The organism is Amycolatopsis sp. NPDC104819 (assembly GCF_055583145.1).
In genome coordinates this window covers 330764-385214 of the sequence record NZ_JBVJON010000004.1, presented here as the reverse complement: position 1 = coordinate 385214, position 54451 = coordinate 330764, and the positions used below count along the sequence as shown (strand labels likewise).

The window sequence follows — 54451 nt, the reverse complement described above, 5'->3', positions numbered from 1 at the left end:
TCAGCGGTGACGGCGACGCGGAACTTCGCGTCTTCGCCGACCCGCCGGGTGATCAGCTCTTCGGCCGTCACCGCGCTGCAGCCCGCGGCCGCGATCTGCAGCAGCTCCGCGGGTGAGAACGCCCCTTCGGCGCCCGTGCGGCCCAAGCGGACCTCGGCGCCCCGCTCGTTGCGGCCGACGAAGGAGTGCTGCCCGTCGCGCTGTACTTCGAGTCCCATGCCCGCTCCAACCGGCTCAGGAAGCTGCTTGTTCCGGCTCCCACTGGGCAAGAATCGTGAGGGTGCCGGGGTCGACCTCGGTGAACCCCGCGTCCCGCACGGCGACCACGCGGTCGCGCCGCCACGCGCCTTCGGGATCGTCGCCGGGGTGCAGCTCCTTCCACCGCGCCTCGCTCGCCGTGCGCACCGCCGTCCGGTAACCCCGCTCGGCCCAGGCGGCCCGCTCGGCGTCGCCCAGCAGCGCGGCGAGGATCATCGTGGCGTGCCCGACCTGGGCGGCGGCCTTGCCGACGGTCATCGGCGTGTGCGGGTTGAGCAGGAGCAGCGGCACGCCGGCCGGGACCGGGCCCGGCTCGTCCGGCGGCAGCTCGCTGCCCGAGATCTGCAGCCGCGCGATCTCCTTGGGCGTCTCGGTGACCAGGCCGGGCACCAGGGCCCGCGCCTCGGCGCCGTCGACCTCGACGGTGATGCCGGGGAAGTCCTGGGCCGCAGCCCAGTGCGCGCCCCGCGCGCGGCGGGCGACCTTCCGGATCCGGTTGTCGAGCCACGCGTGCATCGGCTCGGCCCACTCCCCGCCGGGCTCGGCGCGCTCGTCGAGGCAGACGGCGAGCGCGGCCGCCGCCGCGGCCTCCAGCAGGGCGGTGCGGGCCGGCGGCTCGGCGCGTTCGATGCGCAGGATCACCGGCATCGCCCGGACTTCCTCCGGGAGCTCGTCGGAGGTGTCCGACGTGTCTTCGGCCGGAAGCCCCAGCCAGTAGGCGTACCGGGCGCCCAGCGGGTCGAGAACGCTGCTCATGGACGCAGCAGCTCGAGGCCGTCGGCGGCGTCGGCCGCTTCGACCTCGCCCCGGGTCAAGCCGAGCACGAACAGCACGGCGTCGAGGTACGGGTGCGACAACGCGGTGTCGGCCACCTCGCGCAGCGCGGGCTTGGCGTTGAACGCGACGCCCATGCCGGCCGCCGAAAGCATGTCGATGTCGTTGGCGCCGTCCCCGACCGCGACGCACTGCTCGAGCGGGATGTCGTACTCGCCGGCGAAGCGGCGAAGCACCTTCGCCTTGCCTGCGCGGTCGACGATCTCACCGACCACCTTGCCGGTCAGCTTGCCGTCGACGATCTCGAGCTCGTTCGCCGCCGCGAAGTCCAGGCCGAGGTCCTCGACCAGGCTGCCGATGACCTGCGTGAACCCGCCGGACACCACCCCGGTCTTGAAACCCATCCGCTTGAGCGTGCGGATGGTCGTGCGCGCTCCCGGCGTCAGCTCGATCGACGCGGCGACCTCGTCGATCGCCGTCGCGGGCAGGCCCTCCAGCAGCGCGACCCGCTGCTCCAGCGACTCGGTGAAGTTCAGCTCGCCACGCATGGCCGCCTCGGTGATCTCGCGGATCTCCGGCTCGACCCCGGCGTGCGCGCCCAGCATCTCGATGACCTCACCCTGGATCAGGGTCGAGTCGACGTCGAAGACGACCATCCGCTTCGCGCGCCGGGTGATCCCGGCCCGCTCGACGGCGATGTCGATCCCGGCCTCGACGGCGGCGTCGGCGAGCTCCGAGCGCAGGGCGGCGTCCGCTTCCGGCGTGTCCTGCTCGACCGAGACGTACAGCTCCAGGCCGGTCACCGGGTAGTCGGCGACACTGCGGATCGCGTCGATGTTGGCGCCGAGCGACGCCAGCCGGCGCGCGACCTCGGAAAAACCCCGCGCGGTGACCGGGCGGCCCAGCACGACCAGCACGTGGGTGGAGTCGCGGCGGCCGAGCGCGAACGGGTCGTCCCCGATGGCCGCCCCGATGGTGACGTCGACCTGCATGCCGACCGACGCCATCGCCTGCTCGACCGACTCCTGCAGGCCCTCCGGGTCGCGGTAGACCCCGGCGAGCACCCCGAGCACGAGCCGCCCGCGGATGACGACCTGCTCGACGTCGAGCACGTCGACGTCGTGCCGGGTCAGCACGGCGAACAGCACGGACGAGACACCGGGCTTGTCGGGGCCGGTCGTCGTGATCAGGACGGGCGTCTGGCTCACTGGTCATCCCTCGTTCGGCAACGCTGCACGGTCAGTCTGCCGGTCCGGACCCGGACACAAGTAGAGCGCGTGCCCGGCTTCACAAAAGCCGGGCACGCGCTCACTCGATCAGGGGTCCTACTTGTCGCCTTGCTCGCTCGCGTTGTCGTTCGAGTGGTCTCCCGGGATCAACGCCTCGGTGAGCACCTGCGACGGCGCCCCGTGGCTGTTGCCCTTCTGCTTCCCGAAGAAGCCGATCTCACCCTCGCTGTGGATGCGCTCGATCATGTGCGGGTAGTGCAGCTCGAAGGCCGGCCGCTCGGAGCGGATCCGGGGCAGCTCGGTGAAGTTGTGCCGCGGCGGCGGGCAGGACGTCGCCCACTCGAGCGAGTTGCCGTAACCCCACGGGTCGTCCACCGTGACGATCTCGCCGTACCGGTAGCTCTTGAAGACATTCCAGATGAACGGCAGCGTCGAGGCGCCGAGGATGTACGCGCCGATCGTGGAGATCGTGTTCAGCGTCGTGAAGCCGTCACTGGTCAGGTAGTCCGCGTACCGCCGCGGCATGCCCTCCGCGCCCAGCCAGTGCTGGACGAGGAACGTGCCGTGGAAGCCGATGAACGTGGTCCAGAAGTGCCACTTGCCGAGCTTCTCGTCCATCATCCGGCCGGTGATCTTCGGGAACCAGAAGTAGATGCCGGCGAAGGTGGCGAACACGATCGTGCCGTAGAGCACGTAGTGGAAGTGCGCGACGACGAAGTAGCTGTCCGACACGTGGAAGTCGATCGCCGGCGCGGCCAGCAGGATGCCGGTCAGGCCGCCGAAGAGGAACGTGACGATGAAGCCCATCGAGAAGATCATCGGCGTCTCGAAGGACAGCTGGCCCTTCCACATCGTGCCGATCCAGTTGAAGAACTTCACGCCGGTCGGGACCGCGATCAGGAACGTCATGAAGGAGAAGAACGGCAGCAGCACGGCGCCGGTGGCGTACATGTGGTGCGCCCACACCGCGACCGACAGCGCCGCGATCGCCAGCGTCGCCCAGACCAGGCTCTTGTAGCCGAACATGGGCTTGCGGCTGAAGACCGGGAAGATCTCCGACACGATCCCGAAGAACGGTAGGGCGACGATGTAGACCTCTGGATGGCCGAAGAACCAGAAGAGGTGCTGCCAGAGGATCACGCCGCCGTTTTCGGGGTCGAACACGTGCGCGCCCAGATGCCGGTCCGCCAGCAGGCCCATCAGGGCCGCGGTCAGGATCGGGAAGGCGAGCAGGATCAGGATCGACGTCACCAGGATGTTCCAGGTGAAGATCGGCATCCGGTACATCGTCATGCCCGGCGCGCGCAGGCAGACCACGGTGGTGACCATGTTGACCGCGCCGAGGATGGTGCCGAGACCGGAGACCACTAGGCCGGAGATCCACAGGTCCGCGCCGACGCCCGGCGAGTGGATCGCGTCCGACAGCGGGGTGTAGGCGAACCAGCCGAAGTCGGCGGCGCCACCCGGCGTCAGGAAGCCCGACAGCACGATCAGGCCGCCGAAGAGGTACAGCCAGTACGAGAACGCGTTCAGCCGCGGGAACGCGACGTCCGGCGAGCCGATCTGCAGCGGGAGCACGAAGTTCGCGAAGCCGAAGAGGATCGGAGTCGCGTACAGCAGCAGCATCACCGTGCCGTGCATGGTGAACAGCTGGTTGTACTGCTCCTGCGAGAGGAACTGCTGTCCCGGGCGCGCCAGCTCGGTGCGGATGAGCATGGCCATCGCGCCGCCCGCCATGAAGAAGGCGAACGACGTGACCAGGTACATGATCCCGATCTGCTTGTGGTCCGTCGTGCGGAACAACCGCAGCAGGTACGAACCCTTGACCGACTCGTGCGCGGGGTACGGGCGCGTCGCGATCGGCTTGGGGGCTACGGCCGTCACTCCTGCCTCCAACACTTGAAACCTTGTGGTGGTCATCGTCGCGCCACCGGCCCGGGAACACCCGGTCCGACGGCTTAGGGGGATCGTAGCCCTCGCTACCGACAGTCGCGCGCACCGGCTGGCAAGATCGGTCCGTGGCCGACGAACACACGCGCGCCGCGGTTCGCGCGGCACTGACCGTGACCTCGCGGCTGGGCCTGCGCGAGCACGAGCCGGAGGTGCTCCACGAGCGCTCGAACGTGCTGGTGAAGCTGGGTCCGCTGGTCGCGCGGGTGCCGGGGACCACCCGCCTGGCGCGGCCCGGTCCGGCGTGGCAGGAGCGGGACGTGGCGCTGTCCCGGTTCCTCACCGAACGTGGTGTGCTCGTCGTCTCACCGGCCACGGATCCCCCGGCCGGACCGCATTTCGCCGAGGGCCTGCCGGTCACGCTCTGGCACCACACCCCGCACGATCCGGACCACCGGTACGCACCGGACGTCGTCGCGCGTTCGCTCGCCGAAGTGCATGCCGCGTTGCGGGAGTATCCCGGCGAACTGTCCCGGCGCGGCCCGCTCGACGACCTCGAGCGCATCTTCGAGCGGCAGGACCTCGACGGCGAAACACCCCGGTTGCGCGCGGAGGCGGCCCGCCTCGCCACGACGCTCCCGGACGTCGCCGTGCAGCCGCTGCACGGCGACGCGCACCCCGGGAACCTGATCGCGACGCCGGCGGGCCCGTGCTGGCTGGACTTCGAGGACACCTGGCTCGGCCCGCTGGCCTGGGACCTGGGGATCCTCGGCCGGCAGGGCGGCCCGGAGCTCCTCGCCGCCTACCCCGATTCGTTCGACGAGACCGCCCTCGAGCCGTGGGTCCGCGTGCGGGAGCTGTACTCGGTCGTGTGGCAGCACGTCATCGCGATCCGGTTCCCGCACCGGCTCCCCGGCGCCCGGTCGGCGCTCGCCGCCTACTTCTCCTGAGTCGCCGGGTACCAGGACAGGATCGCCTCGACCACGCCCGCCGGGTCCTCCAGCGGGGTCAGGTGCCCGGCGTCCGGCAGCACCACGAGCGTCGAGCCGGGCATGGCCTCGCTCATCGCGCTCGCTGCCTCGACCGGCGTGATCGGGTCCTGCTCGCCGACGACGACCAGCGCGGGCACCTTCGCTTCCCGGAGCAGGTCGAGCGAATCCGGCCGGGTCCGCAGCGCCAGCGCCGTCCACGAGATCCCCGCGGGCGGCTGCGACTCGATGATCTCCCGGACCGTTTCGACGATCTCGGGACGTTCCTCGCGCGTCGACTCGGCCAGCAGGTTCGGCAGGTTGGCCTCGGCGAGCCAGCCCTTGATGCCTTCTTCTTCGACGCGCCTGGCGACGTCCAGCCGGCTCTGCGCGGCCTCCGGCGTGTCCGGCGCGGCCTTGGTGTCGATGAGGACGAGCCCGCCGACCCGCTCCGGCGCCAGCCGCAGCACGGCCATCGCGAGGTAACCGCCCATCGAGCAGCCGCCGAGCACGACGCGGTCCAGCTCCAGGCGGCCGAGCAGGGCGACGACGTCGCGCGCGGCGTCCTCGAGACCCGGTTCGCGGTCCGAGTCCGGCAGCGGCGAGCGGCCCAGCCCGCGCTGGTCCGGAGTGATCACCCGAAGGTGTGAAGCGAGGGGCTCGCGCACCGCGTTCCACATGCGGGCGTCCAGGGGAAAGGCGTGGAGGAGGACCAGCGGCAGTTCGGTCATGCGCGCCATTTTGTCGGATGTTTTTGTCGGACCCCCGCGCTAGCTTCGCCGATGTGTTCACCGACATCGAAACCGACCGGCTGCTGCTGCGTCCGCTCCACGAGGCGGACCGGCGGGCGATGGTCGACATCCACACCGATCCGCGCACCAACCGGTTCCACCCCGACCCGCCCGACGTGCCGGCCGCGTCGGCGATGTTCTCGGACTGGCTGGCGCACTGGGCCGAGCACGGCTTCGGCTACCCCGCGGTGACCGAACGCGGGGGCGCCGAGGTGCTCGGCATGTGCGGCGTGCGGCTGCGGGAGTTCCACGGCGAGAAGGTGCTGAACCTCGGCTACCGGTTCCGGCCCTCGGCGTGGGGCAAGGGTTACGCGGTGGAGGCCGGGCTGGCGGTGCTCGAGTGGTGCGCCCGCGACCTGCCGTCGGTGCCGGTGCTGGCGAGCGTGAGCATCGCGAACAAGCCGTCGCTGCGGGTGGCGGAGCGGCTCGGCTTCACCGAGTACACGGAGGAGATGTACGACGGCGCGATGTCGCGCCACTACCGGCGCTGAGCCGGGCGGTGTTTGACAACTCCAGAGCGAATCAGCGGCGGCGTTGCGGCCGCCGCCGGGCGCGGGCTTCCCAGCAGGGCCGGTGCCAGTGCCGGCGGTCGGCGACCGAGCCGGTCTCGTCGGCGGGCCAGACGACGAGGTGCGGGGTGCCGGGCCGGATCTCGTGGTCGCAGCCGGGGCAGCGGTAGAACTTGGTGGCCTGCGAGCCGGGCACGGTCCGCACGAGCCAGTCCCCGTCGGCCCCGGCTTCCGCGCGGGCCCAGCCGGTCGCGGCGCCGAGCTCGCGTTCGGGCGGCCCGCCGTCCGCCCGGCGGCCGGGACGATTCCGTCGAGGCACCCCCGAACGGTATCTCCCGCCCGCCCACCCCGACGCGACCTCCACCCCACACGTGTCGTCCACCCAGGTACGCGAGTCGTCCACCTGAGTACGCGTGTCGACCCTCCAATCACGAGTGTCGACCTTCCAATCACATGTGATGCCCCCTCAATCACGCGTAATGCCCCTCCAATCACGCGAGATGCCCGGCCAGTCACGCGTGATGCCCGTCGGCGCTCAGGCCGCGCGCTCCGCGACCCGGTCACCGGCCCGCAACCGGCGCAGGATGCCGTCGTGGCCGAGTCCTTCCCAGCCGAGCCGGTCCAGCGTCCGGCCCGTCCGGCGGAAGTCCTCACCGCCGAGCACGGACATGATCGTGATCGCGGCGTCGACCATCGGCGTGGCGACGCCGGCGCACCGCGCGAGCGCCTGCAGCGGCACGAGGGTCGAGCGGATGTCCTCGCTGAGGAACCGGTGGTCGAGGCTGGTCGGCGCGGCGATCGTCCGGTACGGCTCCACGGTCCGCAACGCGTCGAGCAGCGTCGTGGCCGGGCAGCCGTAGTAGCGGTCGAGGACCTCGGTCATCGGCAGCAGCCGCGCGCCGTACGCCCGGGCGACGGCGGCGAACTCGGCCTCGGTGCGCTCCAGCAGGGCGATCGTCCGCGGCGAGACGCCTTCGACGTAGAAGAGCAGTTCCTCGGCGCGGTCGATGGTGCCGAGGTTGGCCAGCGCGATCGGCACGTGCGCGACCGCGCCGAAGTCGTGCAGACCGCGTTCGACGGGGTTGCGCGCGACCTCCAGCATCGGGAACCACTCGCGCAGCAGCCCGGCGTGCCGTCCGACGGCGGCCGCGGTGCACCCGGAGAGCAGGTTCCAGCCCTTGACGCCGAGCACGCTCACCCCGTCGGTCCCGGCCGGCCGAGCGGCGAACAGCGCGTCCGTCTCGACGACGTCGACCGCGGGCGCCCCGGCGGCGGCGAGCGCGTGGGCGAACTCGACGCTCCCGCAGAGCTTGCTGGAGAACAGCACCACGACCTGCCCGGCGCCGAGGTGCGGCGCGAGCCGGGCGGCGACCTCCGGGTAGGCGGTGGTCACGGTGGCGACCAGCACGACGGCGCGGCCGCCCAGCCCGGCCGGGTCCGCGGTCACCTCACGGAGCGGGAACCGCCCGGCGAGCACCCCACGCGCGACGATCTCCCGGCGACGCGCGATCTCCGCCACGGCCCGGAGATCCCGGGTGTACAGGTGCACCGGCAACCCCCGCGAAGCGAGGTACGCCGCCACGGCCCGTCCCTCGCCGCCCGCCCCGACCACACCGATGCCGTCCAGCACGCTCATCCCGCCCACTCCCCGTCGATCCGGTACGCAGTGGACAGGTCGGCACACCGGCGGGGAAAGTTCCCGCCGGCGCACATTCCCGGAAAACGGGACGTCAGCCCTGCGCGAGCGCCAGCGGGACCAGCTGCTCGGCGGTGGTCAGCGAACCGTGCTGCCCCACCAGCGACGTCTCGACGGCCTCGGCGAGCCCCCGCACCATCCCGAACCGCCCGCGCGCGGCCGCGACGACGTCGCCGATCCGCGGCAGCACCCGGTCGCTGACCGTGTGCCCGAACCACCCCTCGGCGACGGCTTCCTCCCGCGACCGCACCCACGCCCGCTCGCCCAGCACCGCCTGCCAGGCCGCGAGGACGTCCGCGGCCGCGCCCGGCTCGGTGTAGACGTGCCGGGCCCGCACCTCGCCCCCGAAGGTCCGGACGCCGGACAGCAGCTCCGGCACGTCCTCGAGGTCGAGCTTGTCCTCGACGGTCACCATCCCGTGGTCGGCGACCACCGCGAGCAGGGCGCCGGCCGGCAGACCGTCCACAAGGGACTCGACGAGCCGGTCGATCTGCCGCAGCTGCATCCGCCACGCGGTCGAACCCGGGCCGTAGACGTGCCCGAGCAGGTCGAGCTCGCTGTGGTAGGCGTAGCAGAACGCCCGCCCGTCGAGCACCGACAACGTCCGCGCGGCGAGGTCGCCCAGCGCGTGCACCCCGGCGTAGCGCGCGCCGCCCTGGGTGGCCATCGTCAGTGCGGTGTCGCGGAACTTCGCGGACGACACCACCGCCGCGTCGATGCCCGCCGCGGCCGCCCGTTCGAACGTCGTCGCCAGCGGCTGCACCTCACGCGGCGGGAGCGCGCCCCGCAGGTCGCTGCCGTCGTCGTGGCTGCACCAGCGCAACGCGTTGAGCACGCCCGTGCCCGGCATTTCGAAGGTGTAGCCGACCATCCCGTGCTCACCCGACGCCAGCCCGGTCCCGATGGCGGCCAGCCCGGCCGCCGTCGTCGACGGGAAGCCGACGCGCAGCGACTCCCGGGCGAGCTCGGTCAGCACCGGGGCGTCCGCGGCGTGCTCGGCGAGCAGCTCCCAGCCGAGCCCGTCGACGAGCAGCACCCCGGCACTGCGCGCCTCCGGCAGCGTCAGCGTGTTGGCGCAGCCGGGCACCCCCAGCGCGGCGAGCAGGGACGGGACGACCTGGCCGAGGTGCGGGACGCCGGCGAGTGAAGGGGGCTGCACGCGCCCAGCTTCCCATCCGCGGGCCCCTCCGGCGATAATCGCGGCATGCCGACCTACGCCTACCGCTGCCGCGAGTGCACCGAGACCTTCGAGCTCCTGCGCCCGATGAGCGAATCGAGCGCGCCGGCGGCCTGTCCGGAGGGCCACGACGACACCGTCAAGCTGCTCACCACCGTCGCCCTGACCGGCGCCGCGAGTGGTCCCGCGGCCCCGGCCGGCGGTGGCGGTGGCTGCTGTGGCGGCGGCTGCTGCGGCTAAACCGCCTTCAGCGCCTGCTCGAGGTCGTGCCAGAGGTCCTCGACGTCCTCGAGCCCGGCCGACAACCTGATCAGCTGGTCGGACACCCCGGCGTCGTGCCGGTCGCCGGCGTCGACGATGCGGTGGCTGATCGAGCCCGGGTGCTGGATCAGCGTGTCGACGCTGCCGAGGCTGACGGCCGGCGTGATCAGCCGGACCGCGCCGATCAGGGCGTGCGGGTCGCCGTCGACCTCGAACGCCACCAGCGGCCCGCCCAGCCGCGGGTAGTGGACGGCCGTCACCGCCGGGTGGTCGCCGAGCCGCGCGGCCAAGGTCGCCGCGGTGGCGGACGCCGCGTTCACACGCAGCGGCAGCGTGGAAAGCCCGCGCAGCAACAGGTATCCGGCCAGCGGGTGCAGCACACCGCCGGTGGCGAAGCGGATCTGCCGCAGCCGCGCGGCCTCCGAGGCGTCACACGCGACGATCCCGCCCATCACGTCGCCGTGGCCGCCGAGGAACTTCGTCGCGCTGTGCAGCACGATCCGCGCGCCGTGCCGGCCGGGGCGCTGGAGCACCGGCGTCGCGAAGGTGTTGTCCACCACCAAAGGCACGTCACCACAGGCCGCGGCCAGGGCGGCGATGTCGACCTCGGCGAGCGTCGGGTTGGCCGGGGTTTCGACGAACACCAGGCCCGTGTCGGGCCGGAGCGCGGCGGCGACGGCGTCCGGCGCGGCCCAAGTGACCTCGGTGCCGAGCAGCCCGGACTCGAGCAGGTGGTCACTGCAGCCGTAGAGCGGGCGGACCGCGACGACGTGCCGTTTCCCTTGCGCCACGGCGGAAAGCAGGCAGGCCGAGACGGCGGCCATGCCACTGGCGAACGCGACGCCGTGCTCGAAGCCTTCGAGCTCGGCCAGCGCCCGCTCGAACCGTTCGACGGTCGGGTTGCCGACGCGACCGTAGATCGGCGGGCCGTCGACCGCGCCCCCGGCGGCGAACTCGTCGATCCGGGCGGCCTCGGCGGCGCTGTCGCGGGACGGGTAGGTCGTGGACAGGTCGAGCGGAGCGGCGTGCACGCCGAGGTCCGTGAGGTCGTCACGGCCGGCGTGGACGGCTCGGGTGCGCAGGGCGGAAGTCATACGAGCATGCTCGATCTTTCCCCGGACCGAAGGCAACAGTCTCGGATATCATTCGCCGATGCCCGATTCCGTCGAACTGAGCCCGGTGGACCTCGAGATTCTGCGGTTGCTGCAGAACGATGCCCGGATCACCAACAAGGACCTGGCGGCCGCCGTCGGCATCGCGCCGTCGACGTGCCTCGACCGCGTGGCCCGGCTGCGGGACACCGGCGTGATCACCGGCCAGCACGCGTCGGTCGACGCGGCGAAGCTGGGGCGGCCGCTGGAGGCGTTCCTGTTCGTCCAGGTGCGCCCGCACCGGCGGCCGCTTGTGGACCCGTTCGTCGCGCACCTGCTGTCCCTGCCGGAGGTGCGCGCGGTCTACCACCTGACCGGGCCGGACGACTTCCTCGCGCACGTCGCGACCAGCTCCGCCGCCGAGCTGCAGCGGCTGGTCCTCGACGAGCTGACCGCGCGCGACGAGGTCGCCCGGGTGCACACGAACCTCGTCTTCCAGCATTGGAGCGGCGGTCCGCTGCTACCGCCGAGCTCCTGACGTCACAGCGTTTTAAGCCACCGGCGGGTCCCGCGTGGGGACGTCAGCCGGACGACCGCGGGGCACGGCGGTTCGGCGGCCCACCTCCGGATCCGTGCCCGCTTCCGCGCGAACGACGCGAAGTGCCAGCGGATGATCGAGTCCGTGGAGAACATCTGGCGGAGCGACTCGACGTTGCCGTTGCAGATGCGCTCGCGGGTCAGCGAGCGCCAGGCCGTCCGGCGCACCAGACGGCCCAGCGAAAGCCAGCGCGGGTAGTCGAGCCCCACGATGAGCTGCACGCGGGGCAGCACGACGTCCGCCCACCGGGTGTACGCGGCGTCGAGAACCCAGCGCTCCCCCGCGCACACCTCGGCGATGCGGCGGCGCTGCTCGTCGTCGGGGACCGCAACCCAGCCCGGCAGCCAGGTGAGGTCGTCGGCCGAGACGTACGGCAGGCCGGTGCGTTCGGCGATGCGGGCCGCGAGCGTCGACTTGCCCGAGCCGGTCACGCCGTAGACGACGATGCGCTCAGGACTCGAGGTCACGGGCGGCTTCCTGCGGTCCGCGGTAGGGCAGGGTCTGGCTGTAGACGACGTTCGTGGTCGTGCTGCCGAACTGGGCCAGCTCGTCCATGGTGTGCTCGAGGTGGGCCATGGACGCCGCGGCGATCTTGAGCGTGTAGCAGTCGTCGCCGGTGGTGCGCAGGCACTCCAGGATCTCGAAGCGGTCGGCGAGCAGCTTGTGCAGCGGCTCGTGGCGGCTGCCGGGGTACTTGAGCCGGACGACGGCGAGCACCGGGTAGCCGACCTTGCCGAGGTCGATGTCCGCGCGGTAGCCGGTGATCACCCCGGCGGTCTCGAGCCGCCGGAGCCGTTCGGTGGCCGCGGACGCGCTGAGGTTCACCCGCCGGCCGAGCTCGGTGAGCGGCAGCCGGGCGTCCCGCTGGAGCTCGGCGAGGATGGCCCAGTCCGTCGGGTCGAGACTCTCGGTCATTGGCCGAACATACCGCGAGATCCACGGCGAAAGCGTCCCAACGCCGTGATCGTTCCCTTCCGATCAGGGCGTTGACCTCGATAGCCTTTCCCGGTGAAGATCGGCGTGAACGTCCCCAACTTCGGCCCCGGCACGGACCCGGGCGCGCTGCGCGCGTGGGCGCAGACGGTCGAGGGGCTCGGCTACGACCTGCTGATGGTGTCCGACCACGTCGCGATCACTCCCGACGTCGCCGGCCAGTACCCGGCGCCGTTCTACGAGCCGTTCACGACGCTGTCCTGGCTGGCCGGGATCACCAGCCGGGTGCGGCTGGGCACCACCGTGCTGGTCGTGCCGTACCGCCACCCGCTGCTCGTCGCCCGGATGGCGGCGAACCTCGACGCGCTCAGCGGCGGCCGGCTGGTGATCGGCGCCGGGATCGGCTGGGCGAAGCAGGAGTTCGACGCGCTGGGCGTGCCGTTCGAGCGGCGCGGGAAGCTCACCACCGAGTACCTGCGGGCGATCCGCGCGGCCTGGGCCGACCACGACGACTACCGCGCCGGCCCGATCCCGCTCTGGCTCGGCGGGCACAGCGACGCCGGGCTGCGCCGGGCGCTGGAGCTCGGCGACGCGTGGCACCCGCTGCGGATGACCATGCCGGGCTTCCGGGAATCTTTGGCGCGCCTGGAAAAGCTGGCCGGTGACCGGCCCGTGCCGTCGTTCGCGCCGCGGATCCTCCTGCGGATCACCGGCGCCCCGGTGACCGGGCCGGACCGGCGCGCCGGCGAAGGCACCCTCGACCAGGTCCTCGACGACCTGGCGCAGCTGCGGGACCTGGGCGCGGACACCGTCGTGCTCGACCCGTTCGACTCGGACCCCGCCGAAACCCTCCACCCGGAGGCGGCGTGGCGTGACCTCGCGGCGGTGGCCGCGGCCTGGAAGGAGAACCGGTGAACGACACCGAACTGACGTTGCTGCGGCGGGCGATCGAGCTGGCGCGGGAGGCGCGCGAAGAGCACGGCAACCCGCCCTTCGGCTCCCTGCTGGCCGACGCGGACGGCCAGGTCCTGGTCGAAGACCGCAACACGTCGTTGACGGACAACGACATCACGGCCCACCCGGAGCTGAAGCTGGCCCGCTGGGCGGCGCAGAACCTGAGCCCGGAAGCCGCGGCGGCGACCACGATGTTCACCAGCACGCAGCCGTGCGGGATGTGCACCGGCGCGATCGAACGGTCCGGGCTGGGCCGGGTCGTCTACGCGCTCTCGACCGAGCAGTTCCTCACGCTGCGCCCGCCGGTCACTTGGGGCGACCACAAGCTCGAAGGCCCGGCCCTGTTCGACGAGGCCCGCGTACCGGTTGAGGGCTACTACCAGTGACGAGCTACGACGTCCACCCGGTCGCGTGGGTGGAGTCGCCGCTCGCGGACCGTTCGGCGGCCCCGAAACAAGGTGACGAAGGAGCGCCCCCGGCCCGCGTGGTGATCGCGCCCGAGTTCCACCACGCGGCAGCCGACCTCCGCCCCGGCGACCGCCTGGTCCTCCTCACCTGGCTGCACGAAGCCGACCGTGCGGTCCAGGCGGTCCATCCGCGCGGCGACCCGGACCGCCCGAGCACCGGCGTGTTCTCGACCCGCTCACCGGACCGCCCGAACCCGATCGGCCTCCACACGGTCACGGTGACGGCGGTCGAGAACGGAACGCTCACGGTGACGGGCCTGGAGGCGATCGACGGCACCCCGGTGCTCGACGTGAAACCGGTCCTCGGCGAGGTGGCCGGACGCTGATCAGTAGTCCTTGAAGCCCTTCCCGGTCTTCCGGCCCAGCCGCCCGGCCGTCACGAGGTGCTCCAGCAGCGGCGCCGGCGCGAAGCCCTCCTCGCGGAACTCGTTGTACAGCGTCCGCTGGATGGCGAGCGAGACGTCCAGGCCCACGACGTCGAGGAGCTCGAACGGGCCCATCGGCAGGCCGCAGCCGACCTTCATGGCCGTGTCGATGTCGTTGGCTCCCGCGTAGTGCGCCTCGAGCATCTTCACCGCGTCGTTGAGGTAGGGGAACAGCAGCGCGTTGACGATGAAGCCGGCCCGGTCGCCGCAGTGGACGGCGTGCTTGCCGACCGCGCCGCAGACCGCGTTCGCCGTCGCCACCACGTCCGGGGCGGTCGCGATCGTCGAGACGACCTCCACCAGCTTCATCACCGGGGCCGGGTTGAAGAAGTGGAGACCGACCACGTCGGACGGCCGGGACGTCGCCGCCGCGCATTCGATCACCGGGAGCGAGGACGTCGTCGTGGCGAGGACCGCGCCGGGGCGGACGACCTCGTCCAGCGCGGCGAACACCGCCTGCTTCACCGAAAGCTCTTCGGCGACTGCCTCGACGACCAGGTCGACGTCGGCCAGTGCCTCGAAGTCGGTGACCGGGGTGATCCGCGCCAGCGCGGCGGCCGCGTCCTCTTCGGACAGCTTGCCCTTGACCACGGCCTTGTCGAGCGACTTCTTCACCTTCGCGACCGACGCCTGCGCCTTCTCCAGGCTGCGGGCTCGCAGCACGACGTCGAGACCGCGCTTGGCGAACACCTCCGCGATGCCGGTGGCCATGGTCCCGGTGCCGACCACGCCCACCCGCGCGACCGGGCGCGGCGGCACGGAGTCCACAGTGGACGCACTGCCGGAGTCGACCACGGTGGGCGAGTCCGGTGCGTCGTAGGTGTAGAAACCACGGCCGGTCTTGCGGCCGAGCAGGCCTGCCGTGATCATCTGCTTGAGCAGCGGCGCCGGCGCGTGCAGGCGGTTGCGAGACTGGTGGTACATCGTGTCGAGGATTTCGTACGCGGTGTCGAGCCCGATCAGGTCCAGCAGCGCCAACGGCCCCATCGGGTAACCGCAACCGAAGCGCATCGCGGCGTCGAGGTCCTCGCGCGTGGCGTAGCGCTGCTCGTACATCCGCACCGCGTGGTTGAGGTAGCCGAACAGCAGCGCGTTCGCGATGAACCCGGCCCGGTCGCCGATCACCACCGGCGTCTTCCCGAGCCGTTCGGCGAACGCGACGATCTCGGCGACCACCTCCGGCTCGGTGACCACCGTCTTCACGATCTCGACGAGCTTCAGCACCGGCGCCGGGTTGAAGAAGTGCATGCCGACGACCTTGCCGGGCCGCGCGGTGTGCACGCCGATCTCGGTGATCGACAGCGACGAGGTGTTGGACACGAACACGACGTCCGGCCGGGTGACCTTGTCCAGCTCGGTGAACACCTCGGCCTTCAGCTCGAGGCTTTCCGGGATCGCCTCGATCACGAGGTCCACTTCGGACAGATCCGACAGCGAGGTGCTGTACCGGATGCGCTCCAGCAGCGCCTCGCGGCCGGGCTCGTCGAGCTTGCCGCCGGTGAGCGCCCGTTCGGTGGAGTGCCGCAGGTGGCCGCGGCCCCGCTCGAGCCCCGGCTGGTCGAGCTCGACCGTGACGACGTCGAGCCCGCTGCGCGCGAGCACTTCGGCGATTCCGGCCCCCATGGTGCCGAGGCCGACCACTCCGACCGTCGAGATGTCCCGCGCCATCGAGGCCTCCAGAGATGTTACTCGCTGGTAATTGGCCCCTGACTCTGCCACACCGGACCTTCGGAAGCCCACACGGAATCGAGTCAGTACCGCGCAAGTCACCCGGTCGGCAACACCGGCTTCACTCGCCGAAGTTGCCGTCCACCAGCTCCTTCGCCTTGTTCAGCGCGGCGGAAGCCTGCGTCCCGCGGGCCTGCAGCACGATCCGGTCACCCTGGCGCGCGCCGAGGGACATCAGCGCCAGCACGCTCTTGCCGTCGGCCTCCTGCTCGCCGAGCCGCACGGTGACTTCGGCGTCGAACGCGCTGAGCGCGCGCACCAGCACCGCGGCCGGCCGCGCGTGCAGGCCGACCTCGTTGTGCAGCTCCAGCTCGATCTCGGCACCCCCGGCCGTGGCCTCGGCGGGGGTCAGGTCCTCGGGCATCCCGGCCGCCGCGGCGGCTTCCGCCACCGCCTTGCGGTCCTGCCCGGCCTGCGCCGCGACCGCCGCCGCGATCGCGCCCTCGACCAGCGGGCCGTCCGCCACGACGGCGGAAGAGGGGTCGGCCAGCGACTCGACGGCGAGCTCGGCGGTCATCTGCGCGCTGCCGAGGTCGTAGAGCAGCACCACACCGTCGCCGGAGTCCGCGCGCTGGGTCGCGGCGACGACCTCGTCGTAGTCCGTGCCGATCGAGCCGTCGGGCAGGCCGCCGGCCGGCCGGATGGTGACGTCCGGCGCCATCTGGGCGGCCAGCTCGGCCAGGCCTTCCGCGAGCTTCGCGCTGTGCGAAACGAGCACGATTCCGACGCTCACCGGGCGGCCTCGGCGAACGCGCGCAGCAGCAGAGCCGAGGACCGCGCACCCGGGTCCATGTGCCCCACCGCCCGCTCGCCCAGGTAGGACGCGCGGCCCTTGCGCGGCACCAGGTCCACAGTGGACTCCGCGCCACGGTCGGCCGCGTCGGCTGCCGCGGTCAGCACCGCGGCGACGTCCCCGCCGTCCTCGGCCGCCTTCTCCGCGGCCGACAGCGCGGGGATCAGGGCGTCGACCATCGTCGCGTCGCCGCCGACGGCCTTCCCGCGGGCCTGGACCCCTTCGAGCCCGGCGCGCAGCGCGTCCAGCAGCGCCGGGACGTCGAGCTCCCCGGCCGTGCCCAGTTTGGTCGAGGCACGCAGGAAAGCCGTGCCGTACAACGGTCCCGCGGCCCCGCCGACCTTGGAGATCAGCGTGGTCGCGACGAGCTTCAGCACGCCTCCCGGCGTGTCCGGCGCACCCGCGTCGAGCGCCGCGACGACGGCGGTGAAGCCGCGGTTCAGGTTCTCGCCGTGGTCGCCGTCGCCGATCGCGCGGTCGAGCTCGACCAGCTCGGCCCGGTGCTCGGCGACCACGCCCGCCGCGGCGCGCACGGCGGCCGCGACCCCCTCGGCCTTGCAGGTCATCAGACCCCCCACCGCAGCGCCGCGGTGGTGACCGGTGCGTCCCAGAGCTCGGTCAGCTCGTCGTCCAGTTTGAGCAACGTCAGACTCATCCCCTGCATCTCGAGGCTGGTGATGTACGGCCCGACCAGCCGGCGTTCGACCACGATCCCACGCTCGGCCAGCAGCCGCTCGGCGATGCCGTGCGCCAGGTAGAGCTCGACGAGCGGGGTGCCGCCCATCGAGTTGGTGAACAGCAGCACGCGGTCGCCGGACTCGAAGGGCAGGTCCTCCACCACGGCCTGGACCAGCCGCGCCACCAGCGCGTCGGCCGGCTCGAGCGGGATCCGCTCGCGGCCGGGCTCGCCGTGGATGCCGATGCCGAACTCGATCTCCCCCTCGCCGAGGTCGAAGCTCGGGGTGCCGGCGTGCGGCACGGTCGGCGCGGTCAGCGCGACGCCGATCGAGCGCACCTGGCCGATCACCTTCTCCGCCAGGGCGGTCACGGCGTCGAGCGAGTCGCCGCGCTCGGCGGCGGCGCCGGTGATCTTCTCCAGCAGCACCGTGCCGCCGACCCCGCGGCGGCCCGCGGTGTAGGTCGAGTCCTTGACCGCGACGTCGTCGTCGATCACGACGCTGCGCACGTCGAGGCCCTCGGCGGCGGCGAGCTCGGCGGCCGTTTCGAAGTTCAGCACGTCGCCGGTGTAGTTCTTCACGATGAGCAGGGCGCCCGCGTCCCCGGTGGTCGCCGTGACGGCGGCCTGCACGGCGTCCGGCGTCGGCGAGGTGAACACCGCGCCCGGCACGGCGGCCGACAGCATGCCCCGGCCGACAAAACCGCCGTGCAGCGGCTCGTGCCCCGACCCGCCGCCGGAGATCACGGCGACCTTGCCCGCGACCGGCGCGTCGGCCCGGACGACGACGTCCGGGTCGGACTGGACCCGCAGGATGTCGGCGTGCGCGGCGGCGAGGCCCCGCAGCGACTCCGCGACGACGTTCGCCGGATCGTTGATGATCTTCTTCACGGCAGCCTCCGGCACATCGGCGGGTGGGGTGTCCCCTTCCTACCTCCCCGCGGGGCCCGCCGCCAGGTCAGGCTTTGGGGAGCTTCGTGACCACGTTCTTCGCGACGCCGAGGGCCTTGCCGCACGGGTCGTCGGCGTCCGGTTTGGCGGTGTAGCTCTGGTAGTCCACTTGGGCCAGTTCGACGTCGTCGCCCTGCCACGGCCGGTGCTGCCACTCGACGGTGCACTGCGACGAGCTCGTGGCGCCCTGCTTCCGGTAGGCCGTGACGCCGTTGCCGAGGTCCACCTTGGAGTACCCGTCCCCGACGATCGGGGGCAGGCCCGGCAGGAACTCGACGGTCACGGTCGGGTTGGCGCCGTTGCTCTGCCACGCGCAGGAGTGCAGGCCGGACGGCGCGGACTTCGCCGACGGCACGGCGGGGGTGACCGCCGCGGTGTCGGCCATCGCGCACGGGTCGGCGGTCAGCAGGGTGCCCGGCGGCGTCGAGTACTTCTCCGGCGAGTTGTGCAGCTTCTGCACCACGGCGTCCATCAGCGTCTGCCCGGGCCGGCAGGGGTCACCGGGGTAGGCGACCGTCAGCACCAGGGCGTTGTCCGGGTTCAGCGCCGTCATCGCCGCGACCGTGCAGTCGGTGTCGTCGGCTTTGTTCACCCGTAGCGGCAGCCCGCCGACCTGCCCGGCCGTCTTGTCCGCGTGCGGCAGCAGGGTGCTGCCGATCTCGAAGTCGAACCGGATCTCCTTGCCGCCGGGGTCCTTCACCTTGTTGGCGCACTTGTCGAAGGCGATCGACGACGGCGACGGGTCCTCCTCGACCGTGCCGAGGCCCAGCGCGCCGAGGGCGTCCTTGGTGAGGAACTGGCACGGCTTGATCGTGCGGAGCACGTTCGCCGCCACCGCGGCGTCGGTGATCGGGCCGTCGGCGACCTGGCCGGTGCCGACCGCGGCCGGCACCGTCGTCCGCGCGAAGTTGGACCGGCCGAGGTCCTGCCCGCACGCGGTCAGCGGCAGCGCGAGCGCGGTGACCAGCAGGAACAGCTTCGGAAGACGGCGGCGCCGAACGTCAAGGAGCACGCGGTGCACGGTAGCGGCAACCTCGCGCCGCTGTCCGGACAACCCGGCTATTCACCCGCCGCGGGGGTGGTGTCCCCGGCCTCGGTCTCGGTCTCCGCCGGCACGACCAGCGGCCGGAGCTGCGCCCACAGGATGAACAGGGCGGAGACCACCAGCATGCCGATGCCGGCCCACAGGTTGATGTTCACCCCGGCGGCCTTCTCGATCTCCTGGTCGGAGGTGAAGCCGATGCCCATCACCGTGAGGATGACGCCGTACACGCCGATCAGCAGCGCGATGATCAGCCGGATGTCGAAGGCGCCCGCCTTCCGCGGCGCGCCGGACTCGGTAGCCATGACGGACCTCCTAGAAGATGGCGTTGAGGGCGATGGTCAGGATCAGCACGATGCCCGCGAGCAGGCCCGGCTTGCGGTACCAGCCCGCGTTCTCGCCGGTGTCGTCGTGCTTGCGCGTTTCCTTCGGGGTCAGCGAGTAGACCAGCCCCACCAGCTCTTCGTCCGGCTTCGGCCTGGTCGCCAGCGACACCACGACGCTCACCACGATGTCGACGACGAACGCGGTCCCGGCGGCGACGAAGCTGATGCCCTGGCCGGTGAGGCCGAGCACCCCGGCCTGCGACAGGCCCCAGACGGTGACCGCGGACGCGGTGCCGAGCACCAGGCCGCTCCACCCGGCGTGCGGGGTCATCCGCTTCCAGAACATGCCCAGGATGAACGTCGCGAACAGCGGCGCGTTGAAGAAGGAGAACAGGTCCTGCAGGTAGTTCAGGATGTTGCCGGAGTTCGACGCGATGAACGCGGTGCCGATGGCGAGGATCGTGCCGACCGACGTCACCACGCGCCCGAGGCGCAGGTAGTAGCCGTCCGGCTTGTCCTTCTTGATGTAGGTCTGCCAGATGTCGTACGTGAAGACCGTGTTGAACGAGCTCAGGTTCGCCGCCATGCCGGCCATGAACGAGGCCAGCAGACCGGCGATCGCGATGCCGAGCATGCCGTTCGGGAGCAGGTCGCGCATCAGCAGCAGGAGCGCGTTGTTGAACGTGACGCCGCTCTCCGCGGTGCCGCCGTCCAGCAGGACCTGCTTGTCCTTGACGTACTCGGACACGGTGACCGCGGCGATCATGCCCGGGATGATCACGATGAACGGGACCAGCATCTTCGGGAACGCGCCGATGATCGGCGTGCGCCGCGCGGCGGACATGCTCTTCGACGCCATCGCGCGCTGCACCTCGACGAAGTTCGTCGTCCAGTACCCGAAGGAGAGCACGAAGCCCAGACCGAACACGATGCCGAGGATCGAGAGGATGTTGTTGCCGAAGCCGGTCAGGTTGTCACCGGGCCACGAGTGCAGTTGCGCGGTGCCGCCGGGGCTGTTGGTGACCTTGTCGACCAGGCCCTGCCAGCCGCCGACCTTGACCAGGCCGATGATCGTCAGCGGCACCAGCGCGATGACGATCACGAAGAACTGCAGGACCTCGTTGTAGATCGCGGCGGAGAGCCCGCCGAGCGCGGTGTAGGAGAGCACGATCACGGCGGCGATGATGATCGACACCCACAGCGGCCAGCCGAGCAGCAGGTTCACCACGCTGGCCAGCAGGAACAGGTTCGCGCCCGCGATCAGGATCTGAGCGGCGGCGAAGCTGATGCCGTTGACCAGGTGCGCCGGTTTGCCGAAGCGGCGGCGCATGAACTCGGGAACACTGCGGACCTTCGAGCCGTAGTAGAACGGCATCATCACGATGCCGAGGAACAGCATCGCCGGGATCGCGCCGATCCAGAAGTAGTGCACGGTCGGCAGGCCGTACTGGGCGCCGTTGGCCGACATGCCCATGACCTCGACCGCGCCGAGGTTGGCCGAGATGAACGCCAGGCCGGTGACCCAGGCGGGCAGCGACCGGCCGGACAGGAAGAAGTCGAGACTGCTCGACACCTGTCGTCGTGCCAGGTACCCGATGCCGAGCACGAGCACGAAGTAGAACGCCAACTCGATGTAGTCGATCGCGCTCGCGTCGAGTCGCAGGTTCGCATCGGCTAGGACGAGCACCCGACCCACCTCTTTTCAAACTGGACAACAACCCACAGGAATCACCACTGTCCTGTCGGATCCGGACAGTACTGCATGGATTCAGGGTCGGCACGCTGACCTGTCCAAAGTGGCCTGAAGGCGCGCCTCCCCCGGCATTCACCAGGGGAAACGCGCCTTCGTTCACGCACCGCGGGAGCGGCTGCCGATCACCGATCGGTGGGCACGGCGATCTCGCCCTCCTCCTCGATCAGCTTGGCGAGCACCTCGTCGGGCAGGTAGGTCCGGTGCGGGTAACCCGGACCCCACGAGTTGAGCAGCGGCACGGCGCCGAGCTCGTCCGCGCGCGGGTTGGCCAGCACGGCGTGCACGTCCTCGACCGACTGCGCCCAGCGGAAGGCTTTGATGCCCTGCTTGCCCTCGGGCACGTACTTCTCGCGGGCTTCCCAGTCGTCGTTCTGGTACGAGTCGTCCCACAGGACGTGCCCGGCCTCGGCGAGCACTTCGGCGGCCGCGCGGACCGACGTGCCGTTGTCGTCGCCGGGGTTGGTCTCGGGCCACTCGTCGCGCTTCTTGGCCGAGTCCCAGAGCCAGCGGGCGGTGTACTCGCTGCCGTTGAAGATCGACATGCAGCGCGACCAGCCGAAGCCGACGCAGGCGCCTTCGCGGCCCTGGTCGTAGAACGCGTACCAGGCGTCGGTGTCCGGGGAGCCGCCCGGCTCGAGGCACACGCAGTGCCCGCCGCGGATCCGGCCGAGCTTCGCGACGCCGGCCTTCGCGATGAAGAACTCACCGGAGGCCTCGTCCTGTTCCGGGGTGTCGAACGCGGAGTACCAGTTGACCCCGATCACGACGGGCGCCTGCGTGGGCCGGTCGTCATCGGACAGCGCGGTCAGCGGATACCTTTCCACGTGCCGCCAGTCGTCCGGAATGAACCGGCCCAGGCGCGGGTCGGCCGGATCGGAACCGAGTGGGCGATAACGCATGACTTCCTCCTCCGTGCGTGCGAAAAACGCGCGCACATCGGCCGGACGGACATGCGCACACCGAGCTCGAAGGCGGACTGAAACGTAGGCACGACAAAGAAAGACGGCCGAGCGCACCACCCTCCGGCCACGCCGGAAGCACCGGCGGAACCCCTCGAAATCGAGTGTCGCACGACTCCGGCTAACGAGATCCCGGACTCACCCGAACAGCGCAGAAAGGCGGGAACGGAAAAGATCTGATCACTCCGCGGCCGCCTATCGGGTTAACGATTTCCGGCCGGAGAGTCGCGAGCACCGAATTGGATACGCGATCCAGGCATCGATCCGGCCACGAAGGCCACCTTTCGGCGGGCGACGTCCGGACGACGCGACGCTCCGCCAGGCCGGCGGCGGAATGGGATTGTCCGGCAATCACGAGGAGATTCGCGCCGCCGGCCGGACCGCCCGAGAAATGGCGTCGCCGACCCGAGCGCAGTTCGGCCGGCGGCGAACCACCCGGATTCCCGGAACGTCAGAACAGGCGGAACTCGTCGGACTCGATGCCGCGCAGCTCGTCGTAGTCCAGCGTCAGGCACCGGATCCCCCGGTCCTCGGCCAGCGTCCGGGCCTGGGGCTTGATGATCTGCGCCGCGAACACGCCCTGCACCGGGGCCAGCAGCGGGTCGCGGTTCAGCAGCTCCAGGTAACGCGTCAGCTGCTCGACGCCGTCGATTTCGCCGCGGCGCTTGATCTCCACCGCCACCGACTTGCCGTCGGCGTCGCGGGCCATGATGTCGACCGGGCCGATCGGGGTGGGGAACTCGCGGCGGACCAGCGTGTACCCGTCGCCGAGGGTCTTGATGTGCTCGGCCAGCAGTTCCTGCAGGTGCGCCTCGACGCCGTCCTTCTGCAGGCCCGGTTCCGCGCCCAGCGCCTGGCTGTAGTCGTGGAAGATCTCCTCGATCGAGATCACCAGCTTCTCGCCCTGCTTGTTCTCGACGATCCAGATCTTGCCGTCTTCGATCAGCCAGCAGGGCGGGCTCATCCAGTTCAGCGGCTTGTACGCGCGGTCGTCGGAGTGGACCGACAGCGAGCCGTCGGACTTGACGAGCAGCAGGCGGGTGGCCATCGGCAGGTGGGCGGTGAGCCGGCCGGCGTAGTCGACCTGGCACCGCGCGATCACGAGACGCACCCGAGGAGGGTAGGACAGGGTCGGTGATACTGGGCGCGTGGACCCCATTCAGCGTGTCGCGTCCCGCGAGGTGTACCGGAACAACTGGCTGACGATGCGGGAGGACGAGATCCGCCGCCCCGACGGCTCGGCGGGCATCTACGGCGTTGTCGACAAGCCGACCTACGCGCTCATCATCGCCCAGGACGGCGACCGGTTCCGGCTGGTCGAGCAGTTCCGGTACCCGGTCGGCGGGCGCCGCTGGGAGTTCCCCCAGGGCACCGCGCCGGACCGCGCCGACCTGCCGCCCGCGGAGCTCGCGGCCCGCGAGCTGCGCGAGGAGACCGGGCTGCGCGCCGCGTCGATGGTGACGATCGGGCGGCTCGACGTCGCGCCTGGCTTGACCAGCCAGCGCGGCTGGGTGTTCCTCGCCACGGACATCACCGAGGGCGAGCCGGAGCGCGAGCTCGAGGAGCAGGACATGCGCAGCGCGTGGTTCGCGCGGGCGGACCTCGAGAAGATGATGCTCAGCGGCGAAATCACCGACGCGCAGACGCTCGCCGCCTGGACGCAGCTCACGCTGTTTGAGCGGCACCGGCCCTGACCGGGGAGGCTCAGTCGGGCCAGGACGGCTTGCGCTTCTCCAGGAACGCCGCCATGCCCTCGCGCGCGCCGGGTAGCTGGGACGCCGAAGCCATGACCTCCAGCGCGATCGCGTACGCGTCGGCCTCGGGCCGGTCGAGCTGGGCGTAGAGGGTCAGCTTGCCCATCGTCTTGCTGGCCCGGCTGCCGCGTGTCGCACGCGCGAGCAGCTCCGCGACGGCGTCATCCAGCTGCTCGTCGGGCACGACCCGGTTGACCAGGCCCCAGTCCAGCGCGGTCGCCGCGTCGACGACGTCGCCGGTCAGCGCCAGCTCCATCAGGCGCTTGCGGCCGATCGAGCGCGCCACCGGGACCGCCGGTGTGTGGCAGAACCAGCCACCCTTGCCGCCCGGCAGCGCGAAGCCCGCCGACTCGGCCGCCACGGCGAGGTCGCACGACGCCACGAGCTGGCAGCCCGCCGCGGTGGCCAGGCCGTGCACCCGCGCGACGACGACCTGCGGCACCGACTGCATGGTCTTCATCAGGTCCGTGCAGAGCGTCAGCAGCTCGCGCACGCCCATCAGGTCGCGCGCGGCGACGTCGCCGAAGTCGTGCCCGGCGGAGAACACCGGGCCCGCGCCGGCCAGCACGATGCCGGTCGCGTCGGACGTGCCGGCCTCGTGGAACGCCGCGAGCAGCTCGGCCAGGTGGTCCGCGGACAGCGAGTTGCGCCGCGCCGCGCGGTTCATCGTGATCGTGACGGTGTCGCCGTCGCGCTTGACCAGGATGTGTTCGTACTCGGTCATGCCTCGACGGTAACCCGTCGGAATGTCCGCCGATAGCTGTCGGGGCCGACGCCGACCTCGGCGTGCATCCGGCGCCGCAGGTTCGCCGCCGTGCCCAGCCCGGATCGCTCGGCGACGCGCTCGACCGGCAGCTCCGTCGTCTCCAGCAGCCGCTGCGCGTACCGGACGCGCTGGACGCGCAGCCACCGTCCCGGCGTCACCCCCGCCGCCGCGGCGAACTCGCGGTGGAACGTCCGCTCGCTCATCCGCGCGTGCCCGACGAGGTCCTCGACGCCGATCCCGGACCCGAGCCGCGCCAGCGCCCAGTCCATTGTGGACGCCACCCCCGGCTGGGATGCCGCGGGAGGCAACGGGTTGTCGACGTACTGCCGTTGCCCGCCCTCCCGGGCCGGCGGCATCACCAGGCGGCGCGCGAGCGCGGCGGCGACGTCGGCGCCGTGGTCACGCCGGACCAGGTGCAGGCAGAGGTCGAGGCCGCCGACCACCCCCGCCGACGTCAGGACACCGCCGTCGTCGGTGTAGAGCACGTCGCGCTGGAGGTCGGCGTGCGGCGCGGCGACGGTCAGGGCGTCGAAGTCGCGCCAGTGCGTGGTCGCCGGGCGGCCGTCGAGCAGGCCGGCGGCGGCCAGCGTGAACGCGCCCGAGCACAACGCGGCGACCGTCGACCCGGCCCGGTGGGCCCGCCGCAGCGCCGCGACGGCGGCCGGCGGGACCGTGGCGTGGGGGTCGTCGCGCCCCGGCGCCAGGACGAGGTCGCAGCCGTCGAGCCCGGCCAGGCCGTGCGTGGCCGCGACGTCACCGAACGGCGAGACGGCGGTGCGGACCCGGCCCTGGCTGCACAACCGCAGCGTGAACGGGCCGATCCCGCTGTCGGTCCGGTCCTGGCCCCAGACCTCGCCGATCACCGCCAGGTCGAACATCCGGGTGCCCGGCAGCAGCAGAACGCCGATCGTGCGCATGGCAGGAAAGTACCGCATCGCGCGTCTTCTGCCACTCCTCCGACGGCAGGACAACCGCAAGACTCGACGACATGACGGCACTCATCCTGATCGACGTCCAGCGTGGGTTCGACGACGCGGCCTTCTGGGGCCCGCGCAACAACCCCGGCGCCGAAGCGAACATGAAAGCACTCCTCGACGCGTGGCAGGAGCGGCGGCTGCCGGTCGTGCTCGTGCACCACGACTCCGTGAAGCCGGGCTCGCCGCTGCGGCCCGGGCAGCCCGGCAACGACTTCAAGCCCGAGCTCGACGGCGCGCGGCCGGACCTGGTGTTCGGCAAGCAGGTCAACTCCGCGTTTATCGGCGACGTCGACCTCGACGCGTGGCTGCGCAAGCGCGGCATCACGAGTTTTGTGCTCGCCGGGATCCAGACGAACTTCTGCTGTGAGACCACCGCGCGGATGGGCGGAAACCTGGGCTACGACGTGACTTTTGCGCTCGACGCGACCTTCACGTTCGACCTCCCGGAGGTGACCGCCGACGAGCTGTACCGCGTCACGGCGGCGAACCTGGCCAACCAGTTCGCCACCGTGAAGTCCACGAAGGACATCCTGGCCGACCTCAGCTGAGGCCGTGGCGCTCGCGGATCAGGTCGACGATGCCGGCCATGATGCCGGTCAGCTCGTAGTCCTTGGGCGTGAACACCCGCGCGATGCCGCGTTCGGTCAGCAACGCGGCGTCGTCCGGCGGGATGATGCCGCCGACGATCACCGGCACGTCGCCGGCGCCCGCGGCACGCAGGCCGTCGACGACGTGCGGGACGACCTCGAGGTGCGAGCCGGAGAGCACCGAGAGCCCGACGACGTGCACACCCTCCTGCACGGCGGCCGCGACGATCTGCTCGGGCGTCAGGCGGATGCCCTGGTAGACGACCTCGAAGCCGACGTCGCGCGCCCGGACGGCGACCTGCTCGGCGCCGTTGGAATGGCCGTCGAGGCCGGGCTTGCCGACCAGGATCCGCAGCCGCTCGCCGAGCTCCGCTTCGGTTTCGCGGACCCGGGAGCGCACCCGCTCGATCTCCGGGTCACCCCCGCCGGCGGCCGTGGCGGAAACCCCGGTGGGCGCGCGGTATTCGCCGAACACCTCGCGCAGCGCGCCGGACCACTCGCCGGTGGTGACGCCGGCGCGCGCACAGTCCACAGTGGCCTCGAAGAGGTTTTCCGTGGTCTGTGCGCGTTCCTTCAGCGCGGCCAGCGAGCGCTCGACAGCATCATTGTCACGCTGGGTCCGCCACTCCTCGATCGCCGTGACGGCGGCCTTTTCGACGGCCGGGTCGATCGTTTCGATCGCCTTCGCGCCCTCGGCCTGCAGCGGCGACGGCTCGGTCGTCTCGAACTTGTTGACCCCGACCAGGATCCGCTCGCCGTTCTCCATCCCGCGGCGGTACTCGGCCAGCGACCCGACCAGCTGCGACTTCATGTAACCGCTCTCGACCGCGGCGACGGCGCCGCCGAGGTCCTGCACCCACGCGATCTCCTCACGCGCGCCGGTCATGATCTCGTCGACCTTGGCCTGGATGACGTGCGAGCCGTCGAAGATGTCCTCGTACTCCAGCAGATCGGTCTCGAACGCGAGCACCTGCTGCATCCGCAGCGCCCACTGCTGGTCCCACGGCCGGGGCAGCCCGAGCGCCTCGTTCCACGCGGGCAGCTGGATCGCGCGGGCGCGGGCGCCGCGGGAGAGCGACACCGCGAGCATCTCCAGCACGATCCGCTGGACGTTGTTCTCCGGCTGGGCTTCGGTGAGCCCGAGCGAGTTGACCTGGACGCCGTAGCGCAGCCGGCGCGCCTTGGGATCCGTTACGCCGTAACGATCCCGCGTGAGCTCGTCCCAGAGCGCGGTGAACGCGCGCATCTTGGACATCTCCTCGACGAACCGGACACCGGCGTTGACGAAGAACGAGATCCGCGCGACGACCTTGGCCATGTCGGCCGGCTCGACCTGCCCGGAGTCGCGGACGGCGTCGAGCACGGCGATCGCGGTGCACAGCGCGTAGGCGACCTCCTGCGTCGGCGTCGCGCCGGCTTCCTGCAGGTGGTAGCTGCAGATGTTGATCGGGTTCCACTTCGGCACGTGGTGCACGGTCCACGCGATCATGTCGGTGATCAGCCGCAGGCTGGGGCCCGGCGGGAAGATGTAGGTCCCGCGGGACAGGTACTCCTTGATGATGTCGTTCTGCGTGGTGCCGGTGAGCTTCGCGAGGACCTCGTCCACGTCCCGGCCTTCGGCCTCGGCCTGCTCGTGCGCCACGGAGACGTACAGCGCGAGCAGCCACATGGCCGGCGCGTTGATCGTCATCGACGTGTTCGCCTCGGCGAGCGGGATGCCGTCGAAGAGCCGCCGCATGTCACCGATGTGCGACACGGGCACGCCGACCTTGCCGACCTCACCGCGGGACAGCTGGTGGTCGGGGTCGTAGCCGGTCTGCGTCGGCAGGTCGAAGGCGACCGAAAGGCCGGTCTGGCCCTTGGCGAGGTTGCGCCGGTACAGCTCGTTCGACGCGGCCGCGGAGGAGTGTCCCGCGTAGGTCCGCATCACCCACGGTCGGTCACGTTCACGGTCCGTTGGGTACGGCACAGGACACCTCCGGCGGTGGATGTTTCGTCGAGTGTACCGGCCGGTAACTTAGCTGGGCAGTGCAATCGGACACGTCCGGGTGATTCCAGCGGTCAGCGCGCACCCTGCGTTCGCACGATCAGGTCCCGCACCGGCCCCGGCTCCGGGATCCCGCGCAGTTCCACCCGGCGCAGCGACAGCGACCGGTCCGGCGGCGGCCCCCACCGCGGCGGGGAGAAGAACGCCCCGACCCGGGCCACCGGGTCGGGCCAGCCGAACGAGAGCGTGCCGGTGCCCGCGCGGCCGCTTCGCACCGTCGGCGCCGGCACCTGCGCCAGGTACTCCCACCGCGCCCGGCGCCACGGCCGCTCGTGGATCGCGAGCACCCGCAGCGTCGTGACGAAGTATTCGGTCGAGCGCGCCATCCGCTGCCGGACGAAGATCAGCGCGGCCGGTGGCAGCAAGGCGAACACGATCATCGGCAGGACGAAGAAGGCCATCGGGCTGTGCCGGCCGAGCGACACCGCGAAGAGCACGGACATCAGCGCGCCCCAGGCCGCCGCCAAGCCCAGCCAGAGCCACTCCTCGAAGTGCGGCGGAAACCGGCTCGGCCGTCCTGACCACAGCACCTCTTCGCCCGGGAACAACACTGCGTTCATCCGGCCACCGTCGGCCGGGTCTGCGCCTGGTCGATCAGGTCGCGGACGCGTTCGGCGTCCGGCACCGCCTCGAGCTTCACGACGGCGGGTCCGATGCCCGAGACGCGCTTCAAGGCCTCCAGGAACCCTCCGCCCCCGCCGAAAGTGACGGCGCCGGCCCGCGCGACCGGCGGCGGCAACGCGCTCAGGTCCGCCGAACCCCAGGTCTTCCGGAGACGCGGTCGGCCGCCACGACCCGCAGGTCGGTGACGACGTACAGCACGCGGCGCAGGAGCCACTGCCGCGCGACGACGGGCCACCACGCGCCCGCGAGCCCGGGCAGCGCCCAGACCAGTGGGACGAAACCGGGCTGTCCGTGGCCGAGGAACACGAACCCGAAGGCCGTCCAGACCATGCCGAAGACGATGCAGCACCAGTCCGTTCCGTTGAGCCTGAAGCGCCGCGGCCGGTCCGACCACAGCAGCCGCTCACCCGGCAGCAGAACCTTCGGCGGCACGTCCACCCTGGCCTCCCCCTGTTGCTGCCCGACTAACGCGCAAGAGCTTCGAGGGGTTGCCCCGATCCGGTTCAGACGGGCGGATCGTCCGGCTCGGCGATGGCCCGGGCGAGCAGCGCCCGGACCTCGTCCGGCTCGGTGATGCCCGCCAGCACCACCGGGAGCGGCCCGGACTTGTTCTGGTGCGCGCCGTACCGGGCGGCGGCCACCAGGCGCGGCTCGACCGGGCCGAACGTGATGGTCCCGGTGCCGCCGTGCTCCGGCAGCACGACCGGCGCCGGCAGGCCGGCGAGCCGCAGGGTGGTCGTCCGCCGCCACACCAGGCCCGCGTCGACGACCACCCGCTGGTCGGTCACGACGTAGGTCAGGCGCTTGAGCTGCAGGAACCGCACTCCGGCGTGGACGAGCAGCAAGCCACCGCCCGCCGCCATGGCCTGGAGGGCCGGTTGCCGGTCCGAGGCGGACGCGTACCCCACGAACCCGATGAGGACGGCCACCACGAGCATGGCCGCGAAGTAGTCGTAACGGTGGAAGAGCCGCTGGGGCACCGGCTTGCCGGTCCACAGCACGCGTTCCTGCATGCCTGTCGCACGCTCGAGCGGGCGCCGGGGTTGTCCTCAGGCGGCCGGAGTGTCCGTTTCCGGGGGAGCCTGGCGGGCCCTGGCCTCGGTGATGGCCTTGGTGAGCAGATCGCGCACCCGCTTGGGCTCGCCGACACCCATCAGCGTCACCGTCCCCGGCCCGAACGTGATCGTGCCGGTGCGCGACGACGATCCCGGTTTGAGGACCGGCTCCGAGACGGCGGCCAGCTCACTCGAACGTTCCTTCTGCCGGAACAGCCCCGAGCGCGCGATGACGCGGCTGTCGGTCACGGCGTACGTCGTGCGCCCGAGCGCGAGGTAGCGGACGGCCGAGCGGCCGATCGCGCCGTAGAGGCCGATCACGAGCACGACGAGCGTAAGGGTCATCGTCAGGCCGCTGGGCTCCTTCGTGAGCAGGAACCAGAGGGCGACGGCGGCGAGGACGAGTCCGGCAGGGGCGATCACCCCGTCCGCGGCGACGTACAACGGGCGCTGGACCGGCTCTCCCGCCCAGAGCACACGCTCACCGGGTAGAAGATCGATTTCCCCTGCTGACATGGCCGAACACTACTCTGCCGAGGTGCCCTCCGCCGAGTGCCGCGCGCGCTGCACGTGCTCGAACACCCTCTGTGCGTGGTCGATCGAGGAGAGCTCGAGGTCGCGCTCGGCGCGCCGTGCTTCTCCAGTGTGGGCTCGGGCAGGTCGCGCATCGGGTGGACGCGCTCGTCGAACTTGCCGTCCTCGTCGGTGTGGACGACGATCCGCCGGTCGGTCACGAAGTACTCGACCAGTGACGTCCCCGTCCACCACGAACCATCCGGTCACGCTGAGCCAGAGCAGGAACAGCGCGACGAGCTACGCGGCGGCCGATGTGACGGAAATCCGCGAGACCGAACCGATACCGGTCGGTTAGCGTGGGCAGCCGTGACGTGGAGTTCGTACGGCAGTTACCTGGTCATCGTCATCTTGATCGTGCTCGCGCCGGGGCCCGACACGATGGTGATGCTGAAGAACGCGCTTTCCGGCGGTTTCCGCGGCGGCCTGCTCGCCTCGCTCGGCATCTTCACCGGCAACGCCGTGCAGGGCAGCGCCGCCGCGCTCGGGCTGGGTGTCCTCATCGCGAAGTCGCAGCCGGTGTTCCTCGCGCTCAAGTGGATCGGCGCGGCGTACCTCGTCTTCCTCGGCATCCAGGCGTTGCGCGGCGCGTTCCGCGGGAACTACGACGTCGTCGAGCAGGCCCAGCGGCGGCGCGGTGGTGGGTTCCGGCGGTTCCGCGAAGGGCTGCTCTCCAACATCACCAACCCGAAGGTGCTGGTGCTGTACCTCTCGGTGCTGCCCCAGTTCCTCACCCCCGCCTCGACGTTCGGCGACTCGCTCCTGTTGGCGTACACGGTTGCGGCGCTGGGCATGCTGTGGCTGCTGGTGCTCCTGGTGTTCGTGCACCGCGTCCGCACCTGGCTGGGCCGGCGGCGCGTGCGCCGTACGCTGGACGGCGTCACCGGCACCGCGCTGCTCGGGTTCGGCGCCGCCCTCGCCCTGGAGTCCTGATGACGTGGAGCACCTACGCGGCCTTCGCCGGGATGATGGCGTTCCTGGCGATGATGCCGGGCCCGGACACGATGATCGTCCTGAAGAACGCCCTGACCGGCGGCGCCCGCGGCGGCGGCTGGGCGTGCGCCGGCATCAGCGTCGCGAACTTCCTGCAGGGCACGGCGGCCGCGCTCGGCCTGGGCGCGGTGATCACGCGCTACCAGCCGGTGTTCGAAACGGTGAAGTGGCTGGGCGCGGCCTACCTGGTGTTCTTGGGCGTCCAGGCTCTGCGCGGCGCTTGGCGCGGTGACTACGAAGCGCTCGACGACGTCCGCCGCGCCCGTGCGTCCCGGAGCCGGCGCTTCCGCGAGGGGTTCCTGTCCAACATCACCAACCCCAAGGTGATCGTGCTGTACCTGTCGGTGCTGCCGCAGTTCCTCACCCCGGCGTCGACCTTCGGTGATTCACTGCTGCTGGCGTACACGGTCGCGGCGCTGGGCGTGGTGTGGCAGGTGCTGCTGTTGTTGTTCGTGCACCGGGTACGCGGCTGGCTCCAGCGCCGCCGGGTCCGCCGCACGATGGACGGCGCGACGGGCATGGCGCTGATGGGATTCGGCGCGGCGCTGGCCCTCGAAGGCTGACCCGCGCGCCGCGTCGTGCGGCGATGCCACATTCCGGGATTCGGCCGGCCTCACCTCGTCCCGTCCTAACCTGGGCTGATGACCTGGGGAAGTTACGGCACCTACGTGCTCTTCGTTCTGCTCGTCCTGGTCGTGCCGGGGCCGGGCACCGCACTGGTGCTCAAGAATTCGCTCGCCGGCGGGCGGCGGGGCGGGGTGCTGACGGCGGTCGGCATCGGGTCCGGGAACCTCGTCCAAGGCGCGGCCGCGGCGCTCGGCCTCAGCGCCGTCATGGTGCGGTCCGAGCCCGTTTTCGAAACCCTGCGCTGGGCCGGCGCCGCGTACCTCGGTTATCTCGGCGTCAAAGCCCTGATCGCCGCGTGGCGCGGCGACTACAGCGCACTGTCACGTCCGAAGCCGAGTGGTGGCCGGCGCTGGCGGGAAGGTTTTCTCTGCAACCTCACCAACCCGAAGGTCCTCGTCTTCTACCTCTCGATGCTGCCGCAGTTCCTGACGCCGGAGTCCACGGTCGCCGAGTCGCTGCTGCTCGCCGCCACCGTCGGGGTGCTCGCGACGCTCTGGCAGCTCGTCATCGTCGCCGGCGTGCACCGGATCCGGGCGTGGCTGCTGCGGCGCCGGGTCCGCCGCACCCTCGACGGCGTCACCGGCACCGCGCTGCTCGGCTTCGGGGCCGCGCTCGCGATCGAAAGCTAGAGCGTCCTGTCCAGCCAGTCGTAGACCCGGCCCGCCGCGAGCCGCTGGGCTCCGACGTGGCAGTGAGCATCCGCGCCCTCCTCCGCGGTGAACGTCATCAGCGTCTTCGGCGCGTTCAGGTGCGCATACAGCCGGCGCGGCTCGGTCTCCTGCTCGCCGCCGAAGAACAGGTCGTCCGCCGCCTCGCAGACCAGCGTCGGGGCCGTGATCTTCTCCGCGATCCCGTCTTCCAATGTGTACTCGAGGTACTTGGCGATGAACTCACGGTCCGTCGCCGCGCCCAGGACGTAACGGCCGTGGTCGCACGCCCAGCGCAGGGTCGAGCTCGCCTCGCGGCCGGCCGCGAGGATCGCGTCGAACTCTTCGTCCTCCGGCGCGGAAGCCCGGCGGACGATCTCCTCGCGCGGCCACGGCAGCATCTGCGTCACCGCGGACCCCGCGTCGTACACGCCGTCGACGGCGACGACCGCCGCCAGCCGGGATTCGAACGCCGCCGCGCGCGGGGCCAGCTCACCGCCGAGGCTGATGCCCAGCAGCGCGATCCGCGCCGGGTCGACGTCCTCGAGCCCGAGCACGAAGTCCACCACCGGGGTCACGACGTGCTCCCAGTCCGGCCGGAACACGAGCTTGTCGTGCCGGATCGCGCTCGGCTGGCCGGGGCCGTCGAACGTCAGCACGTGGTAGCCGCGCTCCGCGCCGGCTCCGGCGCCCATGAAGTGGCATTCCTCGGCGCTGCCGTCGAAGCCGCTGTGCATCAGCAGCACCGGCTTCGGCCCGGAGCCCGGCGCGCGGTAGAAGTACCCACGCAGAACCGTTCCCTCGTAAGGGATTTCGACCGGCTCGGCGACGTCGGCACGCCGGAAGCACTCGACACTGCGGTCGTACGCCGCCGCGATCCGCGGGTCCGACGGGTCGCCGTGCAGGAAGAACTCCGCCGAGAAGTAGTAGGTCGACGCGCGCAGCATCAGGTCGCGCGCGGTGACCGGGCCGGCGTCGGCGGCTTCCGCGTACAGCCGGTCGGCGAGCCCGCGGTAGGCGTCGTGCCAGCTGTCGTAGTCGCCGGGCGTCACGGTCGACGCCGCGGCGAGCACCTCGCCGAAGTCCGAGCCGCCGTAGGCCGCGTGGCCGAACAGGCGCAGGGTTTCGAACCAGAACTGCGGGTCCTCTCCGAACATGAGCTGCTTCATCGGACCTCTTCCTCCACAAAGGTTTCGAACGGGCGGGCGGGCCGGCCGGTGACCTCTTCGACGGCCGGGGTGACGCGGTCTTCGGCGCCGCGCCGGATGTCCTCGTCGAGCGCGGCGAGAACGGTGGCGAACTCTCCGGGGATCCCGGACGCCGCGACCAGGGCGGCGAACTCGGCGGTGCTCACCGCGCGGTGACGCACGGGGCGTCCGGTGCGCGCGGTGATGACCGCGGCCGCTTCGGCGTAGCTCACCGCCGCAGGACCGGTCAGCACGTGTTCGGTGTTGTGCGGTTCGGCGTCGGTCAGCGCGCGGACGGCGACCGCGGCGATGTCGCCGGCGTCGACGAACGCGATCCGGGCGTCGCCGGTGGCGGTGACGATCTCGCCGTCCCGCACGCCTCGCGCGACGAGATGCTCGCCGGTGAAGTTCTGCATGAACCACGACGGCCGCAGCACGGCCCACTCCGGCGCCGCGCGCACCAGCCGCTGCAGGTCGCCGAGCCCGGGTGTGTCCACCGTGACAGCGGACGAGCTGAGCAGCACGACCCGCCGGACGCCCGCCGCCAGAGCGTCGTCCAGGAACGGCGCCACCAGCTTCGCCGGCGAAGCCTCGCCGATCGGCGGCAGCAGGTACACCGCGGAGACGTCGCGCAGCGCGTCGGCGTGGGTCGCGCGGTCGGTCCAGTCGAACCGGACCTGCCCGGGCTCGCCTGGCTTGCGCGTCGCGGCGCGCGCCGTGACGCCGACGTCACGCAGGCCCGCGACGACCCGGCGCCCGGTGGTGCCGGTGCCGCCGAGGACGAGGACGTCAGCCACTGAAGGCCGCCGTCAGCTCGTCGACGCCGCCGAGGAGCTCGGCCGCGGCGAGCGGGCTCCAGTAGTCGCGGTAGTGGTGGATCTCGCCGTCCGCGACGGTGATCACCGCGATGTACGACAGCTCGTACGGCTTCTGCGACGCGACGACCAACCCCGCGACCGTCATCTCCACGACGACCACGGCCGGGTCCGCGGTCTCGTGCACGGTCTGCGCGGTGAGCTCCCGGACGTCGAGCAGGTCCGGGTAGTCGCGCAGGTACTCGCGGATCGCGTCGCGCCCCTCGACGCGCTGCGGGTAGCCCGGCGCGGCGAACGGAAACTCGAGCACACCGTCGGCGGCCCAGAGGTTCGCGAACCCGGTCATGTTGTGCCCGAGGAGCAGGTCGAGGGCCTGCCGAACGAGGTCTCGCGGCTGCATCGCAGTCTCCTTCGACGTTTGGACGAGACGGTACCGTCCCGACGTCACTGTAGACGGGACGGTACCGTTCCGTCCACCCGCTACACTGCGCTCATGGCACGCACCCCGACCGGCGCCGCGGTCCTCCAGCCCGAGGTCACGCAAGCGATCACCGACGCCGTCATGTGGGAACTCGCCGAGCAGGGCTACGGGCGGCTGTCGATGGAAGCCGTGGCGAAACGCGCCGGCGTCGGCAAGAGCGCGCTGTACCGGCGGTGGGTGTCGAAGGACCACATGATCGCCTCCGTCGTGACGGAGTTCAGCGTGACCCGCGCGCCGGAGGCCGACACGGGTTCGCTGCGCGGAGACCTGCGCGAAACGATGCAGGCGCTGATCGACTGGCTCACGCACCCGCTGTTCTCGCGGATCCTGCCGGACCTGGTCGCGGAGGACGCCCGCAACCCGGACCGCGGCGCCGGCCTGCGCGAGGCGATCGGCGGCCCCCGCCGCGAGGTCGGCGAGGCGATGCTGCGCCGCGCGATCGCCCGCGGCGAGCTGCCGGCGGACCTGGACATGGAGCTGGCGCTCGACGCCCTCGCGGCGCCGATCTACTGGCGCCTGGTGGTCCGCCTGGCCCCGGCGGAGCCGGACTACCTCGACCGGCTGGTGACCTACGCCCTGCGCGCGCTGGGCGCGCGGAACGCCTGACTACTTGCGGTCGGGTTCGCCGCTGACGCGCTTGATGTTCGCGCCCAGGCGGTTGAGGTTCTCGACAAAGTGCGGGTAGCCGCGGTCGATGTGGAAGACGTCCCAGACCTCGGTGACGCCGTCCGCGCACAGGCCGGCCAGGACCAGCCCCGCGCCCGCGCGGATGTCGGACGCCCAGACCGGCGCGCTGGACAGCCGCTCGACCCCGCGGACCACCGCGTGGTGGCCGTCGGTGCGGGCGTCGCCGGAGAGGCGGATCATCTCCTCGATGAAGCGGAACCGCGCCTCGTAGACGTTCTCCGTGATCATCGACGTCCCCTCGGACACCGCCGACAGCGCCACCGCGAACGGCTGCAGGTCGGTCGCGAAGCCGGGGTACGGCAGCGTCACCCAGTCGACGGCCTTCGGGCGCTCCGGCTGGACCACGCGGAAGCCCTTGTCGCCGAACGTCTCGACGTCCGCGCCGGCGAGCTGGAGCTTGTTCAGCACCAGGTCGAGGTGGTGCGGGTTGACCCCGCGCACGGTGATGTCGCCGCGGCTCATCGAGGCGGCGAACGCCCAGGTCGCGCCGACGATCCGATCGCCGATGACGCTGTGGGTGGTCGGGTGCAGCTGCTCCACGCCGTGCACGGTCAGCGTCGAGGTGCCGGCGCCCTCGACCTTCGCGCCCATCTCGACGAGCATCGTGCAGATGTCGACGATCTCGGGCTCGCGCGCGCAGTTGTCGATGACCGTCGTGCCCTCGGCCAGCACGGCCGCCATCAGGATGTTCTCGGTCGCGCCGACGCTCGGGAAGTCGAGCCAGATCTGCGCGCCGACCAGCGTCTCGGCCTTCGCGACGACGCAGCCGTGCTCGATCGTGCTCGTCGCGCCCAGCTTGCGCAGGCCGTTCTGGTGCATGTCCAGCGGCCGCGAGCCGATCGCGTCGCCGCCCGGCAGCGCCACGACCGCCTGCTTCAGCCGGCCGACCAGCGGCCCCAGCACGCAGACGGACGCGCGCAGCTTGCCCATCGCGGCCGAGTCCGCGCGGTGCGACAGCTCCGCCGGCGTCGTGATGGTGGCCGTGTCGCCCTCGATGACGACCTCGCAGCCGACGCTCCGCAGCACGTCGCCCATCAACGGGACGTCGAGGATCTGCGGGCAGTTCGTGATGGTCGTGGTGCCCTCCGCGAGGAGGGCGGCGGCCATCAGCTTCAGCACGCTGTTCTTCGCGCCGACCACGTCGACCTCGCCGACCAGCCGGGCTCCGCCATGCACGTCGAAGTGCTCGCTCATGGCCGCCAATCATGCCCTCTCGCCCGGATTCGGCCCGGGCGGGGGCCGCTATGGTGGGTTCATGGTCGTTCGCATCAACCGGGTCTACACGAAGGTCGGCGACAGCGGCACGACCGCGCTCGGCGACGGGTCCCGCGTGCCGAAGACGTCCCCGCGCCTGGGCGCCTACGCCGACACCGACGAGGCGAACTCGGTCATCGGCCTGGCCGTCGCGCTGGGCGCGCTGCCGGACGAGCTCAAGGATGTCCTGCGCACGGTGCAGAACGATCTTTTCGACGTCGGCGCGGACCTGTGCCTCCCGATCTCCGACGACCCGCCGTACCCGCCGCTGCGCATCACGGAGAAGTACGTCGAGCGGCTCGAGGGCTGGTGCGACGAGTTCAACGACCGCCTGCCGAAGCTGACGTCGTTCATCCTGCCCGGGGGCACGCCGGGCGCGGCGTTCCTGCACCAGGCGCGCACGGTGTCGCGCCGGGCGGAGCGGAGCGCGTGGGCGCTGTACGAGGCCGAGCCGGAGGCGACGAACCCGGTCGCGGTGAAGTACATGAACCGGCTCTCGGACCTGCTGTTCATCCTCGCGCGGCTGGCGAACCCCGAGGGTGACGTGCTGTGGGCGCCGGGCGGGCAGCCCTAGATCCCCCAGCTCTCCCGCAGCGCCCCCAGCGCCTGGTGGAAGCCGGGGAAGGTCTTCTTCACGCACTCCGGGTCGTCCAGGGTGATGCCGGGCGTCCGCAGGCCGGTGATGCTGAACGCCATCGCGATCCGGTGGTCGCGGCGGCACTTGACCAGGGCTCCGGTGGGCGTGCCGGGCTGGATCTCGATCCAGTCGCGGCCCGTCTCGACTGAGATGCCGAGCGCGCGCAGGTTCTCCTCGCACGCGTCCAGGCGGTCGCACTCCTTGATGCGCGTGTTGTAGACGTCCTCGATGCGCACCGGGCCCGAAGCGAACGGCGCGATCGCCGCCAGAGTCGGGACCGTGTCGGAGATGTCGCGCATGTTCACCGTGACACCGCGCAGGCCGTCCGACGGCCCGGCGACCGTCACCGAATCCGGCTCCAGCGACACGTGCGCGCCCATCTGCTCCAGAACGTCGACGAAGCGGACGTCGCCCTGCAGCGCGGACGAACCCAGCCCCGGGATGGTCACCGTGCGGCCGGTGACCGCCGCCGCGGCGAGGAAGTAGCTGGCCGTCGACGCGTCGGGCTCCACCGGGTACTCACACGCCTGGTACGGCGCAGGCGGCACGACGAACGTCTGGCCTTCACGCCGGACCTCGACCCCGAAGCGGCGCATCATCTCCAGCGTGATCTCGACGTACGGCACCGACACCAGGTCCGTGACCGTGATGCGCAGCCCCTCCGCGGTCAGCGGCCCGAGCAGCAGCAACGCGGTCAGGAACTGCGACGACAGCCCGGCGTCGAGGGTCAGCGAACCGCCTTTGACGCCGTTCGCGCGCACGGTCAGCGGGTGGTGCCCGGGCTCGCCCTCGAAGGTCAGGTCGACGCCCAGCTCCTGCAGCGCGTCGGTCAGCGGGCCGAGCGGGCGGCGGCGCATCTGGTCGGACGCGTCGAAGTGGAACGTCCCGGTGCCGGCCGCGGCCAGCGCGGGCAGGAACCGGGCCGTCGTGGCGCCGTCGCGGCAGAAAACCTCGGCGGACGCGACTCCGGGGCCGGAGGGACGGCCTTCGATCGTCCACGCACCCGGCTGCCGGTCGACGCGGTAACCGAGCTTGACGAGCCCCTCGGCGAAGCCCTCGGTGTCGTCCGAATGCAGCGGACGACCGAGGGTCGTGGTGCCGTGCGCGGCGGCGGCCAGGAACAGGCCACGGGCGGTGACGGACTTGGAGCCGGGGATCTCGACGAGAGTCACGGACCCCAGTTTAGTGGGGCTGGATCTCCGCCATCGGGCCCCAGTCGGAGGCGTCCTGGACGTTGATGATCTGCGGGTGGTCGCTGATGTAGGCGCCCAGGTTCGCGACCGCCCACTTGAAGTGCTCGGAGCCGACGTGCGCGACCGCGGCGTCCTGGCCTTCGAAGCCCTCGACCAGCACGTACGTGTTCTTGTCCTCGAGGCTGCGCGACCACTCGAAGAACCGGTTGCCCGCCTCGCCGCGGGTGTTCTTGGTGTAGTCCGCGACGATGTCCGGCCAGGCTTCCGCGTGCTCCGGCTTGACCGGGAACTTGACCACGATGAAGATCATGCCCTCAACCGTAGGCCAAAACCGCGGGCGTGGCTGTCTCGGTTTGAGACAGCCTCAGGACGCGCGCGGGAGACGTCGCCCCGGCGGGGCGGATTCGAGCCACGACAGGAAGCCGGTCAGCGCGCCTGGGCCCATGGCGATCTCGATCGCCTCCTGGGTCTCGGACTCGCAGCGCAGCACGGTCGCCCCCTCGGGGACGGCGTAGGCCTCACTGCCGGAGGGGTCGCGCCGGTCGGCGATCTGCATGCTTTCGCGCTGGAAGACGCGGTCCGGGCCGGTCCGCAGGCTCCACACGCGGTACCAGACGAACTCGTCACCCTCGTAGCGGCCCAGCCCCAGGTGCCAGCCCGCGCGCGCGTTGTCCGGACGCCACCGCAGCGCGACGCTCACACCCCCGCCACGGCGCATCCGGATCCAGCGCTGGCCGTACCACCCGACCAGCACGACGAGCACGATCAGGAGCCCGGTTACCACCACGGTGATCGTCACGGCCCGGCTCCTGCCCGTCTCCCGCTCAGGCCGACTGACCTGCCGCGCGGAGCTGGGCGGTGGCCCTCGTCCGCTCGGTCTCGTCATCGGCGTTCAGGGCCGCCTTGGCCGCGCTGACGTCGATCTCGTCGGACAGCTCGGCGCTCTCGGCGAGGATGCTCACCCCGGTGCCGGTCACGGAGAGGAAACCACCGTGCACCGCGGCGCAGACCGTCTCACCGTCCGTGGTCGTCACCTTGACCACACCACCCTCGACGAGCTGCCCGAGCACGGGTTCGTGGCCGGCCATGATGCCGATCTCACCCTCGGTGGTCTGGGCCACCACAAAAGTGGCGGTACCCGACCAGAGACGGCGCTCGACAGCCACCAGCTCCACGGACATCTCGGCCACGTAGCACTCCTTCGCTCGGGGTGTTACCACCGAGTGTAATAGGTCTGTCTCCTGCTATGACGACGGCGGGGGCGCGAGTCCACAATGGACACTGCCCCCGCCGCGGTCGGGAACTCACTTCTTGGTGATTTCCTTGTACTTCTTCTCGAGGTCTTCGAGGCCACCGATGCCCAGGAACGCCTGCTCCGGGTAGTGGTCGAAGTCACCCTTGGAGATGCGGTCGAACGACTCGATGGTCTCCGACAGCGGCACCGTCGAGCCCGGGATCTGCGTGAACGCCTCCGCGACCAGCATGTTCTGCGAGAGGAAGCGCTCGATCCGGCGGGCCCGCTGGACGGTGAGCTTGTCCTCTTCCGAGAGCTCGTCCATACCGAGGATCGCGATGATGTCCTGCAGCTCCTTGTACTTCTGCAGGATCCGGATGACCTCGGAGGCCACGCGGTAGTGGTCCTCACCGACGATCGCCGGGTCGAGGATCGTCGACGTCGACGCCAGCGGGTCCACCGCCGGGAAGATGCCCTTCTGGAAGACACCACGCGAAAGCTCGGTGGTGGCGTCCAGGTGGGCGAACGTCGCGGCCGGCGCGGGGTCGGTGTAGTCGTCCGCGGGGACGTAGATCGCCTGCATCGAGGTGATCGACCGGCCCCGGGTCGAGGTGATCCGCTCCTGCAGCTGGCCCATCTCGTCGGCCAGCGTCGGCTGGTAACCCACGGCCGAAGGCATGCGGCCCAGCAGGGTCGACACCTCGGAACCGGCCTGGGTGAACCGGAAGATGTTGTCGATGAACAGCAGCACGTCCTGGTTCTGCACATCGCGGAAGTACTCCGCCATGGTCAGCGCGGACAGGGCGACGCGCATACGCGTGCCCGGCGGCTCGTCCATCTGGCCGAACACGAGGGCGGTGTCGTTGATGACGCCGTCTTCGCTCATCTCCAGGAAGAGGTCGTTGCCCTCACGGGTGCGCTCGCCGACCCCGGCGAACACCGACGTACCACCGAAGTTCCGGGCGACACGGGTGATCATCTCCTTGATGAGCACCGTCTTGCCCACGCCGGCACCGCCGAAGAGGCCGATCTTGCCACCCTGGACGTACGGGGTGAGCAGGTCGACGACCTTCAGGCCGGTCTCCAGCATCTCCGTCTTGCCCTCGAGCTGGTCGAAGGACGGCGGGTTGCGGTGGATGCCCCAGCGCTCGAGGTCGTCGCCGTAGCCGGGCTCGTCGAGGCACTCGCCGAGCGCGTTGTAGACGTGGCCCTTGACCTTGTCACCCACCGGCACGGTGATCGGCTTGCCGGTGTCGGTGACCTCGGCGCCGCGGACCAGGCCGTCCTGCGGCTGGAGCGAGATCGTGCGGACGAGGTTGTCACCCAGGTGGGAGGCGACCTCGAGCGTCACGGTCTTGCGCAGCTGCTCGAACTCGATTTCGACCTTGAGCGCGTTGAACTGGTCGGGAACGGAACCGCGCGGGAACTCGACGTCGACGACCGGCCCGGTCACCGAGACGATGCGCCCCTTGGCGCGCGGGGCTTCAGTACTGGTCATCAATCATCACTTCCTGCTGCGGTGAGCGCGTTCGCGCCACCGACGATTTCGGAGATCTCCTGGGTGATCTGCGCCTGGCGGGCCTGGTTCATCTCCCGCGTCAGGTTGCCCACCAGCTCGTTCGCGTTGTCCGAGGCGGCCTTCATCGCCGTGCGGCGCGCGGCCAGCTCGGACGCGGCCGACTCGAGGAAGGCCGCGTACAGACGCGTGTTGATGTACTTCGGCAGGAGCGCGTCCAGCAGCTTGTCGGCACTCGGCTCGAACTCGTAGCTGGGGAGCAGCCCGGCGGGCTTCTCCTCTTCGCCTTCGGAGTACTCGACCTCGAGCGGCGCGACGCGCTTGGCCGTCGGCCGCTGGGTCAGCATCGACACGAACTCGGTGTAGACGATGTGGATCTCGTCGACACCCGTGATGCCGTCGGCGTTGCCGTGCTCGTCGTCGACGCCCCGCATGAACGACTCGACCAGGGCGTCGCCGGCCGCGACCGCGTTCGCGTAGCCCGGCTGGTCGGAGAAGCCCGTCCAGCCGTCCACGACCTCGCGGCCCCGGAACCGGTAGTAGTTCAGCCCCTTGTTGCCGGTGACGTAGACCTCGGGCTCCTTGCCCTCCGAACGGAGGAGGGCGAGCAGCTCTTCGGTCGCGCGCAGCACGTTGGAGTTGTACCCACCGCACTGGCCCTTGTCACTGGTCACGACCAGGACGGCGGCCCGCTTCGGGTTCGGGCGCTCGACCAGCATGGGGTGGTCGAGCGTGGTGGCCGCGCCGGCCAGCGCCGAGAGCACCTTGGTGATCTCGTCCGCGTACGGCCGGGAAGCGGCGACCCGCGCCCGCGCCTTGGTGATGCGCGCGGTGGCGATGAGCTCCATCGCCTTGGTGATCTTGCCGATCGACTTGGTCGCCTTGATGCGCGACCGGAGTTCCCGGAGTTGTGCGGCCATGAGCTACCAGCTCACTTCTTCGGGGCGGGCTTGTTGACCTTGACGGTCTCCTGCCCGACCTTGTCGGATTCCATGGCGTCCGCGTTCTCCTCGAGCTGCTTGCCCTCGGAGGTGGTGAACTCCTTCTTGAACTCGTTCACCGCGGCGACCAGCTTCTCGGCGGTCGAGTCCTCGAACTTGCCCGAGTCGCGGATCGCGCCCAGGACGTCGTCGTGCTTGCGGCGCGCCGAGTCGAGGAACTCGTGGTTGAAGCGGCGCACGTCCTCGGTCGGGACCGAGTCGTAGTGGCCGTTCGTGCCCAGCCACACCGTGCAGACCTGCTCCTCGACCGGGATCGGCGAGTACTGCGGCTGCTTGAGCACCTCGTACAGGCGGGCGCCGCGCTCGAGCTGCGCCTTCGACGCGTCGTCGAGGTCCGAGGCGAAGGCGGCGAACGCCTCCAGCTCGCGGTACTGCGACAGGTCGATGCGGAGCGAGCCGGAAACCGACTTCATCGCCTTGACCTGCGCGGCGCCACCCACGCGGGAGACCGAGATACCCACGTCGATGGCCGGGCGCTGACCGGCGTTGAACAGGTCCGACTGGAAGAAGCACTGGCCGTCGGTGATCGAGATGACGTTCGTCGGGATGTAGGCCGACACGTCGTTGGCCTTCGTCTCGATGATCGGCAGCCCGGTCAGCGAGCCGGCGCCCAGCTCGTCCGAGAGCTTCGCGCACCGCTCGAGGAGACGGGAGTGCAAGTAGAAGACGTCGCCGGGGAAGGCCTCGCGGCCCGGCGGGCGGCGCAGCAGCAGCGAGATCGCGCGGTACGCGTCGGCCTGCTTGGTCAGGTCGTCGAACACGATGAGGACGTGCTTGCCCTCGAACATCCAGTGCTGGCCGATGGCCGAGCCGGTGTACGGCGCGATCCACTTGAAGCCGGCGGAGTCGGACGCGGGCGCCGCGACGATGGTGGTGTACTCCATCGCGCCGGAGTCCTCGAGGGACTTCTTCACGGCCGCGATCGTGGAGCCCTTCTGGCCGATCGCGACGTAGATGCAGCGAACCTGCTTCTGCGGGTCGCCGGTCTCCCAGTTGGCCTTCTGGTTGATGATCGTGTCCACGGCGACGGCGGTCTTGCCCGTCTTGCGGTCACCGATGATCAGCTGGCGCTGGCCGCGGCCGATCGGGGTCATCGCGTCGATCGCGGTGATGCCGGTCTGCAGCGGCTCCGACACCGGCTGGCGCTCGACCACCGAAGCGGCCTTGACCTCCAGCGGGCGGCGGTCGGTGGTCTCGATGTCGCCGAGGCCGTCGATCGGGGCGCCCAGCGGGTTGACGACGCGGCCGAGGTAGCCGTCGCCGACCGGCACCGACAGGACCTGACCGGTGCGCTTGACCTGCTGGCCTTCTTCGACGCTCTCGAAGTCGCCGAGGATCGCGGCGCCGATGGAGCGCGCGTCCAGGTTCAGTGCGACGCCCAGGACGCCGCCGGGGAACTCGAGCAGCTCGTTGGCCATGGCCGAGGGCAGGCCCTCGACGTGGGCGATGCCGTCACCGGCGTCCACCACGATGCCAACTTCTTCCCGGCTCACGTCCGGGGCGTAACTCGAGACGTAGTTCTCGATCGCGCTACGGATCTCATCCGAGGAGATCGTCAGCTCGGCCATGTCTTTCCCGCTCTCGCTTCGTTCTTGCCAGTATGCAAAGTCTTGGGTGACCTGGAGCTATGCCCGGGCCAGCCGCCTGCGCAGGGCCGCCAGCTGACCCGCCGCGCTCCCGTCGATGACCTCGTCGCCGACGCGGACGACGAGCCCGCCGCCGAGCCGCGGGTCGACCTCGACGTGCAGCGCGATCTGCCGCCCGTAGATGTCGTTGAGCTTCGCGCCCAGCTGGGCGGTCTGCTCGTCGGACAGAGCGTTCGCGCTGGTCACGTACGCGACCGAGCGTTCACGGCGTTCCGCGGCCAGCTTGACCAGCTTGTCGAGCCCGACGCCGACGCCGCGGCCCTTGGCCCGGCGCACGACCTGCTCGACGAGGGTCTCGGTGACGACGTCCACCTTGTCGGCGAACAGCCCGCGCACCAGGGTGCGCTTGGCGTCGGCGGGGCCGGCCAGGTCGGAGAGCGCCGTCTCCAGCTCCGGGGCGCCGGCCACGATCCGCGCGACCTGGAACAGCTGGGCCTCGACGGTGTCGACGTTCCCGGTCTTCTCGGCCGCGGTCAGCAGCGCCGAGCGACCGAGCGACTCGAGCCCGTCGGTCAGCTCGCGGGGGCTGGACCAGCGGCTGCCCGCCACGGCGTCGAGCACCTTCAGCGCCGGTTCCGAGAGCTTGCCGTCGAACAGCCGGCGCACCAGCCCGGTGCGCGCCTCCGGCGTCGTCGAGGCGTCGCTCACGGCCCGGCGCAGGCCGATCTCACGGTCCAGCAGGTCGACGACCGAGAGCAGCTCGTCGCCGACCGTGGCCGCGTCGGCTCCCGCGTCGGCCAGAACCTCGCCGAGGCGTTCCTCGGCGAGGCCGAGCGCTTCACGGCTCGCAGCATGCAGCGTCATTCCGGTCTACTTCCCCGCCCCACCAGCAGCACCGGCGGTGTCCAGCTCCGCGAGGAACCGGTCGACGGTGCCACGACGGCGCGCCTCGTCTTCGAGCGACTCACCGACGATGCGGCTGGCCAGCTCCACGGCGTTGCGGCCCATGTCGGCCCGCAGCTCGGCGATGATCTGCGCCTTCTGGGCCTGCAGCGCGGCCTGGCCCTGGGCGATGATCCGCTGGGACTCGGCCTCGGCCTCGGCTCGCAGCTCCGCCTTGATCTGCTCGGCTTCGAGCCGGGCGTCGTCGCGGATCTTCGCGGCCTCGGACCGGGCGTCGTTGAGCTGCGCCCGGTACTTGGCCAGCGCCTCTTCGGCTTCGGCCTGGGCCTTCTCGGCCTTCTCGATGCCTCCCTCGATCTTCTGCGCACGCTCTTCGTACGCCTTCTCGAAACGAGGGACGACGTACTTCTTGAGAATGAACAGCAGGATCAGGAAGGCGACGATGCCGAGAATGAGCTCGGAAATGTCCGGCACGATCGGCAACGGCGTTTCCGATGCCAGAACCAGTTCGTTCGTCACGACAACGTCTCCTTAAGCGGCGAGCTGGACGGGCTCAGGCGGAGGCGATGAAGTAGATGACGATACCGATCAGGGCGAGCACCTCGGTCAGCACGAAGGTCGCGTAACCGATGCCCTGGAGCTTGCTCTGCGCCTCCGGCTGACGCGCGGTGCCGTTGATGACGGCGGCGAAGATCAGACCCACACCGATGCCCGGGCCGATGGCGCCGAGGCCGTAGCCGATGGCGGCGAGACCCTTGTTCAGGTTGACGGCCTCGGCGGCCTGCTGGGCCAGAACGATGTTGCTCACGTGCATTTCCCTTCACTTCGGTCCACGCGCTCGCGTGGATCGGGGGCTTGTGTTCTCAGTGCTCCGACGCCAGCGCGGCGCCGATGTACCCGGCCGACAGCAGGGCGAAGATGTAGGCCTGCAGCACCTGGATGAAGGCCTCGAGGAAGGTCAGCCCGATGGCGAAGATCCACGCCACCAGCGAAACCGGCTTCAGGGCCCAGCCGGACGTCTCCGTCAGCAGGAAGGTGCCGCCCAGGGTGAACACGGCGAGGATCAGGTGACCGGCGAACATCGCCGCGAAAACACGGATGGCGAGCGTCAGCGGGTTGAGGAAGAACTTCTCCGCGAACTCGATCAGTGCGAACAGCGGAAGCACCATCGGCGGAACTCCGGGCGGCGCGAGCTCCTTCTTGAGGTACCCACCCAGGCCGTGCTTCTTGATCCCGACGAAGTGGTACACGGGGTAGACCACGAGGACCGACAGCGCGACCGGGAAACCGAAGCGCGCCATGGTCGGGAACTGCAGCACGGGGATGACGCCGTAGAGGTTGTTCACCAGGATGAAGGTGAACAGCGCGAAGATGACAGGGACGAACCGCTTGAAGTCCTTGCTGCCGATCTGTTCGCGCGCGATGTTGTTGCGGCTGAAGTCGTAGATGGACTCGGCGACGAACTGCCCCTTGCCCGGCACGACCTGCAGCTTGCGGGTCGCCAGCAGGAAGTACGTCGCGATGATCACGACCGAAAGCACGACCAGCAGCATCGGCTTGGTGACCGAGCCGAAGATCGGCGGCAAGATGAAGCTTTCGGCTCCGGGCGGTGCGAACACCGCTCCCTCGGCCAGTACCAGCGCGCCCACTGGGCTCCTTCCGGTTCTCCCGGCCGGCGTTCACTCCGCCGGGGGAATCGTCACGATCTGGACTTAACGTACCCGATACGTATCGGGACGCCGGAGGCGGCTGCCCCACTGTGCGATGAACACGGCTTCACGTTCTGCACACGGGGTTGTCTCGCGTGAACACTGCCCTGCGGTCTACTTCGGACCAGCGGCGGAAGAGGCGGAACTACACGGTCGCCACACTGCTGATCGCGGTTCGTCTTAGGGAGCGTGCGGCCGAGGCCGCCACCCTTGACGCGGACCATACCAGCAGGTCAATCAGTGCCGTACAGGCGTACTCCATACCAACCGATCAGCCCAGGACTTAGGTCCCGGGTGGTCCCGGGACCCAGGTCCGGAGCCGGGCGGGACCCCGTCTCCAACGCCGCAGGCGAGCCCGTCGAGGGGGTCCTGGAGGGGCGCTCGAAAGCGCACGGGAGTGGCCCCGGTCACACTCGGGCGGCGGCAGGCCGCCTCACCCTGCGTGAGGGGCCCGGCGGTGGTCAGGAGGGGATGATCGTCGGGAGCTTGGTCTTGCGGAAGGCCGCGAACTCGGCCGCGGCGGCCACCAGGATGGCGACGATCATGGTGATCCCGAGCGACATCGGGTGCAGGGCCGTGACGCCCTTCAGCAGGGTCAGCGCCCCGAAGAGCACGATGACCTTCACGACGTACCCGCCGAGCGCGATGACCATGGTGAACATCGGGTCCATGCCCGCGCTGAAGCGCATCATGCCCAGTGTGGAGAGCGACGCAAGCATCGCCAGCACGGCGCCGACCAGCGAGCCGAGGAAGCCGTGCAGTCCGTTGAGGATGCTGAAGAGGACGATGCAGACCACCACCGCGGGCACGGTCGCCACCAGCGAAGCCTTCGTCATCGCGCGGGCCGCCTCCACCACGGGCTTGGCGTGGGGGTTCTCCTGCGTTTCGGTCTCGCTCACGACTGGCTCCCTGCTCGGTTCGACACCCGAGTGTAGAGAACCCGGCGGATCAGGCGCCGGGCTGGTGGCGCGAGCGCATCCGCGGGATGACCGAAACCACCACCGCGAACACCAGCCCGGCGCCGATGATCCACAGCGCCGCGGCGTCGTCGAAGAGCGTCACCGACACCGCGCCGAACGCCAGGATCCCCGCCCACAAGTAGATCAGCAGCACCGCGCGACGCTGGGAGTGCCCGATCTCCAGCAGCCGGTGGTGCAGGTGCATCTTGTCCGCCGCGAACGGGCTTTCGCCGCGGCGGGTGCGCCGGACGACCGCCATGATCAGGTCCAGCAGCGGCACGAACAGCACCGCCGCCACGACCACCAGCGGGGACAGCAGCGCGATCGCGTCCTTGCCGCTGAACTGCGGGTAGGGCACGCGCCCGGAGGCCGACGTCGTCGCGCCCGCGAGCATCAGGCCGATCATCATCGAGCCGGAGTCGCCCATGAATATCTTGGCCGGCTGGAAGTTGTAGGGCAGGAAACCCAGACACGCCCCGGCGAGCGTGGCCGCGATCAGCGCGGGCGGGTACGTGCCGACGTCGCCGCCGGAGCTGTCGAGCAGCCCGAGCGAGAACGCGCACGTCGCCGCGGCCGCGATGAACCCGAGGCCGCCGGCCAGCCCGTCGAGGCCGTCGACGAAGTTCATCGCGTTGACCATCACCACGACCATCAGCACGGTGAGCAGCGCGCCCTGGTTCTTGTCCAGCACCAGCACCGAGCCGAACGAGTCGCCCTGCCCGCCCCACGGCACCCAGAACGACACCCACTGCACCCCGAAGATGACCAGGATCCCGGCGCACATGACCTGGCCGGCGAGCTTCGTCCACGCGTCGAGCTCGAACCGGTCGTCGAGCGCGCCGATCAGCGAGATGACCCCGGCCGCGAGCAGCACGCCGACCGAGTCGAACGAGGCGTCGAAGCCGTGGGACAGCGCGGGCAGCTGGTGGGCCAGGCCCATCGCGCCGGCGACGCCGAGGAAGATGCCGATCCCGCCCATCCGCGGGATCGGGGCGACGTGGACGTCGCGCGCCCGCGGGTTGGCGATCGCGCCGACGCGGATCGCGAGCCGGCGCACGAGACCGGTGAGCAGGTAGGTCACGGCCGTCGCGGTCAGCGCGACGAGGATGTATTCCCGGATGGGGAGCAGACCGGATGTGGGCGGCACGGGGGCGTCACGCTCGCGGGGTCGGGGTCACCCGCGACACGCTATCGTGCCGCGGTTCCCGGCCTGATCCGGCTTCACGCCAACGTTTCCGCGGGCACACCGAGCACCTCCGCCACGGCTGCCTTGGCCACGGCGCCCTCGCGCAGCACCACCGGTTCGGCGCCGGTGAGGTCCACAATGGTCGATGCGACGGCCTCGCCGCTGGAGCCGCCGTCGAGGTACACCGCGACCGAGTCGCCCAGCTGTTCCTGCGCCTCCTGCGCGGTGCTCGCCGGCGGCCGGCCGGAGACGTTCGCGCTCGAGACGGCCATCGGGCCGACGTCGCGCAGCAGCTCCAGCGCCACCGGGTGCAGCGGCATCCGCAGCATCACGGTGCCGCGCGCGTCGCCGAGGTTCCACTGCAGGCTCGGCGCGTGCGGGAGCACGATGGACAGGTCGCCCGGCCAGAACGCCTCGATGAGCGCGCGCGCCTGCGGGGGCACGCCGAGCACCAGTCCGTCCACAGTGGACCAGGAGCCGACGAGCACGCCGACCGGCATGTCCGGGCCGCGGTTCTTCGCTCGCAGCAGCGCCTGGACGGCGCCCGCGTCGAACGCGTCGGCGCCGATGCCGTAGACCGTGTCGGTCGGCAGGACGACCAGCCTGCTCGACCGGACCGCACCCGCCGCCGCGGCCAGCCCGTCGGCCCGGGAGTCACGCTTGCTGCAGTCGTAGACCACGCTCATGGCGGTCAGCCTAGCCTCGTGAGTGGTCAGGAGGGTTAGAACCCTCCTAACCACTCACGAGGGCCGCGGTCAGAAGCCGAACGCCGTGCAGCTCGCCGTCGCGGTCTTCGACGGGTCGCTCACCGAGGTCGCCGTCAGCTTCACCCGGGCCGCGAGGTCACCGCCGCCGCGCTTCGCGAAGGCAGCGACCTTCGTGAACTGGCCGAACTTCGCCGTCGCCAGCTCGTTCGGCAGCCGCACCTGCCAGCCCTTCGCGTCCGTCGAGACGCTCAGCCGGTAGGTGTCGGTGTCGTACGGCGCCTTCGCGCCGCGCGCCGAGCCCGTGTTGAGCAGGCCGAAGTCGCAGGTCGCGAGCCCGTCGCGGGTGAACGCCGGCAGCGCCGGGGTCACCGCGGCGCCGCGCGCCTGGCTGCCCGCGCCGTCCAGCGAGGCGACCGTGACCGTGTACGACAGGATGCCGCGGCGGTCCCGGGCGAGGTCGGTGACCAGGAACCGCAGCCGGTTCGCCTGGTCGGTGTACTCGTACGGGCTCGCCGCCTCGGTGCCCGCCTTGAACAGGGCGTCGTTGAGCTGCCGGTAGTCCCCGACGGTGATCTTCACCGGGGTGCCGTCCGGCTTGGTGTAGTCGGTGATGCCGATGTCCTGCGGGTTGGCGTCGATCACCCAGTCGAACGGCGCGTTGTCCTTGTTCTTCGTCTTGGTGATCATGACGCCGGAGTCCGGCGCGAAGGAGTCCGCGCCCATCCGGTCGACCACCTCGACGGTGTAGTTGTCGTACCCGCCGCCGTCGCAGAACGGGTCCTTGGCGCGGTCGCACTTCGGCGCCTTGTCCCCGCCGGTGAGCTTGATGTTCAGCCCGGTGAACGCGCCGGGCTGCGCCTCGGTCTCCCGAGCGGTCAGGCGCGCGCTGACCGGGCCCGTCTTCGCCAGCTCGTCGCGGTCGAGCTGCAGGACGTCCGCCGGGTCGACGATGCCGAGCTTCAGCTTGTTGCGCAGCTGGTGCTGGGCGCCCATCGAGCTGCCCTGCGTCGCCGGGATCTGCCAGCGGGTGTGCGGCCCGCCGGGCCCGTTGAACGTGCCGCGCGAAAGCATGTCCCACGGCCCGCTGTAGCTGCGGGACGGCGGGACCCCGAACGGGTTGTTGTAGTTGTCGCCGATGCCCAGGATGTGGCTGAACTCGTGCGCGTAGGTCGACTGGCCCGAGCTCTCGGCCTGCACCGAGCTGCCGTCCTGCGCGTTCGGCCAGATGCTGGCGGCCGACGCCCACGACGTCCACGGGACATACCGGGTCGCCGCGTAGTTGGGCAGGTCGTGGTTCGGCGGGCCGAACGCGTCGGGCACGTTCTCCTTGGCGCCGAACTTCATCTCGCCGAACTCCTGCCAGGTCGAGCTCTCGTCCTGGCCGGCGGAGAGGTAGAAGACGAAGTCGAACTGGTTCGCGGTGTCCCCGACGTCGGCGCGCCAGGCGGCGTTGGCGTCGGTGCGGATGTCCCGGTTGCAGTTCGCGCTCGGCGGGCAGGCGCTCGGCTGGAACTCCATGCCGTACTCGTAGGACTTCCCGGGCATCCGGTACGCCCCGAACGCGGTCAGCTGCACGCCGAACCGGCCGCCGGAGTCCTCCATCCAGTACTCGTTGATGGTGTGCCCGTTGTTGAGCGCCTCGGGCTTGTTGAGGAAGTCCTGGTAGTACTTCGCGACGCCGGCCCGCGGGATGTTCGCGGCGGCGGGGCCCGGGTTGCCGAAGATCGTCGAGTTCGCCGGCTTCGTCACGACGAAGTCCTGGTCCGGGTAGTCGGCGAGGACGACGGCGCCCTTGAAGGTGCGCTGGGTGGGCTTGAGGCTGGGGTCGGCCCAGTTCGTGCCGGGCACCTTCTGGTAGTCGGACCAGGTCATGTGGTCCTGGTTCTCCCAGTGCGCGGCGTCGATCGGGGCCGGCCAGCCACGGGTGAGCGGCGCGGCGGCGGCCGTGCCCGTGCCGAGCCCGGTCAGGACCGTGACGGCGGCGAGCAGGGCGAGCGCTTTCGGGGTTCTGGAACGCATCTGCGGCTCCTTCACTGGACACCCACGGGGGTGGTGGGTCCCGGTGATCGACCGTATTGAGCCGAGCTGTCCCCGTTCTGCCGCGGAGGGAGGTTTACCCGCTTGCCCCACGACGAAAGTCTGGCCGGTTTGTCAGCCGCGCCGCCGCTCAGCCCAGCCGTCGAGCCGTGACGAACCGCGCGCGCCCCGTCAGGTCCGGGTGGTCCTCGACGCCGGTCAGCACTCGCCGCGCGCGCACCAGGGCCGGGACCGCCGAGCCGTGCGTGTCGTCGTGCTCGATCGCCAGGCCGCCGCCCGGGCGCAGCAGGCGCGCGCCCGCCGCGATCGCGTGGCGGATCACCGCCAGGCCGCTCTCCTCCGCGAACACCGCGCGTGGCGGGTCGTGCTCGGCGACCTCCGGGGGCACCGGGGTCCCCTCCGGGACGTACGGCGGGTTGCACAGCACCAGGTCGACCAGGCCGTCGAGCTCGGCGAACATCGTCGGGTCGCCGATGTCCCCGGAGTACAGCCGGATCGGGGTGTTGCCGGCGTCGGCGTGGACGTCCGCGTTGTGCCGCGCCCAGGCCAGCGCCTGCGGGTCGACGTCCACCGCGTAGACGACCGCGTCCGGCCGGGCGTGCGCGACACCCAGGGCGAGCGCCCCGGAACCGGTGCACAGGTCCACCACGACCGGGTACTCCCGGCCCTGCAGGAACTTGACGCCCCACTCGAGCAGCAGCTCGGTCTCCGGCCGCGGCACGAACACGCCGGCCCCGACCGCGACGGTGATCTCCCCGAGCGCGGCCCAGCCGGTCAGGTACTGCAGCGGGATCCGCTTCGCGCGTTGCTGGACGAGCTGCCCGATGGCCTCGATGACGGGCGGGTCGACCAGCGGCACCATGGGCAGCCGCCCGCGTTCGACCCCGAGCACGTGCGCGGCGATCACCTCGGCGTCGAACCGCGGTGAGGCGACACCGGCCCGCTCGAGAATCCGGGTGGCCTCGATGATGGCCAGGCGCAGCGGCTGCCGATTCACTCGTCGTCCTTCACCTCGTCAAGCCTGGCACACCAGGCGGAACTCCCCCGTCAGGACACGCGCCGGTCCTCCGCCGTCCAGCGTATCGAGGCACCCGCGCGGGCCGTGCCCGGCTCACGCGGGTGACAAACGCCCGCGTAACAGCGGTCACCGCCAGAATGGAACCGGACACCGTGGCTGGCGAAGCGGCCGCCGGTTCCTAAGATGACCGTGACACCGACCTCCGGGAGTGCCCGTGCCGAACGAGCCGGCCCAGCGCCGCCGGGTCGCGTTCATCTTCCCGATCTACAACGAGGAAGAGAACGTCGACCTGCTGCACCGCACGGTCGACGAGGTCACCGCGCCGCTGGCCGGGCGGTACGAGTTCAGCTTCGTCTACGTCGACGACGGCAGCCGTGACGCCTCCCTGGAGCGGCTCACCGAGCTCGGCGCGCGCGACGCCCGGGTCACGGTCGTCGAGCTGTCCCGCAACTTCGGGCACCAGATGGCCGTCACCGCCGGGCTCGACCTGGTCGACGCGGACGCCGTGATCATCATGGACAGCGACCTGCAGGACCCGCCGCGGGTGGCGCTCGAGCTGCTCGAGAAGTGGGAAGAGGGCTACGACGTCGTCTACGCGCAACGGCGGTCGCGCCAGGACCCGCCGTTCAAGCGGTTCACCGCGAGCGCGTTCTACTGGTTCCTGCGGAAGATGGCCGCGGTGGACATCCCGAAGAACACCGGCGACTTCCGGCTGGTCGACCGCAAGGTCGTCGACGAGCTGCGCAGGTACCGCGAACGCGACCGGTTCCTGCGCGGCCTGGTCAGCTACGTCGGGTTCAAGCAGACCGCGGTGCTGTTCGACCGCGACAAGCGCCACGCCGGCGTGACCGGCTACCCGCTCACGAAGATGCTGCGCTTCGCCGCCGACGGCATCCTCGGGTTCTCGACGACGCCGCTGCGGATGATCACTCGGATGGGGTACCTGATCTCGCTGCTGAGCTTCCTCGGCGTGCTCTACGTCGTCGGCGTGAAGCTGTTCGCGCCGGAGACCGCGGTGCCCGGCTGGGCGTTCATCACCATCGCGATGTTCTTCCTCGGCGGCATCCAGATCATCATGCTCGGCGTGCTCGGCAGCTACGTCGGCCGCACGTACTCGCAGGTGCAGAACCGGCCGCTGTACACGGTGGCGTCGGTGCGCACCGGGCAGCCCGCCGAGAACCGGAGCGCCGCCCGATGAGGTTCGTCACCGCGACGCAGGTCCGCTTCGGGATCGTCGGGATCGGCAACACCCTGGTCGACGCGCTGGGGTACGCGCTGCTGGCGACGCTCGGCGTGCCGACGTTCCTGGCCAACTTCATTTCGACGACCGCGGGCATGCTGCTGTCGTTCACGCTGAACCGGAACTTCACCTTCCGCGCGAAGGACGGCGACATCCGCCGCCAGGCGCTGCTGTTCTTCGGCGTGACGGCGTTCGGGCTCTG

At 70.8% G+C, this 54451-nt stretch carries 63 protein-coding genes (2 of these 63 cut by a window edge); 16 read left to right on the top strand and 47 right to left on the bottom strand.

The window, feature by feature from the left end; translation table 11 throughout:
• From ACZ63E_RS14630 to ctaD, 4 genes are all read right to left on the bottom strand, one after another.
• Positions 1-218: the 5' portion of an OsmC family protein gene (locus ACZ63E_RS14630; RefSeq protein ID WP_465336412.1), read on the bottom strand. It extends 187 nt beyond the left edge of the window; 218 of the gene's 405 nt are visible here — the first part of the coding sequence; it begins with the start codon at positions 216-218; its stop codon lies off the left edge, out of view.
• A 16-nt stretch (positions 219-234) separates the two neighbouring features.
• Entirely contained in the window at positions 235-1014 is a 780-nt protein-coding gene (locus tag ACZ63E_RS14625) for a peptidyl-tRNA hydrolase (RefSeq protein WP_465336411.1), read from the bottom strand.
• Positions 1011-2240 carry a phosphoserine phosphatase SerB gene (serB, locus tag ACZ63E_RS14620; RefSeq protein ID WP_465336410.1) on the bottom strand — a complete coding sequence of 410 codons (1230 nt, stop codon included), beginning with the start codon at positions 2238-2240 and terminating at the stop codon, positions 1011-1013. Before serB ends, ACZ63E_RS14625 begins: the two co-directional genes overlap by 4 nt.
• A gap of 117 nt (positions 2241-2357) precedes the next feature.
• On the bottom strand, positions 2358-4145 hold the full coding sequence (gene ctaD / locus ACZ63E_RS14615) for an aa3-type cytochrome oxidase subunit I (RefSeq protein WP_465336409.1): 1788 nt from the start codon (positions 4143-4145) through the stop codon (positions 2358-2360).
• A gap of 134 nt (positions 4146-4279) precedes the next feature.
• On the opposite strand from ctaD, the gene ACZ63E_RS14610 reads away from it, so the two are divergent.
• Positions 4280-5101: a phosphotransferase gene (locus ACZ63E_RS14610; protein ID WP_465336408.1), complete on the top strand. Its 822-nt coding sequence runs from the start codon at positions 4280-4282 to the stop codon at positions 5099-5101.
• On the opposite strand, the gene ACZ63E_RS14605 is transcribed toward ACZ63E_RS14610, so the two are convergent.
• Positions 5089-5850, bottom strand: coding sequence for an alpha/beta fold hydrolase (locus ACZ63E_RS14605; RefSeq protein ID WP_465336407.1), 762 nt, complete (start codon positions 5848-5850; stop codon positions 5089-5091). The two genes, ACZ63E_RS14610 and ACZ63E_RS14605, sit on opposite strands and share 13 nt — an antisense overlap.
• A gap of 17 nt (positions 5851-5867) precedes the next feature.
• On the opposite strand from ACZ63E_RS14605, the gene ACZ63E_RS14600 reads away from it, so the two are divergent.
• Positions 5868-6401, top strand: coding sequence for a GNAT family N-acetyltransferase (locus ACZ63E_RS14600; RefSeq protein ID WP_465336406.1), 534 nt, complete (start codon positions 5868-5870; stop codon positions 6399-6401).
• A gap of 31 nt (positions 6402-6432) precedes the next feature.
• Here the strand turns inward: ACZ63E_RS14600 and ACZ63E_RS14595 are convergent, their stop codons facing one another.
• The 3 genes from ACZ63E_RS14595 to ACZ63E_RS14585 all read right to left on the bottom strand — a co-directional run bounded on the left by ACZ63E_RS14595 (position 6433) and on the right by ACZ63E_RS14585 (position 9274).
• Positions 6433-6738, bottom strand: a complete 306-nt coding sequence (locus ACZ63E_RS14595) for a hypothetical protein (RefSeq protein WP_465312642.1) — start codon at positions 6736-6738, stop codon at positions 6433-6435.
• 216 nt (positions 6739-6954) lie between these two features.
• On the bottom strand, positions 6955-8055 hold the full coding sequence (locus ACZ63E_RS14590; RefSeq protein WP_465336405.1) for an NAD/NADP octopine/nopaline dehydrogenase family protein: 1101 nt from the start codon (positions 8053-8055) through the stop codon (positions 6955-6957).
• A gap of 94 nt (positions 8056-8149) precedes the next feature.
• Positions 8150-9274 (bottom strand): alkaline phosphatase family protein, encoded by a 1125-nt coding sequence (locus ACZ63E_RS14585; protein ID WP_465336404.1) that lies wholly within the window; start codon positions 9272-9274, stop codon positions 8150-8152.
• A 45-nt stretch (positions 9275-9319) separates the two neighbouring features.
• On the opposite strand from ACZ63E_RS14585, the gene ACZ63E_RS14580 reads away from it, so the two are divergent.
• On the top strand, positions 9320-9532 hold the full coding sequence (locus ACZ63E_RS14580) for an FmdB family zinc ribbon protein (RefSeq protein WP_465336403.1): 213 nt from the start codon (positions 9320-9322) through the stop codon (positions 9530-9532).
• Here ACZ63E_RS14580 and ACZ63E_RS14575 read toward each other — a convergent pair.
• Entirely contained in the window at positions 9529-10647 is a 1119-nt protein-coding gene (locus tag ACZ63E_RS14575) for a trans-sulfuration enzyme family protein (protein WP_465312646.1), read from the bottom strand. The two genes, ACZ63E_RS14580 and ACZ63E_RS14575, sit on opposite strands and share 4 nt — an antisense overlap.
• Before the next feature lie 58 nt (positions 10648-10705).
• On the opposite strand from ACZ63E_RS14575, the gene ACZ63E_RS14570 reads away from it, so the two are divergent.
• On the top strand, positions 10706-11182 hold the full coding sequence (locus tag ACZ63E_RS14570; protein WP_465312647.1) for an Lrp/AsnC family transcriptional regulator: 477 nt from the start codon (positions 10706-10708) through the stop codon (positions 11180-11182).
• Positions 11183-11184: 2 nt separating this feature from the next.
• Here the strand turns inward: ACZ63E_RS14570 and ACZ63E_RS14565 are convergent, their stop codons facing one another.
• Positions 11185-11709, bottom strand: a complete 525-nt coding sequence (locus tag ACZ63E_RS14565; protein ID WP_465336402.1) for a P-loop NTPase family protein — start codon at positions 11707-11709, stop codon at positions 11185-11187.
• Positions 11693-12157, bottom strand: coding sequence for an Lrp/AsnC family transcriptional regulator (locus ACZ63E_RS14560; protein WP_465336401.1), 465 nt, complete (start codon positions 12155-12157; stop codon positions 11693-11695). Before ACZ63E_RS14560 ends, ACZ63E_RS14565 begins: the two co-directional genes overlap by 17 nt.
• 93 nt (positions 12158-12250) lie before the next feature.
• Here ACZ63E_RS14560 and ACZ63E_RS14555 point away from each other — a divergent pair, with 93 nt between their 5' ends.
• From ACZ63E_RS14555 to tsaA, 3 genes are read left to right on the top strand one after another with little or no spacing between them, the layout of a single operon-like run.
• Positions 12251-13090: an LLM class flavin-dependent oxidoreductase gene (locus ACZ63E_RS14555; RefSeq protein ID WP_465336400.1), complete on the top strand. Its 840-nt coding sequence runs from the start codon at positions 12251-12253 to the stop codon at positions 13088-13090.
• A complete protein-coding gene (locus ACZ63E_RS14550) occupies positions 13087-13515 on the top strand; it encodes a nucleoside deaminase (protein ID WP_465336399.1) in 429 nt (142 codons plus the stop codon). The genes ACZ63E_RS14555 and ACZ63E_RS14550 overlap by 4 nt, the downstream gene beginning before the upstream one ends.
• Positions 13512-13922: a tRNA (N6-threonylcarbamoyladenosine(37)-N6)-methyltransferase TrmO gene (gene tsaA / locus ACZ63E_RS14545; RefSeq protein WP_465336398.1), complete on the top strand. Its 411-nt coding sequence runs from the start codon at positions 13512-13514 to the stop codon at positions 13920-13922. The genes ACZ63E_RS14550 and tsaA overlap by 4 nt, the downstream gene beginning before the upstream one ends.
• On the opposite strand, the gene ACZ63E_RS14540 is transcribed toward tsaA, so the two are convergent.
• The 9 genes from ACZ63E_RS14540 to nucS all read right to left on the bottom strand — a co-directional run bounded on the left by ACZ63E_RS14540 (position 13923) and on the right by nucS (position 23360).
• A complete protein-coding gene (locus tag ACZ63E_RS14540; RefSeq protein WP_465336397.1) occupies positions 13923-15689 on the bottom strand; it encodes a 3-hydroxyacyl-CoA dehydrogenase family protein in 1767 nt (588 codons plus the stop codon).
• A gap of 121 nt (positions 15690-15810) precedes the next feature.
• The gene (gene dhaM / locus ACZ63E_RS14535; RefSeq protein WP_465312654.1) at positions 15811-16482 is read right to left on the bottom strand and encodes a dihydroxyacetone kinase phosphoryl donor subunit DhaM; all 672 of its coding nucleotides are present in this window, start codon (positions 16480-16482) and stop codon (positions 15811-15813) included.
• Positions 16479-17108, bottom strand: coding sequence for a dihydroxyacetone kinase subunit DhaL (gene dhaL / locus ACZ63E_RS14530; protein ID WP_465336396.1), 630 nt, complete (start codon positions 17106-17108; stop codon positions 16479-16481). Before dhaL ends, dhaM begins: the two co-directional genes overlap by 4 nt.
• The gene (gene dhaK, locus ACZ63E_RS14525) at positions 17108-18109 is read right to left on the bottom strand and encodes a dihydroxyacetone kinase subunit DhaK (RefSeq protein ID WP_465336395.1); all 1002 of its coding nucleotides are present in this window, start codon (positions 18107-18109) and stop codon (positions 17108-17110) included. Before dhaK ends, dhaL begins: the two co-directional genes overlap by 1 nt.
• A 67-nt stretch (positions 18110-18176) precedes the next feature.
• Positions 18177-19181 (bottom strand): DUF3558 domain-containing protein, encoded by a 1005-nt coding sequence (locus ACZ63E_RS14520; protein WP_465336394.1) that lies wholly within the window; start codon positions 19179-19181, stop codon positions 18177-18179.
• A 47-nt stretch (positions 19182-19228) separates the two neighbouring features.
• Positions 19229-19516: a hypothetical protein gene (locus tag ACZ63E_RS14515; RefSeq protein WP_465336393.1), complete on the bottom strand. Its 288-nt coding sequence runs from the start codon at positions 19514-19516 to the stop codon at positions 19229-19231.
• A 10-nt stretch (positions 19517-19526) separates the two neighbouring features.
• Positions 19527-21224: a sodium:solute symporter family protein gene (locus tag ACZ63E_RS14510; protein ID WP_465336392.1), complete on the bottom strand. Its 1698-nt coding sequence runs from the start codon at positions 21222-21224 to the stop codon at positions 19527-19529.
• A gap of 188 nt (positions 21225-21412) precedes the next feature.
• The gene (locus tag ACZ63E_RS14505) at positions 21413-22189 is read right to left on the bottom strand and encodes a hypothetical protein (RefSeq protein ID WP_465336391.1); all 777 of its coding nucleotides are present in this window, start codon (positions 22187-22189) and stop codon (positions 21413-21415) included.
• 511 nt (positions 22190-22700) lie between these two features.
• Positions 22701-23360: an endonuclease NucS gene (gene nucS / locus ACZ63E_RS14500; RefSeq protein WP_465312663.1), complete on the bottom strand. Its 660-nt coding sequence runs from the start codon at positions 23358-23360 to the stop codon at positions 22701-22703.
• A 37-nt stretch (positions 23361-23397) separates the two neighbouring features.
• Between nucS and ACZ63E_RS14495 the strand changes: the two genes are divergently transcribed.
• Positions 23398-23943, top strand: coding sequence for an NUDIX domain-containing protein (locus ACZ63E_RS14495; protein ID WP_465336390.1), 546 nt, complete (start codon positions 23398-23400; stop codon positions 23941-23943).
• Between the two features lie 10 nt (positions 23944-23953).
• Here ACZ63E_RS14495 and ACZ63E_RS14490 read toward each other — a convergent pair whose 3' ends face one another.
• Together ACZ63E_RS14490 and ACZ63E_RS14485 are read right to left on the bottom strand one after the other, a co-directional pair.
• Positions 23954-24727, bottom strand: coding sequence for an enoyl-CoA hydratase-related protein (locus ACZ63E_RS14490; RefSeq protein ID WP_465336389.1), 774 nt, complete (start codon positions 24725-24727; stop codon positions 23954-23956).
• Positions 24724-25686 carry a GlxA family transcriptional regulator gene (locus ACZ63E_RS14485; RefSeq protein ID WP_465336388.1) on the bottom strand — a complete coding sequence of 321 codons (963 nt, stop codon included), beginning with the start codon at positions 25684-25686 and terminating at the stop codon, positions 24724-24726. The genes ACZ63E_RS14490 and ACZ63E_RS14485 overlap by 4 nt, the downstream gene beginning before the upstream one ends.
• Positions 25687-25757: 71 nt before the next feature.
• Between ACZ63E_RS14485 and ACZ63E_RS14480 the strand changes: the two genes are divergently transcribed.
• On the top strand, positions 25758-26294 hold the full coding sequence (locus tag ACZ63E_RS14480; RefSeq protein ID WP_465336387.1) for a cysteine hydrolase family protein: 537 nt from the start codon (positions 25758-25760) through the stop codon (positions 26292-26294).
• Here the strand turns inward: ACZ63E_RS14480 and ACZ63E_RS14475 are convergent.
• From ACZ63E_RS14475 to ACZ63E_RS14455, 5 genes are all read right to left on the bottom strand, one after another.
• On the bottom strand, positions 26287-28302 hold the full coding sequence (locus ACZ63E_RS14475) for a protein meaA (protein WP_465336386.1): 2016 nt from the start codon (positions 28300-28302) through the stop codon (positions 26287-26289). The genes ACZ63E_RS14480 and ACZ63E_RS14475 overlap by 8 nt on opposite strands.
• 92 nt (positions 28303-28394) lie before the next feature.
• Complete coding sequence (locus ACZ63E_RS14470) at positions 28395-28940, bottom strand: hypothetical protein (RefSeq protein ID WP_465336385.1); 546 nt, start codon at positions 28938-28940, stop codon at positions 28395-28397.
• Between the two features lie 184 nt (positions 28941-29124).
• A complete protein-coding gene (locus ACZ63E_RS14465) occupies positions 29125-29442 on the bottom strand; it encodes a hypothetical protein (RefSeq protein WP_465336384.1) in 318 nt (105 codons plus the stop codon).
• Positions 29443-29507: 65 nt separating this feature from the next.
• Positions 29508-30017 (bottom strand): hypothetical protein, encoded by a 510-nt coding sequence (locus tag ACZ63E_RS14460; RefSeq protein ID WP_465336383.1) that lies wholly within the window; start codon positions 30015-30017, stop codon positions 29508-29510.
• A gap of 36 nt (positions 30018-30053) precedes the next feature.
• Positions 30054-30575 (bottom strand): PH domain-containing protein, encoded by a 522-nt coding sequence (locus ACZ63E_RS14455; protein ID WP_465336382.1) that lies wholly within the window; start codon positions 30573-30575, stop codon positions 30054-30056.
• 366 nt (positions 30576-30941) lie between these two features.
• On the opposite strand from ACZ63E_RS14455, the gene ACZ63E_RS14450 reads away from it, so the two are divergent.
• From ACZ63E_RS14450 to ACZ63E_RS14440, 3 genes are all read left to right on the top strand, one after another.
• Positions 30942-31565 carry a LysE family translocator gene (locus tag ACZ63E_RS14450; RefSeq protein ID WP_465312674.1) on the top strand — a complete coding sequence of 208 codons (624 nt, stop codon included), beginning with the start codon at positions 30942-30944 and terminating at the stop codon, positions 31563-31565.
• Entirely contained in the window at positions 31565-32188 is a 624-nt protein-coding gene (locus ACZ63E_RS14445; RefSeq protein ID WP_465336381.1) for a LysE family translocator, read from the top strand. Before ACZ63E_RS14450 ends, ACZ63E_RS14445 begins: the two co-directional genes overlap by 1 nt.
• Before the next feature lie 78 nt (positions 32189-32266).
• Entirely contained in the window at positions 32267-32881 is a 615-nt protein-coding gene (locus ACZ63E_RS14440) for a LysE family translocator (protein ID WP_465336380.1), read from the top strand.
• Here ACZ63E_RS14440 and ACZ63E_RS14435 read toward each other — a convergent pair.
• From ACZ63E_RS14435 to ACZ63E_RS14425, 3 genes are read right to left on the bottom strand one after another with little or no spacing between them, the layout of a single operon-like run.
• Positions 32878-34068: an alpha/beta hydrolase family protein gene (locus tag ACZ63E_RS14435; protein ID WP_465336379.1), complete on the bottom strand. Its 1191-nt coding sequence runs from the start codon at positions 34066-34068 to the stop codon at positions 32878-32880. The genes ACZ63E_RS14440 and ACZ63E_RS14435 overlap by 4 nt on opposite strands.
• Positions 34065-34883, bottom strand: coding sequence for an NAD(P)H-binding protein (locus tag ACZ63E_RS14430; protein WP_465336378.1), 819 nt, complete (start codon positions 34881-34883; stop codon positions 34065-34067). Before ACZ63E_RS14430 ends, ACZ63E_RS14435 begins: the two co-directional genes overlap by 4 nt.
• Entirely contained in the window at positions 34876-35301 is a 426-nt protein-coding gene (locus ACZ63E_RS14425; RefSeq protein ID WP_465336377.1) for a nuclear transport factor 2 family protein, read from the bottom strand. The genes ACZ63E_RS14430 and ACZ63E_RS14425 overlap by 8 nt, the downstream gene beginning before the upstream one ends.
• A 93-nt stretch (positions 35302-35394) precedes the next feature.
• Between ACZ63E_RS14425 and ACZ63E_RS14420 the strand changes: the two genes are divergently transcribed.
• The gene (locus ACZ63E_RS14420; protein ID WP_465336376.1) at positions 35395-35988 is read left to right on the top strand and encodes a TetR/AcrR family transcriptional regulator; all 594 of its coding nucleotides are present in this window, start codon (positions 35395-35397) and stop codon (positions 35986-35988) included.
• Here ACZ63E_RS14420 and murA read toward each other — a convergent pair whose 3' ends face one another.
• Positions 35989-37263, bottom strand: coding sequence for a UDP-N-acetylglucosamine 1-carboxyvinyltransferase (murA, locus tag ACZ63E_RS14415; RefSeq protein WP_465336375.1), 1275 nt, complete (start codon positions 37261-37263; stop codon positions 35989-35991). It abuts the gene before it with no gap.
• Positions 37264-37324: 61 nt separating this feature from the next.
• Between murA and ACZ63E_RS14410 the strand changes: the two genes are divergently transcribed.
• Positions 37325-37897, top strand: coding sequence for a cob(I)yrinic acid a,c-diamide adenosyltransferase (locus ACZ63E_RS14410; RefSeq protein ID WP_465336374.1), 573 nt, complete (start codon positions 37325-37327; stop codon positions 37895-37897).
• Here ACZ63E_RS14410 and aroA read toward each other — a convergent pair.
• The 16 genes from aroA to prmC all read right to left on the bottom strand — a co-directional run bounded on the left by aroA (position 37894) and on the right by prmC (position 52988).
• Complete coding sequence (gene aroA, locus ACZ63E_RS14405) at positions 37894-39132, bottom strand: 3-phosphoshikimate 1-carboxyvinyltransferase (RefSeq protein WP_465336373.1); 1239 nt, start codon at positions 39130-39132, stop codon at positions 37894-37896. The genes ACZ63E_RS14410 and aroA overlap by 4 nt on opposite strands.
• 10 nt (positions 39133-39142) lie before the next feature.
• The gene (locus ACZ63E_RS14400) at positions 39143-39463 is read right to left on the bottom strand and encodes a putative quinol monooxygenase (protein ID WP_465312685.1); all 321 of its coding nucleotides are present in this window, start codon (positions 39461-39463) and stop codon (positions 39143-39145) included.
• Positions 39464-39517: 54 nt separating this feature from the next.
• Complete coding sequence (locus ACZ63E_RS14395; protein ID WP_465312686.1) at positions 39518-39952, bottom strand: DUF2550 domain-containing protein; 435 nt, start codon at positions 39950-39952, stop codon at positions 39518-39520.
• Between the two features lie 25 nt (positions 39953-39977).
• Entirely contained in the window at positions 39978-40343 is a 366-nt protein-coding gene (locus tag ACZ63E_RS14390; RefSeq protein WP_465312687.1) for a F0F1 ATP synthase subunit epsilon, read from the bottom strand.
• 114 nt (positions 40344-40457) lie between these two features.
• On the bottom strand, positions 40458-41885 hold the full coding sequence (gene atpD / locus ACZ63E_RS14385) for a F0F1 ATP synthase subunit beta (protein WP_285476233.1): 1428 nt from the start codon (positions 41883-41885) through the stop codon (positions 40458-40460).
• The gene (locus ACZ63E_RS14380; RefSeq protein ID WP_465312688.1) at positions 41885-42823 is read right to left on the bottom strand and encodes a F0F1 ATP synthase subunit gamma; all 939 of its coding nucleotides are present in this window, start codon (positions 42821-42823) and stop codon (positions 41885-41887) included. The genes atpD and ACZ63E_RS14380 overlap by 1 nt, the downstream gene beginning before the upstream one ends.
• 11 nt (positions 42824-42834) lie before the next feature.
• Positions 42835-44472 (bottom strand): F0F1 ATP synthase subunit alpha, encoded by a 1638-nt coding sequence (gene atpA, locus ACZ63E_RS14375; protein WP_465336372.1) that lies wholly within the window; start codon positions 44470-44472, stop codon positions 42835-42837.
• Between the two features lie 57 nt (positions 44473-44529).
• Complete coding sequence (locus ACZ63E_RS14370) at positions 44530-45354, bottom strand: F0F1 ATP synthase subunit delta (RefSeq protein WP_465312690.1); 825 nt, start codon at positions 45352-45354, stop codon at positions 44530-44532.
• 6 nt (positions 45355-45360) lie between these two features.
• Positions 45361-45912, bottom strand: a complete 552-nt coding sequence (locus ACZ63E_RS14365; RefSeq protein ID WP_465336371.1) for a F0F1 ATP synthase subunit B — start codon at positions 45910-45912, stop codon at positions 45361-45363.
• Between the two features lie 34 nt (positions 45913-45946).
• Positions 45947-46201, bottom strand: coding sequence for an ATP synthase subunit c family protein (locus tag ACZ63E_RS14360; RefSeq protein ID WP_465312692.1), 255 nt, complete (start codon positions 46199-46201; stop codon positions 45947-45949).
• 55 nt (positions 46202-46256) lie between these two features.
• Positions 46257-47042: a F0F1 ATP synthase subunit A gene (gene atpB, locus ACZ63E_RS14355; protein WP_465312693.1), complete on the bottom strand. Its 786-nt coding sequence runs from the start codon at positions 47040-47042 to the stop codon at positions 46257-46259.
• A 521-nt stretch (positions 47043-47563) separates the two neighbouring features.
• A complete protein-coding gene (locus ACZ63E_RS14350) occupies positions 47564-48001 on the bottom strand; it encodes a hypothetical protein (protein WP_465336370.1) in 438 nt (145 codons plus the stop codon).
• A gap of 49 nt (positions 48002-48050) precedes the next feature.
• Positions 48051-49208: a glycosyltransferase family 4 protein gene (locus tag ACZ63E_RS14345; protein ID WP_465336369.1), complete on the bottom strand. Its 1158-nt coding sequence runs from the start codon at positions 49206-49208 to the stop codon at positions 48051-48053.
• 74 nt (positions 49209-49282) lie between these two features.
• Positions 49283-49933, bottom strand: a complete 651-nt coding sequence (locus ACZ63E_RS14340) for an L-threonylcarbamoyladenylate synthase (RefSeq protein ID WP_465312696.1) — start codon at positions 49931-49933, stop codon at positions 49283-49285.
• A gap of 69 nt (positions 49934-50002) precedes the next feature.
• Positions 50003-51973: a M6 family metalloprotease domain-containing protein gene (locus ACZ63E_RS14335; RefSeq protein ID WP_465336368.1), complete on the bottom strand. Its 1971-nt coding sequence runs from the start codon at positions 51971-51973 to the stop codon at positions 50003-50005.
• Positions 51974-52121: 148 nt separating this feature from the next.
• On the bottom strand, positions 52122-52988 hold the full coding sequence (gene prmC / locus ACZ63E_RS14330; protein ID WP_465336367.1) for a peptide chain release factor N(5)-glutamine methyltransferase: 867 nt from the start codon (positions 52986-52988) through the stop codon (positions 52122-52124).
• Positions 52989-53223: 235 nt separating this feature from the next.
• Here prmC and ACZ63E_RS14325 point away from each other — a divergent pair, with 235 nt between their 5' ends.
• Complete coding sequence (locus ACZ63E_RS14325; protein WP_465336366.1) at positions 53224-54207, top strand: glycosyltransferase family 2 protein; 984 nt, start codon at positions 53224-53226, stop codon at positions 54205-54207.
• A protein-coding gene (locus ACZ63E_RS14320) for a GtrA family protein (protein ID WP_465336365.1) crosses the window boundary here: on the top strand, positions 54204-54451 show its 5' portion. 184 nt of this gene lie beyond the right edge of the window; the window shows 248 of its 432 coding nt (coding positions 1-248); it begins with the start codon at positions 54204-54206; the stop codon falls past the right edge of the window. The genes ACZ63E_RS14325 and ACZ63E_RS14320 overlap by 4 nt, the downstream gene beginning before the upstream one ends.

Coding starts and splice junctions, on each gene's coding strand:
- ACZ63E_RS14625 (WP_465336411.1), bottom strand. CDS start 1,014: ATGAGCAGCGTTCTCGACCCGCTGGGCGCCCGGTACGCCTACTGGCTG.
- ACZ63E_RS14605 (WP_465336407.1), bottom strand. CDS start 5,850: ATGACCGAACTGCCGCTGGTCCTCCTCCACGCCTTTCCCCTGGACGCC.
- ACZ63E_RS14600 (WP_465336406.1), top strand. CDS start 5,868: ATGTTTTTGTCGGACCCCCGCGCTAGCTTCGCCGATGTGTTCACCGAC.
- ACZ63E_RS14590 (WP_465336405.1), bottom strand. CDS start 8,055: ATGAGCGTGCTGGACGGCATCGGTGTGGTCGGGGCGGGCGGCGAGGGA.
- ACZ63E_RS14580 (WP_465336403.1), top strand. CDS start 9,320: ATGCCGACCTACGCCTACCGCTGCCGCGAGTGCACCGAGACCTTCGAG.
- ACZ63E_RS14575 (WP_465312646.1), bottom strand. CDS start 10,647: ATGACTTCCGCCCTGCGCACCCGAGCCGTCCACGCCGGCCGTGACGAC.
- ACZ63E_RS14570 (WP_465312647.1), top strand. CDS start 10,706: ATGCCCGATTCCGTCGAACTGAGCCCGGTGGACCTCGAGATTCTGCGG.
- ACZ63E_RS14560 (WP_465336401.1), bottom strand. CDS start 12,157: ATGACCGAGAGTCTCGACCCGACGGACTGGGCCATCCTCGCCGAGCTC.
- ACZ63E_RS14540 (WP_465336397.1), bottom strand. CDS start 15,689: ATGGCGCGGGACATCTCGACGGTCGGAGTGGTCGGCCTCGGCACCATG.
- dhaL (WP_465336396.1), bottom strand. CDS start 17,108: ATGACCTGCAAGGCCGAGGGGGTCGCGGCCGCCGTGCGCGCCGCGGCG.
- ACZ63E_RS14515 (WP_465336393.1), bottom strand. CDS start 19,516: ATGGCTACCGAGTCCGGCGCGCCGCGGAAGGCGGGCGCCTTCGACATC.
- ACZ63E_RS14505 (WP_465336391.1), bottom strand. CDS start 22,189: ATGCGTTATCGCCCACTCGGTTCCGATCCGGCCGACCCGCGCCTGGGC.
- ACZ63E_RS14490 (WP_465336389.1), bottom strand. CDS start 24,727: ATGACCGAGTACGAACACATCCTGGTCAAGCGCGACGGCGACACCGTC.
- ACZ63E_RS14485 (WP_465336388.1), bottom strand. CDS start 25,686: ATGCGCACGATCGGCGTTCTGCTGCTGCCGGGCACCCGGATGTTCGAC.
- ACZ63E_RS14480 (WP_465336387.1), top strand. CDS start 25,758: ATGACGGCACTCATCCTGATCGACGTCCAGCGTGGGTTCGACGACGCG.
- ACZ63E_RS14470 (WP_465336385.1), bottom strand. CDS start 28,940: ATGAACGCAGTGTTGTTCCCGGGCGAAGAGGTGCTGTGGTCAGGACGG.
- ACZ63E_RS14460 (WP_465336383.1), bottom strand. CDS start 30,017: ATGCAGGAACGCGTGCTGTGGACCGGCAAGCCGGTGCCCCAGCGGCTC.
- ACZ63E_RS14455 (WP_465336382.1), bottom strand. CDS start 30,575: ATGTCAGCAGGGGAAATCGATCTTCTACCCGGTGAGCGTGTGCTCTGG.
- ACZ63E_RS14445 (WP_465336381.1), top strand. CDS start 31,565: ATGACGTGGAGCACCTACGCGGCCTTCGCCGGGATGATGGCGTTCCTG.
- ACZ63E_RS14440 (WP_465336380.1), top strand. CDS start 32,267: ATGACCTGGGGAAGTTACGGCACCTACGTGCTCTTCGTTCTGCTCGTC.
- ACZ63E_RS14435 (WP_465336379.1), bottom strand. CDS start 34,068: ATGAAGCAGCTCATGTTCGGAGAGGACCCGCAGTTCTGGTTCGAAACC.
- ACZ63E_RS14425 (WP_465336377.1), bottom strand. CDS start 35,301: ATGCAGCCGCGAGACCTCGTTCGGCAGGCCCTCGACCTGCTCCTCGGG.
- ACZ63E_RS14420 (WP_465336376.1), top strand. CDS start 35,395: ATGGCACGCACCCCGACCGGCGCCGCGGTCCTCCAGCCCGAGGTCACG.
- murA (WP_465336375.1), bottom strand. CDS start 37,263: ATGAGCGAGCACTTCGACGTGCATGGCGGAGCCCGGCTGGTCGGCGAG.
- ACZ63E_RS14410 (WP_465336374.1), top strand. CDS start 37,325: ATGGTCGTTCGCATCAACCGGGTCTACACGAAGGTCGGCGACAGCGGC.
- ACZ63E_RS14400 (WP_465312685.1), bottom strand. CDS start 39,463: ATGATCTTCATCGTGGTCAAGTTCCCGGTCAAGCCGGAGCACGCGGAA.
- atpD (WP_285476233.1), bottom strand. CDS start 41,885: ATGACCAGTACTGAAGCCCCGCGCGCCAAGGGGCGCATCGTCTCGGTG.
- ACZ63E_RS14380 (WP_465312688.1), bottom strand. CDS start 42,823: ATGGCCGCACAACTCCGGGAACTCCGGTCGCGCATCAAGGCGACCAAG.
- atpA (WP_465336372.1), bottom strand. CDS start 44,472: ATGGCCGAGCTGACGATCTCCTCGGATGAGATCCGTAGCGCGATCGAG.
- ACZ63E_RS14370 (WP_465312690.1), bottom strand. CDS start 45,354: ATGACGCTGCATGCTGCGAGCCGTGAAGCGCTCGGCCTCGCCGAGGAA.
- ACZ63E_RS14340 (WP_465312696.1), bottom strand. CDS start 49,933: ATGAGCGTGGTCTACGACTGCAGCAAGCGTGACTCCCGGGCCGACGGG.
- ACZ63E_RS14335 (WP_465336368.1), bottom strand. CDS start 51,973: ATGCGTTCCAGAACCCCGAAAGCGCTCGCCCTGCTCGCCGCCGTCACG.